At 61.1% G+C, this 57,113-nt stretch carries 53 protein-coding genes and 1 pseudogene (1 of these 54 running past the window's edge); 26 read left to right on the forward strand and 28 right to left on the reverse strand.

Annotation, left to right across the window (positions count from 1 at the left end):
• Window positions 1–322: 322 nt before the first annotated feature.
• From sutA to glnK, 4 genes are all read right to left on the reverse strand, one after another.
• Window positions 323–646: a transcriptional regulator SutA gene (gene sutA, locus HU767_RS20225; RefSeq protein ID WP_072406034.1), complete on the reverse strand. Its 324-nt coding sequence runs from the start codon at window positions 644–646 to the stop codon at window positions 323–325.
• A 102-nt stretch (window positions 647–748) separates the two neighbouring features.
• Entirely contained in the window at window positions 749–1,174 is a 426-nt protein-coding gene (locus HU767_RS20230; protein ID WP_186706864.1) for a secondary thiamine-phosphate synthase enzyme YjbQ, read from the reverse strand.
• 212 nt (window positions 1,175–1,386) lie between these two features.
• Window positions 1,387–2,721 (reverse strand): ammonium transporter, encoded by a 1,335-nt coding sequence (locus tag HU767_RS20235; protein ID WP_186706865.1) that lies wholly within the window; start codon window positions 2,719–2,721, stop codon window positions 1,387–1,389.
• Between the two features lie 33 nt (window positions 2,722–2,754).
• Complete coding sequence (gene glnK, locus HU767_RS20240; RefSeq protein ID WP_002555808.1) at window positions 2,755–3,093, reverse strand: P-II family nitrogen regulator; 339 nt, start codon at window positions 3,091–3,093, stop codon at window positions 2,755–2,757.
• Window positions 3,094–3,508: 415 nt separating this feature from the next.
• On the opposite strand from glnK, the gene HU767_RS20245 reads away from it, so the two are divergent.
• Window positions 3,509–3,769: an accessory factor UbiK family protein gene (locus tag HU767_RS20245; RefSeq protein WP_053126510.1), complete on the forward strand. Its 261-nt coding sequence runs from the start codon at window positions 3,509–3,511 to the stop codon at window positions 3,767–3,769.
• Window positions 3,770–3,787: 18 nt separating this feature from the next.
• Here the strand turns inward: HU767_RS20245 and HU767_RS20250 are convergent, their stop codons facing one another.
• A complete protein-coding gene (locus tag HU767_RS20250) occupies window positions 3,788–5,065 on the reverse strand; it encodes a HAMP domain-containing histidine kinase (protein ID WP_186730317.1) in 1,278 nt (425 codons plus the stop codon).
• Window positions 5,066–5,317: 252 nt separating this feature from the next.
• On the opposite strand from HU767_RS20250, the gene HU767_RS20255 reads away from it, so the two are divergent.
• On the forward strand, window positions 5,318–6,811 hold the full coding sequence (locus HU767_RS20255; protein ID WP_186730318.1) for a YifB family Mg chelatase-like AAA ATPase: 1,494 nt from the start codon (window positions 5,318–5,320) through the stop codon (window positions 6,809–6,811).
• A gap of 6 nt (window positions 6,812–6,817) precedes the next feature.
• Here the strand turns inward: HU767_RS20255 and HU767_RS20260 are convergent, their stop codons facing one another.
• The 3 genes from HU767_RS20260 to HU767_RS20270 form a co-directional block, all read right to left on the reverse strand.
• A complete protein-coding gene (locus HU767_RS20260) occupies window positions 6,818–8,032 on the reverse strand; it encodes an aldose 1-epimerase family protein (RefSeq protein WP_186730319.1) in 1,215 nt (404 codons plus the stop codon).
• Between the two features lie 546 nt (window positions 8,033–8,578).
• On the reverse strand, window positions 8,579–10,555 hold the full coding sequence (locus HU767_RS20265) for a methyl-accepting chemotaxis protein (RefSeq protein ID WP_186730320.1): 1,977 nt from the start codon (window positions 10,553–10,555) through the stop codon (window positions 8,579–8,581).
• Between the two features lie 186 nt (window positions 10,556–10,741).
• Entirely contained in the window at window positions 10,742–11,662 is a 921-nt protein-coding gene (locus HU767_RS20270) for a LysR substrate-binding domain-containing protein (protein WP_186730321.1), read from the reverse strand.
• 158 nt (window positions 11,663–11,820) lie between these two features.
• Between HU767_RS20270 and HU767_RS20275 the strand changes: the two genes are divergently transcribed.
• Window positions 11,821–13,215, forward strand: a complete 1,395-nt coding sequence (locus HU767_RS20275) for a NorM family multidrug efflux MATE transporter (RefSeq protein ID WP_186706910.1) — start codon at window positions 11,821–11,823, stop codon at window positions 13,213–13,215.
• Between the two features lie 108 nt (window positions 13,216–13,323).
• Here the strand turns inward: HU767_RS20275 and HU767_RS20280 are convergent, their stop codons facing one another.
• A complete protein-coding gene (locus HU767_RS20280) occupies window positions 13,324–14,994 on the reverse strand; it encodes a bifunctional diguanylate cyclase/phosphodiesterase (RefSeq protein ID WP_186706874.1) in 1,671 nt (556 codons plus the stop codon).
• Between the two features lie 273 nt (window positions 14,995–15,267).
• Here HU767_RS20280 and rep point away from each other — a divergent pair, with 273 nt between their 5' ends.
• A complete protein-coding gene (rep, locus tag HU767_RS20285; RefSeq protein ID WP_186706875.1) occupies window positions 15,268–17,277 on the forward strand; it encodes a DNA helicase Rep in 2,010 nt (669 codons plus the stop codon).
• A 55-nt stretch (window positions 17,278–17,332) separates the two neighbouring features.
• Window positions 17,333–17,905: a xanthine phosphoribosyltransferase gene (locus HU767_RS20290; protein ID WP_042728997.1), complete on the forward strand. Its 573-nt coding sequence runs from the start codon at window positions 17,333–17,335 to the stop codon at window positions 17,903–17,905.
• A gap of 122 nt (window positions 17,906–18,027) precedes the next feature.
• Here HU767_RS20290 and HU767_RS20295 read toward each other — a convergent pair whose 3' ends face one another.
• From HU767_RS20295 to dadA, 6 genes are all read right to left on the reverse strand, one after another.
• Window positions 18,028–19,950, reverse strand: coding sequence for an acetyl-CoA hydrolase/transferase family protein (locus HU767_RS20295; RefSeq protein WP_186730322.1), 1,923 nt, complete (start codon window positions 19,948–19,950; stop codon window positions 18,028–18,030).
• A gap of 135 nt (window positions 19,951–20,085) precedes the next feature.
• A complete protein-coding gene (locus HU767_RS20300; RefSeq protein WP_186706911.1) occupies window positions 20,086–20,496 on the reverse strand; it encodes a c-type cytochrome in 411 nt (136 codons plus the stop codon).
• A gap of 183 nt (window positions 20,497–20,679) precedes the next feature.
• Window positions 20,680–21,228 carry a cupin domain-containing protein gene (locus HU767_RS20305; RefSeq protein ID WP_003206841.1) on the reverse strand — a complete coding sequence of 183 codons (549 nt, stop codon included), beginning with the start codon at window positions 21,226–21,228 and terminating at the stop codon, window positions 20,680–20,682.
• A gap of 128 nt (window positions 21,229–21,356) precedes the next feature.
• Window positions 21,357–22,430, reverse strand: a complete 1,074-nt coding sequence (gene alr, locus HU767_RS20310; protein WP_186730323.1) for an alanine racemase — start codon at window positions 22,428–22,430, stop codon at window positions 21,357–21,359.
• A gap of 97 nt (window positions 22,431–22,527) precedes the next feature.
• Window positions 22,528–22,881 (reverse strand): RidA family protein, encoded by a 354-nt coding sequence (locus HU767_RS20315; protein WP_186730324.1) that lies wholly within the window; start codon window positions 22,879–22,881, stop codon window positions 22,528–22,530.
• On the reverse strand, window positions 22,853–24,157 hold the full coding sequence (gene dadA, locus HU767_RS20320) for a D-amino acid dehydrogenase (RefSeq protein WP_186706879.1): 1,305 nt from the start codon (window positions 24,155–24,157) through the stop codon (window positions 22,853–22,855). The genes HU767_RS20315 and dadA overlap by 29 nt, the downstream gene beginning before the upstream one ends.
• A gap of 155 nt (window positions 24,158–24,312) precedes the next feature.
• Between dadA and HU767_RS20325 the strand changes: the two genes are divergently transcribed.
• Window positions 24,313–24,801, forward strand: a complete 489-nt coding sequence (locus HU767_RS20325) for an Lrp/AsnC ligand binding domain-containing protein (protein WP_003206849.1) — start codon at window positions 24,313–24,315, stop codon at window positions 24,799–24,801.
• A 134-nt stretch (window positions 24,802–24,935) separates the two neighbouring features.
• Here HU767_RS20325 and HU767_RS20330 read toward each other — a convergent pair whose 3' ends face one another.
• Window positions 24,936–25,289: a YkgJ family cysteine cluster protein gene (locus HU767_RS20330; protein ID WP_003206850.1), complete on the reverse strand. Its 354-nt coding sequence runs from the start codon at window positions 25,287–25,289 to the stop codon at window positions 24,936–24,938.
• A 145-nt stretch (window positions 25,290–25,434) separates the two neighbouring features.
• Here HU767_RS20330 and HU767_RS20335 point away from each other — a divergent pair, with 145 nt between their 5' ends.
• Window positions 25,435–26,748, forward strand: coding sequence for an FAD-binding oxidoreductase (locus tag HU767_RS20335; RefSeq protein ID WP_186730325.1), 1,314 nt, complete (start codon window positions 25,435–25,437; stop codon window positions 26,746–26,748).
• A gap of 117 nt (window positions 26,749–26,865) precedes the next feature.
• Here the strand turns inward: HU767_RS20335 and HU767_RS20340 are convergent, their stop codons facing one another.
• Complete coding sequence (locus HU767_RS20340; protein ID WP_186706881.1) at window positions 26,866–27,111, reverse strand: DUF1127 domain-containing protein; 246 nt, start codon at window positions 27,109–27,111, stop codon at window positions 26,866–26,868.
• Window positions 27,112–27,290: 179 nt separating this feature from the next.
• On the opposite strand from HU767_RS20340, the gene HU767_RS20345 reads away from it, so the two are divergent.
• Both HU767_RS20345 and HU767_RS20350 read left to right on the forward strand, forming a co-directional pair.
• Entirely contained in the window at window positions 27,291–28,724 is a 1,434-nt protein-coding gene (locus HU767_RS20345) for a PLP-dependent aminotransferase family protein (RefSeq protein WP_186706882.1), read from the forward strand.
• Window positions 28,725–28,785: 61 nt separating this feature from the next.
• Window positions 28,786–30,351: a phospholipase D-like domain-containing protein gene (locus HU767_RS20350; protein ID WP_186730326.1), complete on the forward strand. Its 1,566-nt coding sequence runs from the start codon at window positions 28,786–28,788 to the stop codon at window positions 30,349–30,351.
• A 186-nt stretch (window positions 30,352–30,537) separates the two neighbouring features.
• Here HU767_RS20350 and HU767_RS20355 read toward each other — a convergent pair whose 3' ends face one another.
• Both HU767_RS20355 and HU767_RS20360 read right to left on the reverse strand, forming a co-directional pair.
• On the reverse strand, window positions 30,538–31,680 hold the full coding sequence (locus tag HU767_RS20355; RefSeq protein WP_186730327.1) for an MFS transporter: 1,143 nt from the start codon (window positions 31,678–31,680) through the stop codon (window positions 30,538–30,540).
• A gap of 317 nt (window positions 31,681–31,997) precedes the next feature.
• Complete coding sequence (locus HU767_RS20360) at window positions 31,998–33,491, reverse strand: aldehyde dehydrogenase (RefSeq protein ID WP_186730328.1); 1,494 nt, start codon at window positions 33,489–33,491, stop codon at window positions 31,998–32,000.
• 245 nt (window positions 33,492–33,736) lie between these two features.
• On the opposite strand from HU767_RS20360, the gene HU767_RS20365 reads away from it, so the two are divergent.
• A complete protein-coding gene (locus HU767_RS20365) occupies window positions 33,737–34,108 on the forward strand; it encodes a cupin domain-containing protein (RefSeq protein WP_186706885.1) in 372 nt (123 codons plus the stop codon).
• Between the two features lie 158 nt (window positions 34,109–34,266).
• Window positions 34,267–34,512: an I78 family peptidase inhibitor gene (locus HU767_RS20375; RefSeq protein WP_189674365.1), complete on the forward strand. Its 246-nt coding sequence runs from the start codon at window positions 34,267–34,269 to the stop codon at window positions 34,510–34,512.
• A gap of 76 nt (window positions 34,513–34,588) precedes the next feature.
• On the opposite strand, the gene rpmG is transcribed toward HU767_RS20375, so the two are convergent.
• Both rpmG and rpmB read right to left on the reverse strand, forming a co-directional pair.
• On the reverse strand, window positions 34,589–34,744 hold the full coding sequence (gene rpmG, locus HU767_RS20380) for a 50S ribosomal protein L33 (RefSeq protein ID WP_003177274.1): 156 nt from the start codon (window positions 34,742–34,744) through the stop codon (window positions 34,589–34,591).
• A gap of 11 nt (window positions 34,745–34,755) precedes the next feature.
• Window positions 34,756–34,989, reverse strand: a complete 234-nt coding sequence (gene rpmB, locus HU767_RS20385; protein WP_003177273.1) for a 50S ribosomal protein L28 — start codon at window positions 34,987–34,989, stop codon at window positions 34,756–34,758.
• A 436-nt stretch (window positions 34,990–35,425) separates the two neighbouring features.
• Here rpmB and HU767_RS20390 point away from each other — a divergent pair, with 436 nt between their 5' ends.
• Window positions 35,426–37,012: an ABC transporter substrate-binding protein gene (locus HU767_RS20390; protein WP_186706887.1), complete on the forward strand. Its 1,587-nt coding sequence runs from the start codon at window positions 35,426–35,428 to the stop codon at window positions 37,010–37,012.
• A 147-nt stretch (window positions 37,013–37,159) separates the two neighbouring features.
• Here the strand turns inward: HU767_RS20390 and radC are convergent, their stop codons facing one another.
• A complete protein-coding gene (gene radC, locus HU767_RS20395) occupies window positions 37,160–37,834 on the reverse strand; it encodes a DNA repair protein RadC (protein ID WP_186706888.1) in 675 nt (224 codons plus the stop codon).
• A 145-nt stretch (window positions 37,835–37,979) separates the two neighbouring features.
• Between radC and coaBC the strand changes: the two genes are divergently transcribed.
• From coaBC to HU767_RS20425, 6 genes and pseudogenes are all read left to right on the forward strand, one after another.
• Window positions 37,980–39,188 (forward strand): bifunctional phosphopantothenoylcysteine decarboxylase/phosphopantothenate--cysteine ligase CoaBC, encoded by a 1,209-nt coding sequence (coaBC, locus tag HU767_RS20400; protein ID WP_003206865.1) that lies wholly within the window; start codon window positions 37,980–37,982, stop codon window positions 39,186–39,188.
• A gap of 4 nt (window positions 39,189–39,192) precedes the next feature.
• On the forward strand, window positions 39,193–39,648 hold the full coding sequence (gene dut / locus HU767_RS20405; RefSeq protein ID WP_186730329.1) for a dUTP diphosphatase: 456 nt from the start codon (window positions 39,193–39,195) through the stop codon (window positions 39,646–39,648).
• A 252-nt stretch (window positions 39,649–39,900) separates the two neighbouring features.
• Window positions 39,901–41,304, forward strand: a pseudogene (locus HU767_RS20410) (phosphomannomutase/phosphoglucomutase); the annotation flags it as partial.
• A gap of 27 nt (window positions 41,305–41,331) precedes the next feature.
• The gene (gene argB / locus HU767_RS20415; protein ID WP_003206871.1) at window positions 41,332–42,237 is read left to right on the forward strand and encodes an acetylglutamate kinase; all 906 of its coding nucleotides are present in this window, start codon (window positions 41,332–41,334) and stop codon (window positions 42,235–42,237) included.
• Between the two features lie 244 nt (window positions 42,238–42,481).
• Window positions 42,482–43,540, forward strand: a complete 1,059-nt coding sequence (locus HU767_RS20420) for a type IV toxin-antitoxin system AbiEi family antitoxin (protein WP_186730330.1) — start codon at window positions 42,482–42,484, stop codon at window positions 43,538–43,540.
• Entirely contained in the window at window positions 43,528–44,397 is an 870-nt protein-coding gene (locus HU767_RS20425) for a hypothetical protein (RefSeq protein ID WP_186706892.1), read from the forward strand. Before HU767_RS20420 ends, HU767_RS20425 begins: the two co-directional genes overlap by 13 nt.
• Before the next feature lie 45 nt (window positions 44,398–44,442).
• On the opposite strand, the gene pyrE is transcribed toward HU767_RS20425, so the two are convergent.
• Window positions 44,443–45,087 carry an orotate phosphoribosyltransferase gene (gene pyrE, locus HU767_RS20430; protein ID WP_186730331.1) on the reverse strand — a complete coding sequence of 215 codons (645 nt, stop codon included), beginning with the start codon at window positions 45,085–45,087 and terminating at the stop codon, window positions 44,443–44,445.
• 82 nt (window positions 45,088–45,169) lie between these two features.
• Here pyrE and HU767_RS20435 point away from each other — a divergent pair, with 82 nt between their 5' ends.
• Window positions 45,170–45,949 (forward strand): exodeoxyribonuclease III, encoded by a 780-nt coding sequence (locus HU767_RS20435; RefSeq protein ID WP_013694557.1) that lies wholly within the window; start codon window positions 45,170–45,172, stop codon window positions 45,947–45,949.
• 95 nt (window positions 45,950–46,044) lie between these two features.
• Here the strand turns inward: HU767_RS20435 and gltS are convergent, their stop codons facing one another.
• The 4 genes from gltS to rph all read right to left on the reverse strand — a co-directional run bounded on the left by gltS (window position 46,045) and on the right by rph (window position 49,645).
• Complete coding sequence (gene gltS, locus HU767_RS20440) at window positions 46,045–47,253, reverse strand: sodium/glutamate symporter (protein ID WP_186730332.1); 1,209 nt, start codon at window positions 47,251–47,253, stop codon at window positions 46,045–46,047.
• A 449-nt stretch (window positions 47,254–47,702) separates the two neighbouring features.
• The gene (locus HU767_RS20445) at window positions 47,703–48,233 is read right to left on the reverse strand and encodes a heme-binding protein (RefSeq protein ID WP_186730333.1); all 531 of its coding nucleotides are present in this window, start codon (window positions 48,231–48,233) and stop codon (window positions 47,703–47,705) included.
• A gap of 290 nt (window positions 48,234–48,523) precedes the next feature.
• Complete coding sequence (locus HU767_RS20450; protein WP_186706896.1) at window positions 48,524–48,892, reverse strand: DUF4870 domain-containing protein; 369 nt, start codon at window positions 48,890–48,892, stop codon at window positions 48,524–48,526.
• Between the two features lie 30 nt (window positions 48,893–48,922).
• Window positions 48,923–49,645, reverse strand: a complete 723-nt coding sequence (rph, locus tag HU767_RS20455; protein WP_003177262.1) for a ribonuclease PH — start codon at window positions 49,643–49,645, stop codon at window positions 48,923–48,925.
• A 265-nt stretch (window positions 49,646–49,910) separates the two neighbouring features.
• Here rph and HU767_RS20460 point away from each other — a divergent pair, with 265 nt between their 5' ends.
• The 6 genes from HU767_RS20460 to HU767_RS20485 all read left to right on the forward strand — a co-directional run bounded on the left by HU767_RS20460 (window position 49,911) and on the right by HU767_RS20485 (window position 55,216).
• Entirely contained in the window at window positions 49,911–50,774 is an 864-nt protein-coding gene (locus tag HU767_RS20460; RefSeq protein ID WP_186706897.1) for a YicC/YloC family endoribonuclease, read from the forward strand.
• Window positions 50,775–50,786: 12 nt separating this feature from the next.
• Window positions 50,787–51,407 carry a guanylate kinase gene (gene gmk / locus HU767_RS20465; RefSeq protein WP_053126561.1) on the forward strand — a complete coding sequence of 207 codons (621 nt, stop codon included), beginning with the start codon at window positions 50,787–50,789 and terminating at the stop codon, window positions 51,405–51,407.
• A 167-nt stretch (window positions 51,408–51,574) separates the two neighbouring features.
• Window positions 51,575–51,838, forward strand: a complete 264-nt coding sequence (gene rpoZ, locus HU767_RS20470) for a DNA-directed RNA polymerase subunit omega (protein WP_003177259.1) — start codon at window positions 51,575–51,577, stop codon at window positions 51,836–51,838.
• A 60-nt stretch (window positions 51,839–51,898) separates the two neighbouring features.
• Entirely contained in the window at window positions 51,899–54,004 is a 2,106-nt protein-coding gene (gene spoT / locus HU767_RS20475; protein WP_053126562.1) for a bifunctional GTP diphosphokinase/guanosine-3',5'-bis pyrophosphate 3'-pyrophosphohydrolase, read from the forward strand.
• A 35-nt stretch (window positions 54,005–54,039) separates the two neighbouring features.
• A complete protein-coding gene (locus HU767_RS20480; protein ID WP_186706898.1) occupies window positions 54,040–54,420 on the forward strand; it encodes a RidA family protein in 381 nt (126 codons plus the stop codon).
• A 55-nt stretch (window positions 54,421–54,475) separates the two neighbouring features.
• Window positions 54,476–55,216, forward strand: a complete 741-nt coding sequence (locus HU767_RS20485; protein WP_186730334.1) for a hypothetical protein — start codon at window positions 54,476–54,478, stop codon at window positions 55,214–55,216.
• A gap of 133 nt (window positions 55,217–55,349) precedes the next feature.
• Here the strand turns inward: HU767_RS20485 and HU767_RS20490 are convergent, their stop codons facing one another.
• Window positions 55,350–56,207, reverse strand: a complete 858-nt coding sequence (locus HU767_RS20490; RefSeq protein WP_186706900.1) for an SDR family oxidoreductase — start codon at window positions 56,205–56,207, stop codon at window positions 55,350–55,352.
• Between the two features lie 187 nt (window positions 56,208–56,394).
• Here HU767_RS20490 and exbB point away from each other — a divergent pair, with 187 nt between their 5' ends.
• Window positions 56,395–57,113 carry the 5' portion of a tonB-system energizer ExbB gene (gene exbB, locus HU767_RS20495; protein ID WP_186706901.1) on the forward strand. The gene runs 265 nt beyond the window's last position, so only the first 719 of its 984 coding nucleotides appear in the window; it begins with the start codon at window positions 56,395–56,397; its stop codon lies off the right edge, out of view.

Raw genomic sequence — 57,113 nt, forward strand, 5'->3', positions numbered from 1 at the left:
CCCTATGTGGGAGCGAGCTTGCTCGCGAAGACGGCCCCCATCCGCCGCCTGAGCCTCAAACCGATCCGTGGCGAGGGAGCTTGCTCCCGCTGGCCTGCGAAGCGGGCCCCGGCGTATTTCCAGGCAGACCACTTCGACCGGTTTAGCGACTGCTGCGCAGCCGAGCGGGAGCAAGCTCCCTCGCCACCGGATTGGGTTGTCTGGGCTGAAGTCATCGCGAGCAAGCTCGCTCCCACCCTGGAACTGCGGTGCACCGAAGCTCTGCGCCCATGAAAAAGCCCGCAGCGACGGCGGGCTTTTTCAGCAAGCAAGAAGCAGACACTCAGATAGGGCGGCTGCCGTACTTGTTGTCTGGCTTCTTGGGCGGATCAGCGACCACGTTGGCCTCCACTTCCTGCACTTTACCGCCCCTGGCCAGGAATTCCTCCATGGCCTTGGCGAGCGCATCACGCTCCTTGTTCTTGGCCTCTACGCTCGGCAATTCGTCGACCGACACAGCCGCCTTGGCCTTGCCTTTGGCGGTAGGAGCCGGAACGTCGGCGCCATCGTCTTCGGCAACGTCTTCCGCCGCCACTTCAAGGCCTTCTTCGGTCTCGTCTTCGTCGCCTACTTCGAGGTCGTCGTTTTCCAGATCATCGTCGCTCATGTTCTACCTCATGACTTGCGAAAAGCAGATTAGTTATAGCCCAGCTTCGCCATCTGTTCGAAGGCTGCCAGAAAAAATTCAACATCCGCCGGCAATCAGCGGTTATGCCTCTTCACCGTACAAGGTGGCGAGGACTTTACGAGCACCGCCGTGATCACGGTGCTCGCCCAGATAAACACCTTGCCAGGTTCCCAACGCCAGCCTTCCTGCCGTAACCGGCAGGCTGAGCTGGCAACCGAGCACGCTGGCCTTGAAGTGCGCCGGGAGGTCGTCCAGGCCTTCGTCGTTGTGCTCATAACCGGCGGCTCCTTGTGGGATCAGCCGATTGAAAAATCGTTCGAAGTCTCGACGTACCGCCGGATCGGCGTTCTCGTTGATGGTCAACGAGGCCGAGGTATGCTGCAGCCACAGATGCAACAGACCAACACGACACGCCTTGAGTTCAGGCAGGCCGGCCAGCAACTCGTCCGTCACCAGATGAAAGCCCCGGGGCCTTGCCCGCAGGGTTATCAGCGTCTGTTGCCACATACAGATCTCCGCACGTTCGGCGCGCATTCTAGCGCGCTCTGGGAAAAAACAAAGGCCCTAATATTCTTGCTTCGATGTAAGCCTTTGGCGGTATAAAAACCCATGTCGCATCCACAACAAAAGGCGTCGGAAAAACCGCCGCATCCTGTGAGCAATGACAAATTCCAGGCAAAAAAATGCCCGGCGAACCGGGCATTTTTTAGGGCGCGTATTTACAGGTTATAGCCACGCTCGTTGTGCTGGGCCAGGTCCAGGCCCACGGCTTCTTCTTCCTCGGTGACACGCAGACCCATGACGGCATCCAGCACCTTGAGGATGATGAAGGTGACGATCCCGGTGTAGACCACCGTGAAACCCACGCCTTTGAATTGAATCCACACTTGCGCGCCGATGTCGGTCACGGTGCCGAAGCCACCCAGTGCCGGAGCGGCGAACACACCGGTCAGGATCGCGCCGAGGATACCGCCGATGCCGTGTACGCCGAAGGCGTCCAGGGAATCGTCATAACCGAGCTTGCGCTTGAGGGTGGTAGCGCAGAAGAAGCACACCACGCCCGCCGCCAGGCCGATGACCAAGGCGCCCATCGGGCCCACGGTGCCGGCAGCCGGGGTAATTGCAACCAGACCGGCCACCACGCCCGAGGCAATGCCCAGTGCGCTTGGCTTGCCGTGGGTGATCCACTCGGCAAACATCCAGCCCAGCGCCGCCGCAGCGGTCGCGATCTGGGTCACCAGCATCGCCATGCCGGCGGTGCCGTTGGCGGCGACAGCAGAACCGGCGTTGAAGCCGAACCAGCCGACCCACAGCATGGCCGCGCCCATCAGGGTGTAACCCAGGTTGTGCGGCGCCATTGGGGTAGTCGGGAAGCCTTTGCGCTTGCCCAATACCAGGCACGCCACCAGACCTGCGATACCGGCGTTGATGTGCACCACGGTGCCGCCAGCGAAGTCCAGCACGCCCCAGTCCCACATCAGGCCGCCGTTGCCGGACCAGACCATGTGCGCAATCGGTGCATACACCAGGGTGAACCACACGCCCATGAAGATCAGCATGGCGGAGAACTTCATCCGCTCGGCAAATGCGCCGACGATCAGGGCCGGGGTGATGATGGCGAAGGTCATCTGGAAAGTGATGAACACCGCTTCAGGGAACAGCGCCGCCGGACCGGTGATGCTCGCCGGCGTGACGCCCGCCAGGAACGCCTTGCCCAGGCCACCGACGAAGGAGTTGAAATTGACGACGCCCTGCTCCATGCCGGTGGTGTCGAACGCGATGCTGTAGCCATAGATGACCCACAGGACGCTGATCAGACCGGTAATGGCAAAGCACTGCATCATCACGGAAAGAAGGTTTTTCGACCGGACCATGCCACCGTAGAACAGTGCCAGGCCGGGAATGGTCATGAACAGTACAAGAATCGTGGCCGTGAGCATCCAGGCGGTGTCGCCGGAGTTCAGGACAGGGGCTGCCGCTTCTTCTGCCATGGCCAGGCCAGGCATTGCGAAGGACAACAGGGCTCCTAGCCCTGCGAATTTACGCAGAGTCATATTGTTTTCTCCTGGGGCGTTGGGTTTGGCGGCTTAGATGGCGTCGGTATCGGTTTCGCCGGTACGGATGCGGATAGCCTGTTCCAGATTGACCACAAAGATCTTCCCGTCACCGATCTTGCCGGTGTTGGCGGCCTTGGTGATTGCCTCGATCACCCGGTCAAGATCCTTGTCGTCAATGGCGACATCGATCTTCACCTTGGGCAGGAAATCGACCACGTATTCCGCGCCGCGATACAGCTCGGTGTGGCCCTTCTGCCGACCGAAGCCCTTGACCTCAGTAACGGTAATGCCCTGCACGCCGATCTCGGACAACGACTCGCGCACGTCGTCCAACTTGAACGGCTTGATGATGGCAGTGACTAGCTTCATGAAACTTTCTCCCGAATTGGTGGACTTGCCCCAGGAAAACAAACCCGACTCAAGTCTAAGCGCAGTGCCTGGCTTTGTAACGCGTCGTCGGCCCAAGTTGCCCGACAGGTGCCAGTTAACCGATCCTGACGAAACTCCCCGTTCCGCCTGCTGCACTGCATTCGTCACAGCGACTGCATCAGTGCATGGGTCATCAGCCTCTAAGCAGAAACCTTGCCATCTGCACCCAAACCCTCTGATTTCAATCTCTTGGCCACCTGCTCGACGTGCACTGCGTCATGAACCGCAACGTTACGCACAACAACAGTGCAGCAACGCCCGGCGCAATGCGCGAAAAGCGTGCATCCCCGGCTTGCGAATTGACTATAGACACTGCGTGGTACACTGCCCGCCATCGTTTCCAGGACACCTGCACATGCTTGCGCCCAAAGACCTCCTCGACGCCCTGAGCGGCCACGCCTCCCGCCTCTTGAGTGGTGACACGCCGCTGCCCAAAAGCGAAATCGAAAGCCAGTTCAAGGCCCTGCTGCAAAGCGGCTTCAGTAAGCTGGACCTGGTCAGCCGGGAAGAATTCGACAGCCAGATGGTCGTGCTGGCCCGGACCCGGGCACGGCTCGAAAGCCTGGAGGCCAAGGTCGCGGAGCTGGAAGCGCGACTGGCTCCGGCACAGGAATAAGCAGCCCCTGCGGGCCACTCAACCCCTCGCAACATGTTGAGATGGGGCCGTGGTCAGTGCCAGCGGCAGCTCCAGGATAAACAGCGCGCCGTGGCCCGGCCCGGTGCTCTGTACGGTCAGATCGCCGCCCATCTCGTGCGCAGCCAGAATGCAGCTGTGCAAACCAAAACCATGACCGTCGGCACGCGTGGTGAAACCGTGCTCGAACACCCGCGCAAGATTGTCCTGCGCGATCCCCTCGCCGTTGTCCTCGATCTCGACCCGCACGCGCCCCTCGTCAACGATCTTCAGGCGCAAGACGATCTGCGGCGGCCGGTTAGTACCTGCGTCCAGCGCCTGCTTGGCGTTGTTGATCAGATTGACCAGGATCTGCAGCACTCGGTGCTTATCCAGCGGCATTTGCGGGGTATCGCTGAATTCCTTGATCAGCGTGATGTGGTGGCGGGCCAGGGACACATCGCAAATGCGCACCACATCCTCGACCAACTCTCGCAGCGAGCCCGGCTCCAAGACACTGGCATTACCGGCGTAGGACTGCTGGGTGGCGACGATTTCCTTGATGTGGTCGATTCGACGGGTCAATTGCGCCAGCTCGGCGATCATGCCTTGCTGCTCGACGGCCAGCGCGTCGGCCAGCTTGTCGAGATAGTCGGGTAGCGCGCGCCCTTTCGGATCAGTGCTGATGAAGTCGCCGAGATCATCGGGATGGTCCTTCATCAACTGGGCGACCTTGGCCACCGCAGGCCCCTTGGAGGTGTGCACCTTATCGTAGAGGACCTGGGCTGACACATTCACGCTGTTGAGCACATTGCCCACGTTGTGCAGCACATTGGTGGCGATCTCCGCCATGCCGGCCCGGCGCGCAGTGGTCACCAGTTCGGCCTGCGCCTCGCGCAATTCGTCGTTGACCTTGGCCAGTTGCTGCGGGCTGGGGATCTTCAGGGCCGCCGGCACCAACCGCACCAGCAGGATGGCGGTAATCACCGAGGCGATCGCAGTGATCACCTTGACCAGCGCCGCCAGCCAGTAATAGGGCTGCCAGATGGTCAGGATCTCCATCACATGACTGGTCCCGCAGGCCAGGATAAACACGCCGAAAGCCGCCAGCATCCAATCGAACGGCACATCCTTGCGCTTGTGGATGAAGTACAGGAGGGTGAAGGGAATGGTGACGTAGGACAGGGTGATCAAGCCGTCGGCGATCACATTGGTCCACAGCAAATCCGGACGCCACATGTAGCAATGCCCGTGAGGCATGAAGCGCTTGTCGGTTAACAGAGCCAGCAGATCGTTCATGGCCACTTCCTCGCTGTGCCGTTGATACCGCCAAGTGCCGACTGGGCAAAATCGAGTCTAGCAGAGGGCGGCGGCCGGATATTTTGCGGCGGCACCGGTTGGACGATAGGGTGTTGGTCGTCCTTCGGCTGTCACTTACCCTCGAAACATCCTGCCAAATTTCTCCCCTCAATTACTGCGCCCAAGTTCATCCCCACGACTAATCTTCAAGAGCCGCAGGACGCGGCGCCCCATTCACTCAAGGAACGATTCATGTCGCTTGCCATTGTCCATAGCCGCGCCCAGGTAGGGGTCGAGGCGCCTGCCGTTACCGTTGAAGTCCACCTGGCCAATGGCTTGCCGTCGCTGACGATGGTTGGCCTGCCGGAAGCGGCGGTCAAGGAAAGCAAGGATCGGGTGCGCAGCGCGATCATCAACTCGGGGCTGAATTTTCCGGCGCGGCGCATCACCCTGAACCTGGCGCCGGCGGACCTGCCAAAAGACGGCGGCCGCTTCGACCTGGCCATCGCCCTGGGGATCCTCTCGGCCAGCGTGCAGGTGCCGACCCTGACCTTGGACGACGTGGAATGCCTCGGCGAACTGGCCTTGTCTGGCGCAGTGCGCCCAGTGCGCGGGGTATTGCCCGCGGCGCTGGCGGCGCGCAAGGCCGGGCGCATGCTGGTGGTGCCACGGGCCAATGCCGAGGAAGCCTGCCTGGCCTCGGGGCTGAAGGTGATCGCCGTGGACCATCTGCTGGAAGCGGTGGCGCACTTCAACGGTCACACGCCGGTCGAGCCGTTCGTTTCCAATGGGCTGCTTTCGGCCAGCAAACCCTACCCCGACCTGAATGAAGTACAAGGCCAGGCCGCGGCCAAGCGGGCGTTGCTGATTGCTGCCGCAGGGGCTCACAACCTGCTGTTCAGCGGGCCACCGGGCACCGGCAAGACCTTGCTGGCGAGCCGTTTGCCCGGGCTGTTGCCACCACTGGCCGAGAGCGAAGCCCTGGAGGTCGCAGCCATTCAGTCGGTGGCCAGTTGCGTGCCGTTGAGCCATTGGCCGCAACGTCCGTTTCGCCAGCCACACCACTCGGCTTCCGGCCCGGCGCTGGTCGGTGGCGGGTCAAAACCGCAGCCAGGGGAGATCACCCTCGCCCACCATGGCGTGCTGTTCCTGGATGAGCTGCCGGAATTCGACCGCAAGGTGCTGGAGGTCTTGAGAGAACCGCTGGAGTCCGGGCACATCGTAGTGTCTCGCGCCCGTGACCGGGTGCGCTTCCCGGCGCGCTTCCAGTTGGTGGCGGCGATGAATCCCTGCCCTTGTGGATATCTTGGCGAGCCCAGCGGCCGCTGCGCCTGTACACCGGACATGGTACAGCGCTACCGCAACAAACTCTCCGGCCCGCTGCTGGACCGCATCGACCTGCACCTGACCGTCGCCCGGGAAGCCACGGCGTTGAACCCCAAGCGTGACCCCGGGGACGATACGGCCACGGTCGCCGAGCGCGTCGCCGAAGCCCGGGAGCGCCAGCACGACCGCCAGGGCTGCGCCAATGCCTTCCTCGACCTGCCGGGATTGCGCCGGCATTGCAAGTTATCCACAACCGATGAAACCTGGCTGGAAACCGCCTGCGAGCGGCTGACGCTGTCGCTGCGCGCCGCCCATCGCTTGCTCAAGGTCGCCAGGACACTGGCGGACCTGGAGCAAGCGGGGAGCATTCGCCGCGAGCATCTGGCCGAAGCGTTGCAGTACCGGCCGGCTACGGCTTGAACCGCTTTATGGCTTGCTCAGGTCCACCAACGGTGTTTGCCGAACCTCGGTTTTTTGACCGTTCTGGATCGTATCGATGCGCTTGAGCGCCTTATCCACAGCGCCCTTATCTGCCAACAGGCTGTAGTGGATCTGGAATTGCTTGTGCTCTTTCGGCGCGATGGTGGGCACCAGGCCCAAGGGGCGCTGATACCGGCGGTTATAGGAAAAACTGGTGCCTGGCTCCAGCCCGGTCACGTAGCCCTGGCCTTGGGTATCCGTGTTTTTCCACAGGGAGAACACGGGCAGCGTGCTGGTATTGAAGCCCACCGACACCCCGAGACTGCCGGCCTTGTTGTGCAACACCGTGAGGGTGTCGCCCTTGGCGTCGGCGTAGGGCACGACGTTATAAACGGTTTCGTCGTAATCCTTGGTCGGACCCCGGTAGGTCTGCCAGTCGGCCAAGTCGCCCTTGGCCTTATCGTTGAACGGCGAGACCTGCTTGACCGGTGCCGCGAAACGAGCGCCCTGCTCCAGGAAAGGCGTGCTGAAATTGCTGTGGTAGAGCGCTTGGTATTCCTTCGGGTAATCGCCGTTGTTGGTCAGCGTGTCGTTGAGCGCGAACGTCACGCTGCCGGGCTCGGTGACCAGTTCGGTCTGCACCGAGAAATCGACCTTCTTGAATGCCTGCTCCTTCAACTCGCCCCGCAGGGTAATGGCGTAGGGCGGTTTCTCATCGATGTGCAAGGTGACTTTGTTAGCCGGAATATTCGCGGCGCGACCGTGCAGGGTCAGCAGCTCGCCATTGTCCATGCCGGGATGGCCGACCCATTCGTAGCCGCAGCGGGTGACCAGCTCGTTGAAGCCTTCAAGCCAACCCAACCCGCCTCGGCCGTTGAGCTCGATGAACGCCGGGTTGACCACTTCCTTGACGGGCGAATCCCATCCCATGCGCACGTCGCCAACCGATGCCTGCAGCACATTCATGCCACGGGTCGGGACCACTGAAAGCTTCAGGGTGCCGTTGTCGATGTCGACCACGCTGACACCCTCCTGCCGACCACCGTGCAGGGTGCGCATCGTCACGGAAAAGGGTTTGTCGGTCTTCACGCCGAGTTGCTGGCTGGTGATTTGCCAGGGTTGGGCGGCTTTATCGGTATCCAGCAGGACGTAATCCCAAGCCATCGCATGGGAAGCAGCGCCCAAGGCGCCAAGGGTAACGAGCAGTTTGAGCGGAGTCATGGTCACGACCTTTTATTGGAGTTGTGCGGTTTTTATAGACTTGAAGAAACGTTTCAGCAAGCTTAAAAACAGCAATTTCCTTAAAAAGCACAGCGACAACACCAGCAGTTTTTTGTGGGAGCGAGCTTGCTCGCGATGACTTTCGTCCGGCCGACCTCAAACCCGTGGCGAGGGAGCTTGCTCCCGCTGGCCTGCGAAGCAGGCCCCAGCCTATCTCCAGGTGGACCGCGTTAACCGGTTTGCGACTGCTGCGCAGTCGAGCGGGAGCAAGCTCCCTCGCCACAGGTGATTGGCTTGGCTTGCGGTTCAGGTATTGGATACAGAGGGCTGTGGTGACTGACTGCCGCCTTCGCGAGCAAGCTCGCTCCCACACTGATTCCAGGCAGGCGCAAGAGGTAGGATCACCACAAATTCCCTTGTGGGAGCGAGCCTGCTCGCGATGGCAGTGGGTCAGCTGACAGAGATGTGACTGACAAGACGCCTTCGCGAGCAGGCTCGCTCCCACATTAATCGCGGGGGTGCCTGCTCGCGGTGGTTGCAGAGGCCTCAGCGGAACCGATCCACCTCTTGGCGCAGGTCCTGGGCGAGTTTTTCCAGTTCTTTGGCGGTGAGCGCCAGGTTCGAGACCACTTGGCGCTGTTCGCTGTTGGCCATGGCGATGCTCTGCAGGTTGCTGCTGAGCAGGGTCGCGGTGCTGCTTTGTTCCTGGGTGGCAGTGGTGATCGCCGCGAATTGCTGGCCAGCCGAGCGGCTCTGCTCGTCGATGCGCGCCAGGGCCGAGGCCACGTTGGCATTGCGCGACAAGCCTTCCTGCATCAGCAGGTTGCCCTGCTCCATGGTGCTGATGGCATTGCCGGTTTCCTGCTGGATGCTGTTGATCATGCTGGAGATTTCGTCAGTGGCCTGGCGGGTGCGGGACGCCAGGCTGCGGACTTCATCGGCCACCACGGCGAAACCACGGCCCTGTTCGCCAGCGCGGGCAGCCTCGATGGCGGCGTTTAATGCCAGCAGATTGGTCTGCTCGGCAATCGAGGTGATGACACCGACGATGCCGCCGATCTCCTGGGAACGCTGGCCCAGGGTATTGATGACCGAGGCCGTGCTGTTCAGAGCGCCGGCAATTTGCTCCAGGGACGACGACGCCTCATCCATCGAGGTCCGGCCAATGCGGGTTTGCTGGGCATTCTCCTGGGCCAGGCGCTCGGTATTGCCCATGTTGTCGGCAATGTTCAAGGAGGTCGCACTGAACTCTTCCACCGCGCCAGCCATGCTGGTGATTTCGCCGGACTGCTGCTCCATGCCCTCGTACGCCCCGCTGGACAACCCGGACAGGGCCTGGGCGCGGCTGTTGACTTCCTGGGAGGCCTTGCGGATGTGCTCGACCATGGTCGACAGGGCCTGGCTCATCTGGTTGAAGGCACGGGCCAGCTGACCGATTTCGTCATGGCTCGATACGTTCAGGCGCACGCTCAGGTCGCCAGCGCCCAATGCTTCGGCCTGGCGCACCAAATCCCCCAGCGGTGCCAATTTGCTACGCAACAACCACATCGCCGAGCCGACCGCCAACAGCATCGCCAGCAGGCTGCCGATGGCCAACTGCGTACCGACGCTCCAGGTCACGGCGCGGATCTCGGTTTTCGGCATGCTCGCCACCACCGCCCACGGCCCACCCTCGAACGGCACGGCAACGCTGTAGAAGTCTTCGGCGGTATCGGCCCAGAACGCACCCTTGCCCGGTTTTTTGATCAGGCCCGTAATGGCCACGGTCGCATTATCCAGCGCCTGTACACCTGCCGGCGGCACCAGCCATTTGTTTTGCTCATCCAACAAGGCCAGCGAACCGGTCTGCCCAATGCGGAAACGCTTGAGGTTTTCGAACTGCGCGTTTTGCGCATCGGTGTAATCGAAGCCTACATACAACACGGCGATGATCTTGCCGCTGCTGTCGCGTACGGGCGTGTACTGCGACATGTAGAAGCGCCCGAACAACAGGGCCCGGCCGATGTAGCTCTGCCCGCTGATCACCGGACCGTAGGCTGGACCGGCGCGGTCGAGCACGGTGCCGATGGCCCGCGTGCCGTCCTGTTTACTGACGGACGTGCTGACGCGAATGAAATCGTCGCCGCTGCGCACGAATATCGTGGCCACACCGGCGGTCATCGCTTTGAAGTCATCCACTTCCTTGAAGTTGTTGTTCAACACCTCGCTGCCCAGGTTCAAGCCTGGGGTCTGTACCCCCGCCACCGTCACCGGCTGGTCTGGATGCACGGTCAAACCCGCGCTGAAGCGCTTTTCGAACAGGCCGGCCAAGCGCTGGGTGCTCTCACGCAAGGTGCTGTGGAAGGTATTGAGCTGATCGGCCATCAGGCGCGCTTCGCTGGCCAAGTGCTCTTCACGGGTGGCAAGGTTGGCGGTGTCCAGGGAACGCAGGGCGAAGACGGTACTGCCGGAGATCACGACCGCCAGTATCACGGCAAGGGCAAGGCCTAGCTGCGAGGCGATCCGGGCGCGGGGTTGAGACATGATGGCTCCTGGCCGAGAGACCGGATCATCCTGATCACGTCGCACGCTCGGCATTTTATTCGGGTGAGGTGTAAGTAGACCCTTTCTGAACGAGGGTTCCATCTTCACGGATTCGGCGGCAAAGCCAAATACTTGAGCGGTTTGGACGGATTAATGCCAAGTGGCTAGCACGCCAACTGCAACGTTTCAGCCCAGACGCTGCACATCGGGCAATTGCATGGCCTTGACCTCGCCCTGGAGAAAGTCGCTGAGCCGACGCAAACGTTCACCTCCCGGCCGGGTTTTCGGCCAGACCAGGTAATAGTGCTCGCCACTGGCAACCGCCGTCGGCCATGGCAGGCTCAGGCGTCCTTGGGCAACGTCCTCGGCCACCATCAGCAGGTCGCCCATGGACACCCCATAGCCGCGTGCCGCCGCGATCATGCCCAGCTCCAGGGTATCGAACACCTGCCCACCCTTGAGCGAGACCTTGTCGGCCAGGCCCATGCGTTGCAACCAGTTGCGCCAGTCCCGGCGATCCGGCGTCGGGTGCAGCAGTTCGGCGCTGGCCAACCGCGCCACATCCCAGGGCTGATCGTTCAGCAGGTTCGGCGCGCCCACCGGAATCAACTCCTCGGGGAACAACAAACTAGCCTCCCAGTCCGCCGGAAAATGCCCGTTACTCAGCAAGACGGCGCAATCGAAGGGCTCGACGTTGAAGTCCACCGAATCGATGTCCATCCAGGCACTGGTCAGTTGCACCTCGTTGCCGGGCTGCAGATGCCGGAAACGGCTCAGGCGCGCCAACAGCCAGCGCATGGTCAATGTGGAGGGTGCCTTCATGCGCAAGATGCCGTCTTCGCCATGCAAGGTGTGGCAGGCCCGCTCCAGCGCCATGAAACCCTCGCGCACGCCCGGCAGCAGCAGCCGCGCCGCCTCGGTCAATTGCAGGTTGCGACCGCTGCGCTGGAACAGCCGACAGGCAAAGTGATCTTCCAGGGTGCGAATGTGCCGGCTGACGGCGCTCTGGGTAATAGACAGCTCTTCGGCGGCCCGGGTGAACGAGCTGTAGCGTGCCGCGGCTTCGAATGCCCGCAGCGCATAAAGCGGAGGAAGACGACGAGGCATCGCAAAGGCTCCATGGCGGTGTTTGCAAACCCTACCAGAAACGCGCCCAGCATGAGTTTTAATCATGCCAGCGATCTTTTTTATCCTTTTGTGCAATCCGTCTAGAGCGCCGAGAATCGTCGCTTTACTGCCTTCTTTGAACAGGGAGCGTGATGATCATGCGGCATCCGGTGCGTACCGAACTCTGGGCCATCCTGCGGCTGGCGGGGCCGTTGATTGCCTCGCAGTTGGCGCACATGCTGATGGTGCTCACCGACACCGTGATGATGGCGCGCCTGAGCCCCGAAGCCCTCGCCGGTGGCGGGCTCGGGGCGGCCACCTATTCGTTCGTGTCGATCTTCTGCATCGGCGTGATCGCCGCGGTGGGCACCCTGGTTGCGATTCGCCAGGGCGCAGGCGATGTCGAGGGCGCTACCCGGCTGACCCAGGCCGGATTATGGCTGGCCTGGTTGATGGCGCTGATGGCCGGGTTGCTGCTGTGGAACCTCAAGCCGGTGCTGCTGATGTTCGGCCAGACCGAAACCAACGTACTGTCCGCCGGGCAGTTCCTGCTGGCGCTGCCATTCGCCCTGCCCGGCTACCTGAGCTTCATGGCCCTACGCGGCTTTACCAGCGCCATCGGCCGAGCCACGCCCGTAATGGTGATCAGCCTCGGCGGTACGGTGGCCAACTTCCTGCTCAACTACGCGCTCATCACCGGCATGTTCGGCCTGCCGAAACTCGGCTTGATGGGCATCGGCCTGGTCACGGCCATCGTCGCCAATTGCATGGCCCTGGCGCTGGCCTGGCACATCCATCGGCACCCGGCCTACCGTGCCTATCCGCTGCTGGATGGGCTGTCGCGGCCCAACCGCCAATACCTCAAGGAACTGTGGCGCCTGGGCCTGCCAATTGGCGGCACGTACGCAGTGGAGGTCGGGCTGTTCGCGTTCGCCGCGCTGTGCATGGGCACCATGGGCAGCACGCCGTTGGCGGCTCACCAGATCGCCCTGCAAATCGTCTCGGTGGCGTTCATGGTGCCGGCCGGGATGTCCTACGCCATCACCATGCGCATCGGCCAGCACTACGGCGCCGGGCAACTGCTGATGGCGCGCCTGGCCGGGCGGGTCGGGATCGGCTTCGGCGCGGCCGCGATGCTGGCGTTCGCCATGGTGTTCTGGTTGTTGCCCCATCAATTGATCGGCTTGTTCCTGGACCACGACGACCCGGCGTTTCGCGAGGTGATCAACCTGGCGGTGAGCCTGTTGGCGGTGGCGGCGTGGTTCGAGCTGTTCGACGGCACGCAAACCATCGCCATGGGCTGCATTCGCGGACTCAAGGACGCCAAGACCACCTTCCTGGTGGGCCTGGGTTGCTATTGGCTGATCGGTGCGCCGTCGGCGTGGTGGATGGCTTTCCACTTGAACTGGGGGCCAACCGGTGTCTGGTGGGGCCTGGCCCTGGGGCTGGCCTGTGCGGCCGTGAGCCTGACGCTGGCGTTTGAGTGGAAGATGAAGCGGATGATTCGCAGTGAGCCTGGGCGGCCCGGATTCGAAGCGATCCAGGCCAAATGAAAATCCCCTTGTGGGAGCGGGCTTGCTCGCGAAGGCGGTGGGTCAGCCGGATACTCTTGGACTGACACTCCGCCTTCGCGAGCAAGCCCGCTCCCACAGGGTGTTGCGTCAGCTGATTTCCAGCATCGACTGCTGATCACCCTCGAACGTCAAATATTCAACCAACTCCGGCAACGGCAACGGCTTGCTGATCAGGAAACCCTGCACCTGGTCGCAACCGAAACCGCGTAGCAGGTCCAGTTGTTCCTGGGTTTCCACACCTTCGGCCACCACCTCCAGGTTGAGGTTGTGGGCCAGGTTGATCATGGCGTGCACCAGTTTGCGGTTCTCTTCGCGCTGTTCCATGCCGCCGACGAAGCTCTTGTCGATCTTGAGCAAGGCGATCGGCAGGCTGTTGAGGTGCACGAACGACGAGAAGCCGGTGCCGAAGTCGTCCAGGGAGAAGCGCACCCCCAGGCGGCCCAAGGCATCCATGGTCTGCTTGACCAGTTCGCTGCGGCGCATGACGGCGGTTTCGGTGAGTTCGAATTCAAGCCATTGCGCCTCGACACCCCGCTCGGCAATCAGCCGGCTCAAGGTCGGCAGCAACTGGCTGTCCTGGAACTGCCGGAACGACAGGTTGACCGCCATGTGCAACGGCGCCAGCCCTCGCTCGCGCAGGGCCTGCATGTCCCGCAGCGCCCGGGAAATCACCCAGTAGCCCAGCGGCACGATCAGGCCGCTCTGTTCGGCCAGCGGCACGAACTCACTCGGCGGCAGCAAGCCGCGCTCGCCGTGACGCCAGCGCACCAGGGCTTCGAGGCCGACGATGTGGCCGCCATCGAGGTTCAATCGGGGCTGGTAATGCAGTTCCAACTCGTCGCGGCGCAGTGCCCGGCGCAGCTCGCTTTCCAGGTCGGCGAGGCTGCGGGCATTGCGATTGATGCGCTCGTTGAAGATATGAAAGGTGCAGCCCTGGGTGCTCTTGGCCTGTTGCATGGCGATGTGGGCGTGCCACATCAGCGGATCGGCGCCGGCCTGGGCGCGGGCATGGGCGACGCCCAGACTACAGCCGATCAGCAAGCTTTCACCGTCCACCCAATAAGGTTCGGCCAAGGCCTCGGTAATACGCTCGGCCATCCACTCGGCCCGCTGTGGTGCGCGGCGGGTGTCGATCAACAGGGCGAACTCATCACTGCCCAATCGCGCCAATTGATCGCCAGCCTCGAGCGAGCTCTTGAGCCGCGACACCACTTGCAGGATCAAGCGGTCACCGGCCTGGTGGCCGAGGGCGTCGTTGGCGTGGCGAAAGTTGTCCAGGTCCAGGTGACCGAGCGCCAGGCCACGGCCGTCGTTTTCCGCCAGGCGCGCCGCCAGCAAGGTCTGGAAGCCCTGGCGATTGGCGATGCCTGTCAATGGGTCCTGTTCGGCGAGGCGCTGCAAGGTGTTTTCCAGCACGCCGCGTTCACGCACATGGCGCAAGCAACGACGCAGGGTCGCACCGTCGAGCACGTCGCGCACCAGCCAGTCGCTGACACCGTCGGGGGCAGCCGCCGGCTCGTGCTCAAGCAACAGGATGGTTGGCAGGCTGCAACGACCCGGCGCCGGTTGCAGCGCCGCAACGGTCAGCAACACCGCGTTGCGATTGTCTTCGAACAGGCTGCAGACTGACTCCCAGTTCGGAGCGCTGATCAACACGACCGAGGGCCCCAAGGGCACCAGGCACTCGCGCAAGATTGCTGCCCACTCTGGCTCTTGGGCCAATAACAGCAAACGCAAGGGTTCGACAGGCGTTGACAAGCTGACTCCCTAGACTCTGCAAGGTGGTAGGCGCCGGGCATTATGACCTGCCGATGGGCAATGACCAATGCCAATGGTTCTCAAACACGCGCTTTTCGGTGGTTTTTCCGCTCGAAATGCTACGCAGGACCCAATTGGCTCCACATCCTGCGTGAAAGTGACAAAAGCGGCAAATGACAATCCTGTGTGCGTCACAAGTCGGACAGAGCAGCACAATTCTCTGAGCCTGTTAAAATGCCGGCCCATTTCGCAAACGACTCCCTGAACCCTGTCATGTCCCGACTCAATCCCCGGCAGCAAGAAGCCGTGAACTATGTCGGCGGCCCTCTTTTGGTGCTCGCCGGTGCAGGCTCCGGCAAGACCAGCGTGATCACCCGCAAGATTGCGCACCTGATCCAGAATTGTGGCATCCGCGCCCAGTACATCGTCGCCATGACCTTCACCAACAAGGCCGCCCGGGAAATGAAAGAGCGGGTCGGCGGCCTGCTGCGCGCCGGCGAAGGTCGCGGCCTGACAGTCTGTACCTTCCACAACCTGGGCCTGAACATCATCCGCAAGGAACACGCGCGGCTGGGCTACAAACCGGGCTTCTCGATTTTCGACGAGACCGACGTCAAGGCCCTGATGACCGACATCATGCAGAAGGAATATTCGGGCGACGACGGCGTGGATGAGATCAAGAACATGATCGGCGCCTGGAAAAACGACCTGATCCTGCCGCCCGAGGCCCTGGAAAACGCCCGCAACCCCAAGGAACAGACCGCCGCCATCGTCTATACCCACTACCAGCGCACGCTCAAGGCGTTCAACGCGGTGGACTTCGACGACCTGATCCTGTTGCCGGTCAAGCTGTTCCAGGACCACGCCGACATTCTCGAAAAATGGCAGAACAAGGTCCGCTACCTGCTCGTGGACGAATACCAGGACACCAACGCCAGCCAGTACTTGCTGGTGAAGCTACTGATCGGCAAGCGCAACCAGTTCACCGTGGTGGGTGACGATGACCAGTCGATCTATGCCTGGCGCGGCGCGCGGCCGGAAAACCTGATGTTGCTCAAGGAAGACTACCCGTCGCTCAAAGTGGTGATGCTGGAGCAGAACTACCGCTCCACCAGCCGCATCCTGCGCTGCGCCAACGTGCTGATTTCCAACAACCCCCACGAGTTCGAAAAGCAACTGTGGAGCGAGATGGGCCACGGCGACGAGATCCGCGTGATCCGTTGCCGCAACGAAGACGCCGAAGCCGAGCGCGTGGCCATGGAAATCCTCAGCCTGCACCTGCGCACCGACCGGCCGTACAGTGACTTTGCGATCCTGTACCGCGGCAACTACCAGGCCAAGCTGATCGAGCTGAAATTGCAGCATCACCAGGTGCCTTATCGCCTGTCGGGGGGCAACAGCTTTTTCGGACGCCAGGAAGTGAAGGACCTGATGGCCTACTTCCGCCTGATCGTGAACCCGGACGACGACAACGCCTTCCTACGGGTGATCAACGTGCCGCGCCGGGAAATCGGTTCGACCACCCTGGAAAAACTCGGCAACTATGCCACCGAGCGCAAGATCTCGATGTACGCCGCCACCGATGAAATTGGCCTGGGCGAACATCTGGACAGCCGCTTCACCGATCGCCTGGCGCGCTTCAAGCGCTTCATGGACAAGGTCCGCGAGCAGTGCGCCGGGGAAGATCCGATCTCGGCGCTGCGCAGCATGGTCATGGATATCGACTATGAGAACTGGCTGCGCACCAACAGCTCCAGCGACAAGGCCGCCGACTACCGCATGAGCAACGTCTGGTTCCTGATCGAGGCGTTGAAGAACACCCTGGAAAAAGACGAAGACGGCGACATGACGGTCGAGGACGCCATCGGCAAACTCGTGCTGCGGGACATGCTCGAGCGCCAGCAGGAAGAGGAAGAAGGCGCCGAAGGCGTGCAGATGATGACGCTGCATGCTTCCAAGGGCCTGGAGTTTCCCTACGTGTTCATCATGGGCATGGAAGAGGAAATCCTGCCGCACCGTTCCAGCATCGAGGCCGACACCATCGAGGAAGAACGGCGCCTGGCCTATGTCGGCATTACCCGGGCACGCCAGACGCTGGCCTTCACCTTCGCCGCCAAGCGCAAGCAATACGGCGAAGTGATCGACTGCGCACCGAGCCGCTTTCTCGATGAACTGCCGCCGGACGACCTGGCCTGGGAAGGCAATGACGACACGCCAACGGAAGTCAAAGTCGTTCGCGGCAACAGTGCCCTGGCGGATATACGCGCGATGTTAAAGCGCTAGAATCGACTACTTTTTTACCGACTTCAGGCGCTCACGCGCCATCAGAGGAGGCTTCATGGAAGCCCTGCACCAGAAAATCCGCGAGCTAGGCATCGTGCTGTCCGACCAGGTCCTGAAGGTCGATGCGTTTCTCAACCACCAGATCGACCCGCAATTGATGAAGCTGATCGGCGACGAATTCGCCGCGCTGTTCAAGGATTCGGGCATCACCAAGATCGTCACCATCGAAGCCTCGGGCATTGCCCCGGCGATCATGACCGGGCTGAACCTTGGCGTGCCGGTGATCTTCGCCCGCAAGCAACAGTCCCTGACCCTGACGGAGAATCTGCTGTCGGCCACCGTGTATTCGTTCACCAAGAAGACCGAAAGCACCGTCGCCATCAGCCCGCGTCACCTGACCAGCAGTGATCGGGTGCTGATCATCGATGACTTCCTGGCCAACGGCAAAGCCTCCCAGGCGCTGATTTCCATCATCAAGCAGGCCGGCGCCACCGTGGCAGGTCTGGGGATCGTGATCGAGAAGTCATTCCAGGGCGGCCGCGCGGAATTGGATGCACAGGGCTATCGCGTCGAGTCGTTGGCTCGGGTGAAGTCGCTGGCGGGTGGGGTTGTGACTTTCATCGACTGATCACCCCATTCAATCCTGTGGGAGCGGGCTTGCTCGCGAATGCGGTGTATCAGTTAGCATTGATTTGGCTGACACACCGCATTCGCGAGCAAGCCCGCTCCCACAGGGGAATGTACATACCGCTATGGCACTGTCGCCTTGAGCCCCGCCAGCAGCAACCGCTGGGCCAATTCCTCCTTCAACCCCTCGGGACTCGTCAACTGCATCCGCTCCAGATGCCCGGCATATTCCCAGGGCTCCGGTGCATCCAGCGCGGCTTTGCCTAGCTCCAGGATCTCAGTGAGCTTGAACTTGCTCTTGAGCCAGTTCAGCGCCCGTAATAGGTCCCGCTCCAGCCCATCGAAATCACAGCCCAGCGGATACTCGGGAAACAGGTTCGGATGGCGTGCCTGGATCGCCTGCAACCGCTCCGAGGTGTTGTCGGCGAACCGCGGATCGAGACGGAAATCCTTCGGCAGCTTGCCGGCCTTTTGCGCCTGCTCGATCAACCCGGGCTGGAAGCGTGAGTCGCTGATGTTCAGTAACGCCTCGATCACCGCCGCGTCGGTCTTGCCGCGCAGGTCGGCGATGCCGTATTCGGTGATCACGATGTCCCGCAGGTGCCGGGGAATCGTGCAATGGCCGTACTCCCAGACGATATTCGAGCTGATCTCGCCCCCGGCCTCACGCCAACTGCGCAGCAGCAGGATCGAGCGCCCGCCCTCCAGCGCATGGCCTTGGGCAACGAAGTTGTACTGCCCGCCCACACCGCTGAGCACTCGCCCATCTTCCAACTGATCGGCCACCCCGGCGCCCATCAGGGTCATGGTGAAAACCGTGTTGATGAAACGAGCATCGAGGCGTTGCAGGCGCTTGAGCTGTTCCTGGCCGTACAGCTCGTTGATGTAACTGATGCGCGTCATGTTGAATTCGCGCAGACGGCTTTGCGGCAGCTCGCTCAGGCGCTCGTAAAAACTGCGCGGGCCGAGGAAGAATCCGCCGTGTATGCAGATGCCGTCGGGTTGCGCCGCCTCGTCGAGCGTCCCGGCATTGGCCCGCTCCTGGGTCGCCTCGTCGGGGTAGACCTTGCGCCGGATGATCCCGGCCTCCGCCAGCGCCAGCAAACCGTTGACGAACATTTCACTGCAACCGTACAACCCTTTGGCAAACGGCTCGACCCCGCCCTCACGCTCGATCAATTGCGCCCACTGGCTAAGGTTCAGGTCCGCCAGCAACGCCTGGTAGCCGGCGTTATCGGCCTGGCGCGCCAGCAGTGCCGCGGTCAATGCGTCGCCCATCGAGCCGATACCGATCTGCAACGTACCGCCATCGCGCACCAGGGTACTGGCGTGCAGGCCGATCAAATGGTCCTGGAAACCCACCGGCATGTTCGGCGTGGAGAACAACGTGTGGCTGTCCTTTTCGTCGATCAACAGGTCGAAAGCGTCGATGCCGACTTCCGCATCGCCGGGCATGTAGGGCAAGTCGCTGTGGACCTGGCCCACCATGAGAATGGTCTCCCCGGCCTCGCGCCGCTTGGCGATCATCGGCAGCAGGTCGAGGGTGATGTCCGGGTTGCAGCTCAGGCTCAGGCGATCCGGGTGCTCCGGATCGCTCGCCACCAGTTGCGCCACTAGGTTCAAGCCGGCGGCATTGATGTCCCGGGCCGCATGGCTGTAGTTGCTGCTGACGTAGTCTTGCTGGGCCGACGTGCTATGCAGCAGGCTGCCGGGCTGCATGAAGAACTGCTGGACGCGGATGTTGGCCGGCAGGCTGTCCCGCTGCAGGTCCGCCAAGAAATCCAGCTCGGGATAATCACCGAAGACCCGTTCGATAAAGGGTTCGAGGAAGCGTTTCTGCAAACCGTCGCCCAGGTTCGGCCGGCCCAGGCTCAGGGCGGTGTAGATGGTCAGCTGTCGCTCGGGCAGTTGCGCGATGCGCCGGTACAGCGCGTTGGCGAACAGGTTGGGCTTGCCCAGCCCCAGGGGCATGCCGAGATGAATATGCGCCGGCAGGCGCTCGAGCACGTCATCCACCGCCTGTTCGATTGAACACAACTGCACCATCGGACCCTCCAGGACATTCCATGAATGTGGGTTGGACCGAGCTTGCCGGGTCTTGGTTGCGATGAACAGCCCCGAAAAATCCCAGGCGCAAAAAAGCCGCTCGTAAGCGGCTTTTTTGTGAAAGATGTTGGCGTATTACAGGCCAGACATCTCTTTGATGGCGCCCTTGAGGTCGTCATCGGAGCAGTCGGCGCAGGTGCCTTTAGGCGGCATGGCGTTCACGCCAGTAATTGCCTTGGCCAGGATGCCATCGAGACCACCCTGGTGGTCGGCGCGCTCTTTCCAGGCAGCCTTGTCGCCGATTTTCGGCGCGCCCAGCAGGCCAGTGCCGTGGCAAGCGTTGCAGTGTTTTGCGATCACGTCTTTCGGCGTCTTGGCAGCCCCGCCGCCAGCCGAAGCCACGACTTCCATACCCTTGCATTCCTTGCCCTGGACGCAGACCTGGCCGACGGGTTCAAGGCGCTTGGCGATTTCGTCGTTCGGCGCCGCTTGAGCGGTCGCAGCCCATAGGGCCAATACGGTTGCTGGTGCAGCCAGCATTTTCATAATTAGGTTCACGCGTACACCCTCAATGGTGGCTAGTCACGCCTGCGGCCACGGTTTGCAGGCGGGCGCAAGTATAGCGGTAAGCCTGTCACTCTGAAACAACCCCAAAGTCGCAAGGGTCTTGTTTGTCATGACAGCCCAACAAGCGGGCGCCTTGGCCACGCGGGCCTGGCGCCTCTCGGTCTAGAAATTGGCCGGTGTGGCTGCGCTGATCAGTCGCGCCGGCACGTCGAACGGATTACGGAAACGGTGCGGCTTGGTGCTTTCGAAATAATAGCTGTCGCCGGCTTCGAGCACGAAGGTTTCGACGCCGACCACCAATTCCAGCCGCCCTTCCACCAGGATCCCGGTTTCCTCGCCCTCATGGGTGAGCATCTCTTCACCGGTATCGGCACCCGGTGGATAGATTTCATTGAGGAAGGCAATCGCCCGGCTCGGGTGTGCCCTGCCCACCAGCTTCATGGTCACGGCGCCGTCGGAGATGTCGATCAGTTCGTTGGCTTTGTAGACGATCTGGGTCGGTTTCTCCTGGAGGATCTCTTCGGAGAAAAATTCGACCATGGACATGGGAATCCCGCCAAGGACCTTACGCAGCGAACTGATCGAGGGGCTGACGCTGTTCTTCTCGATCATCGAAATAGTGCTGTTGGTGACGCCCGCGCGCTTGGCGAGTTCACGCTGGGAAAGGCCTTTGAGTTTACGAATGGATTGCAGTCGTTCACCGACGTCCAATGCTGGAGCCTCCAGGGAATCAGGTTGTGTGGAAAGTGAGCGTTATCATGGCGACAGCGTTCAGTATTTACAACACTTTGACCCGAATCCTGTGCGGTGAAGCGACTTTCGGTAGGTTGCGCTTCGTGTCAGGCCCCGGAATAGAGCCGTGGCACCCGCCGCAGGTTGCAGAAAATCTGATAAGGAATCGTGTCAGCGGCCTTGGCGACATCGCTGGCGAGGATGTGCTTGCCCCACAACTCCACGGTCGAGCCGAGCCCGGCCTGGGGGACTTGGGTCAAGTCGACAGCCAGCATGTCCATCGACACCCGGCCCACCAACTGGCTGCGCTGCCCCTCCACCAGCACCGGCGTACCGGTGGGGGCCTGGCGTGGGTAGCCGTCGGCATAACCCATGGCGACCACGCCCACCCGGGTCGGTTGCGTGGTCACGAAGCGAGCGCCATAGCCCACCGGCTCGCCGGCAGGCAATTCGCGCACGCTGATGATCTTCGACTCCAGGGTCATCACCGGTTGCAAGCGCGAGGCGACAGCGTTGGGCTCATCAAAAGGCGTGGCCCCGTAGAGCATGATGCCGGGGCGCACCCAGTCGCTGGGTATCTGCGGCCAGCCTAGCACCGCTGGTGAATTGCGCAGGCTGATCGGCGCCACCAGGCCCTGGCGGGCTTTGTCGAAGATCGCCAACTGCTCGGTACTGCTGGGATCGTGCAGTTCATCGGCACGGGCGAAGTGGCTCATCAACACAATCTTCGCCACTTTGCCGCTGGCGAGCAGGCGACGGTAGGCCGCCTGGTAATCCGTCGGATGCAGGCCGACCCGGTGCATGCCGGAATCGAGCTTGAGCCAGACGGTGATCGGCTGGCTCAGAGGGGCTTTTTCAATCGCTTCAAGCTGCCACAACGAATGCACCACGCACCAGAAATCGTGCTCGACGATCAGTGGCAACTCATCGGCTTCGAAAAACCCTTCCAACAGCAGGATCGGCCCACGAATCCCGCCGGCCCGCAATTCCAGGGCCTCTTCGATGCAGGCCACGGCAAACCCGTCCGCCGTGTCCTGCAGCGCCTCGGCGCAACGCACCGCGCCGTGCCCATAGGCGTCGGCCTTGATCACCGCAAGGGCTTTGGCCCCCGTGACTTCGCGGGCCAATTGGTAGTTGTGACGCAGGGCTTGGAGATCGATCAGGGCACGGGCAGGACGCATGGCGGCAGGCTTCTAGGCGGTCATCAATAAAAAACCGGCGCGGGCTGACGGCATGAACCGCCCGCAGCGCCGGAAGAGGGATCGTTTCGGCCGGGAATTAAGGCAGCGCGGCCACGACGGACAGCTCCACCAGAATCTCCGGTTCACACAGCTTGGCCTCAACCGTGGCACGGGCCGGGGCGACACCTTTGGGCAACCATTGGTCCCAGACGGCATTCATGCCTGCGAAATGGGCCTCGATGTCCTTCAGGTAGATCGTCACCGATAACAGCCGCGTCTTGTCAGTCCCGGACAGGTCCAGCAAGCGTTCGATATTGGCCAGGCATTCGCGGGTCTGCTGTTCAATACCGGCGTTCATGTCGTCGCCGACCTGCCCGGCCAGGTAAACGGTGCCGTTGTGCGCGACAACCTGGCTCATGCGGTCATTGGTGAGCTGGCGCTGGATTGACATGTTTTGCAGACTCCTGGTGTTTGCTACCGTAACGGGAAATATCGAGGCCTTCGGCGCTGATCTGCGGCTTTTTCTTTGCCATCAGGTCGGCCAACAGGCGACCGGAACCACAGGCCATGGTCCATCCAAGGGTGCCATGGCCGGTGTTCAGGAACAGATTCTTGAACGGTGTGGCGCCTACGATTGGCGTGCCGTCCGGGGTGGTCGGACGCAAGCCGGTCCAGAAACTGGCCTGGGCCAGGTCGCCGCCCTGAGGATAAAGGTCGTTGACGATCATCTCCAGAGTTTCGCGCCGACGAGGGTTGAGGGACAGGTCAAAACCGGCGATTTCCGCCATGCCGCCCACCCGAATGCGATTGTCGAAGCGGGTGATCGCGACCTTGTAGGTTTCGTCGAGAATGGTCGAGGTCGGTGCCATGGCCGGGTTGGTGATCGGCACGGTCAGGGAGTAACCCTTGAGCGGATACACCGGTGCACGGATCCCGAGGGGCTTGAGCAGTTGCGGCGAATAGCTGCCCAGGGCGAGCACATAACGGTCGGCGGTTTCCAGCTTGCCGTCGATCCACACGCCGTTGATGCGATCACCCGCGAAGTCCAGGCGTTGGATGTCCTGGCCGAAGCGGAATTGCACGCCCAGCTTCACCGCCATTTCCGCCAGGCGCGTGGTAAACATCTGGCAGTCGCCGGTCTGGTCGTTGGGCAAGCGCAAGGCACCCGCCAGGATGTCGGTGACATTGGCCAGGGCCGGTTCGACCCGGGCGATGCCTTCGCGGTCGAGCACTTCGAACGGCACGCCGGACTCTTTCAACACGGCGATATCTTTTGCCGCGCCATCGAGCTGGGCCTGGGTGCGGAACAACTGCGTAGTCCCCAGGCTACGGCCTTCGTAGGCGATGCCGGTTTCGGCGCGCAGCTCGTCGAGGCAGTCGCGGCTGTACTCGGACAGGCGGACCATGCGCTCCTTGTTGATTGCGTAGCGGTTGGCGGTGCAATTGCGCAGCATCTGCGCCATCCACAGATATTGATCGATGTCGGCAGTGGCCTTGATCGCCAGTGGCGCATGGCGTTGCAGCAGCCATTTAATGGCCTTGAGCGGCACGCCCGGCGCGGCCCACGGCGAGGCATAACCCGGCGACACCTGACCGGCATTGGCGAAACTGGTTTCCATGGCAGGTGCTGGCTGACGGTCGACCACCACCACTTCAAACCCGGCACGAGCCAGGTAATAAGCACTGACGGTACCGATGACGCCGCTACCCAAGACCAGAACGCGCATGTTGATGCCCTCATCGCGGATAACCGCTGACGTTTGTTGTACATAGCTTTGATGGGCGCAGTGTAAAAAAGATCAGCCAGTGCTTTTCACTATATAAACACCTATATTTGGCGAGAATTCTCGGCAAAACCCCTTTTCATGGAGGCGCATCACCTGTGCGTACCAACACCCAGACCAAACGCGAGCTGGACAAGATCGACCGCAACATCCTGCGGATCCTCCAGGCGGACGGACGGATCTCCTTCACCGAGCTGGGGGAAAAGGTCGGTCTCTCCACCACGCCCTGTACCGAACGGGTGCGGCGCCTGGAGCGCGAAGGGATCATCATGGGCTACAACGCCCGGCTCAACCCGCAGCACTTGAAGGGCAGCCTGCTGGTATTTGTCGAGATCAGCCTCGACTACAAATCCGGCGACACCTTCGAAGAATTCCGACGCGCCGTGCTGAAATTGCCTCACGTGCTGGAATGTCACCTGGTGTCAGGAGATTTCGACTACCTGGTGAAAGCACGGATTTCCGAGATGGCGTCGTACCGCAAGCTGCTGGGGGACATCCTGCTCAAACTGCCCCACGTGCGCGAATCCAAGAGCTACATCGTGATGGAAGAAGTGAAGGAGAGCTTGAACCTGCCGATTCCGGATTGATGGCAGCCCCCAAGGCCGCCTTCGAGCAGGCTCGCTCCCACACAGGTAGGTGGCGAACGCTTTCTTGCGAACTACAGAGAGCCCTTGTGGGAGCGAGCCTGCTCGCGAAAGCCGCGACTCGGTATGCCAGACCGCTAGACCAACACCTGCCGAGTGCTGGCCATATATTCATGAATCTGCTTCTCCACACGCGGATGAATCAGTTCCACCGGTCGCCGGCCATTGGGACACGGCAAGGTCGCCGTGGTGCCGAACAGCCGACAGATCAGCGGACGCTCGTCATAGACCGTGCAACCGTTGGGCCCCAGGTGCACGCAGTCGAGCGCTTCCATGGCCGCATCCTGTTCGGCGCGGGTCTTGCGGGGCAAGCGGGCCATTTCCTCGGGCGAGGTGGTGACCGGACCGCAGCAGTCATGGCAGCCCGGTACGCACTCGAACGAGGGAATCTGCTGGCGTAGCGTGCGAATTTTTTGACTGTTGCAGCTCATCGAGACGGTTACCGAGAAGGACTGTCCGGGATTCTGCCTTAAAAGCCGCGGACCAGACAGCGCCAACCGACCGGTGTTGCCCGAGGAGGAATCCCCGGCTTATGCTCCGTAAAATTTCTCAAACAGAACAATCAGGATTACGCACATGAACGCCCGTGTTCAGCAACCTGTCCCGAACCACGCGCACGCCGCCTCTTACTACGCCGCCAGCAGCCTGCCGCAACCGGACCATCCGGTGTTGCAGGGGGAGTTGCGGGTGGACGTCTGCGTCGTTGGCGGCGGGTTCTCCGGGTTGAACACGGCGATCGAACTGGCTGAACGCGGCATGAGCGTGGCGCTGCTGGAGGCGCACCGGATCGGCTGGGGCGCCAGCGGGCGCAACGGCGGCCAATTGATCCGTGGCGTCGGCCATGGCCTCGACCAGTTCGCGCCCATCATCGGCACCGACGGCGTGCGCCAGATGAAGCTCATGGGCCTTGAGGCGGTGGAAATCGTTCGGCAGCGGGTCGAGCGCTTCCAGATTCCTTGCGACCTCACCTGGGGCTACTGCGACCTCGCCAACAAACCCAGCGATCTGGAAGGCTTCGCCGAAGACGCCGAAGAACTGCGCAGCCTCGGTTATCGCCACTCGACCCGACTGCTGCAAGCCGACGAAATGCACAGCGTCGTAGGCTCGGATCGCTACGTCGGCGGATTGATCGACATGGGCTCGGGCCATCTGCATCCGCTTAACCTGGCCTTGGGCGAAGCCGCCGCCGCGCAGCAACTGGGAGTCCGGCTGTTCGAGCAATCGGCGGTCACGCGTATCGACTACGGCCCTGAAGTGAAGGTGCACACCCAACAGGGCTCGGTCCACGCCAAGACGCTGGTACTGGGCTGCAACGCCTACCTCAACGGACTCAACCCGCAACTCGGCGGTAAAGTGTTGCCGGCCGGAAGCTACATCATCGCCACCGAACCCTTGAGCCAGGCGCAGGCACAGGCGTTGTTGCCGCAGAACATGGCGGTCTGCGACCAACGGGTGGCATTGGATTACTACCGGCTTTCGGCCGATCGTCGCTTGTTGTTCGGCGGGGCCTGTCACTATTCCGGCCGCGACCCGCAGGACATTGGCGCCTACATGCATCCGAAGATGCTCAAGGTGTTCCCGCAGTTGGCGGGCGTGAAAATCGACTATCAATGGGGCGGGATGATTGGCATCGGTGCCAACCGCTTGCCGCAGATCGGCCGGCTCAAGGACCAACCCAATGTGTATTACGCCCAAGCCTATTCCGGCCACGGCGTGAATGCCACGCACCTGGCCGGCAAATTGTTGGCCGAAGCCATCAGCGGGCAGCAGAGCAGCGGTTTCGACCTGTTCGCCCAGGTCCCGCACATGACCTTTCCGGGTGGCAAGCATTTGCGCTCGCCGTTGTTGGCGTTGGGGATGTTGTGGCATCGGTTGAAAGAGTTGGTCTAGCCCAACAACCGTGGCGAGGGAGCTTGCTCCCGCTCGGTTGCGCAGCGACCGCAAAATCGTAGGGTCGCTGCGCAACCCAGCGGGAGCAAGCTCCCTCGCCACAGGTTCTTGATCACGTCAAAGCCGCCAGAACGGTTTCAGCCCCTCCTCCCGCGCCTGCTCTCGGCTCAGCCCAACGTCATGCAACTGTTCGGGTGTAAGTTCCAGCAAGGCCTTGCGTGTATGCAGACGATGCCAGAACAGGCCCCAGCGACCGAGGCCGGACGGTGCATTGCGCAATGTCGCGCTGCGCAGCCCTTTCTCTTGCCCTGCCGCCAGTTCCTGACTGTGTAACGTCAGCCGCACATCGCTCAAGCCGTTCATTTTGATCGCTCCTGTTTACTTGGGTAGCCAGAGGTTTCATGATGCGCGGACGGCAAAAAGCAATACAGATTCAACCTAATTCTTTTATAAGCATACAGATTAGGTACTTCGGGTACTGAATCATCATTTTCCAATCCAACTGTATTGGTTGCAGTTGTCCTTCTCATCGGGAGCACACCATGACCCTCTATGTGAACCTCGCCGAACTGCTCGGCACCCGCATCGAACAGGGCTTCTACCGTCCTGGCGACCGGCTGCCTTCTGTACGGGCATTGAGCACGGAGCACGGGGTCAGCTTGAGTACGGTGCAGCAGGCCTATCGCGTGCTGGAGGACAGCGGGCTGGCGATGCCGAGACCCAAGTCAGGTTATTTCGTGCCCGTGAGCCGTGAACTGCCGGACCTGCCGGTGATTGGCCGCCCGGCCCAGCGCCCCGTGGACATTTCCCAATGGGACCAGGTGCTGGAACTGATACGCGCCGTGCCGCGCCCGGACGTGGTGCAACTGGGCCGAGGCATGCCGGATATCCATTCGCCGACCATGAAACCGCTGCTACGCAGCCTGGCGCAGATCAGCCGCCGACAAGACATGCCGGGCCTGTATTACGACAACATCTACGGCAACCTCGCGTTGCGCGAGCAGATCGCCCGGCTGTCGCTGGACTCCGGCTGCCAATTGGGCCCCAATGACCTGATCGTCACCACCGGCTGCCATGAAGCCCTGTCGGTCAGCATCCGCGCCACCTGCGAACAAGGCGATATCGTCGCGGTGGACTCACCCAGCTTTCACGGGGCCATGCAAACCCTCAAGGGCCTGGGCATGAAAGCCCTGGAAATCCCCACCGACCCGCTTACCGGCATCAGCCTGGATGCGCTGGAACTGGCCCTGGAGCAATGGCCCATCAAGGCCATACAGTTGACTCCCAGCTGCAACAACCCATTGGGCTACATCATGCCCGACGCCAATAAACGCGCGCTGCTGAACCTGGCGCAACGCTTCGACGTGGCGATTATTGAAGATGATGTGTATGGGGAATTGGCCTACACCTACCCTCGCCCACGCACCATCAAGTCGTTCGATGAAGACGGCCGCGTCTTACTCTGCAGTTCGTTTTCCAAGACCCTGGCGCCTGGCCTGCGCATTGGTTGGGTCGCGCCAGGCCGGTATCTGGAGCGGGTGCTGCACATGAAATACATCAGCACCGGCTCTACCGCGCCACAGCCGCAGATCGCCATTGCCGAGTTTCTCAAGGGCGGGCACTTCGAACCCCATTTACGGCGGATGCGCACGCAATACCAGCGCAATCGCGACGCAATGATTGACTGGGTCAGCCGCTATTTCCCAGCGGGTACCCGTGCCAGCCGCCCGCGGGGCAGCTTCATGCTGTGGGTGGAACTGCCCGACGGCTTCGATACACTGAAGCTCAATCGAGTCCTGCTGGACCAAGGCGTACAGGTCGCCGTCGGCAGCATCTTTTCGGCATCGGGCAAGTACCGCAACTGCCTGCGGATGAACTACGCTGCCAAGCCAACGGCCCAGATCGAAGAGGCTGTGCGCAAGGTCGGAGCGGCCGCCATCGCACTGTTGAACGAAACCCAGCGCGATGTCGTCTGAACGTTAACCAGGGAAGCAGCACCCAACAGCCGATCACCACCAACAAGCGGAACGATCCTACGTGAGATCCAGACCGATCCTGCCTGCGTTGCTGTTAGTCGCCTCACTGCTGAGCGGCTGCGCCGGTCTTGATGTCACCCGTGAGCCCTCCCAGGCCTTGCCCGCCGCCGAATCCTCGTTCGGCCGCTCGGTCCAGGCCCAGGCCGCGCCCCACGAAGGACGCTCAGGCTTTCGGCTGCTATCGGACAGCACCGAGGCCTTTACCGCCCGAGCCGAGCTGATTCGCAACGCCCAAGGCAGCCTGGACTTGCAGTACTACATCGTCCACGACGGCATCAGTACGCGAATGCTGGTGGATGAATTGCTCAAGGCCGCCGACCGCGGCGTGCGCGTGCGGATCCTGCTGGACGACACCACCAGCGATGGCCTCGACCAGATCATCGCGACCCTTGCCGCTCACCCACAGATCCAGATCCGCCTGTTCAATCCGCTGCACCTCGGACGCGCTACCGGCGTGACCCGTGGCCTCGGGCGCCTGTTCAACCTGTCGCTGCAACACCGGCGGATGCACAACAAGCTTTGGCTGGCCGACAACAGCATGGCCATCGTTGGCGGCCGCAACCTGGGCGATGAGTATTTCGACGCCGAACCCAACCTGAACTTCACCGACATCGACCTGCTCGGCGTCGGCCCGGTGGCCGAACAATTGGGCCACAGTTTCGACCAGTACTGGAACAGCGCCCTGAGCAAACCCATCGAACAGTTCCTGTCCCATCGCCCCACGCCCAAGGACCTGGCCAACAGTCGGCTGCGCCTGCAAGAGTCGCTGGAGCAGACCCACAAGGAAAACCACGCGCTTTACCAGCAATTGACTGCCTACAAGACCCAACCGCGCCTGGATACGTGGCGCGACCAGTTGATCTGGGCCTGGAACCAGGCGCTGTGGGACGCGCCCAGTAAAGTGCTGGCCAAGGGTGAACCGGACCCGCAGCTATTGCTGACCACCCAACTGGCCCCCGAACTGACGGGCGTCCGCAAAGAACTGATCATGATTTCCGCCTACTTCGTCCCCGGCCAGCCAGGCTTGGTGTACTTGACCAGTCGCGCAGACGCCGGTGTGTCGGTGAGCCTGCTGACCAATTCCCTGGAAGCCACCGACGTGCCCGCCGTGCACGGCGGCTACGCGCCGTACCGCAAGGCCCTGCTGCAACATGGCGTGCGCCTGTTCGAGTTGCGACGGCAACCGGGCGACACCGGCGGCAGCGCTCACTTGTTCTACAGCAAGTCCTACGGCGAATCGGACTCCAGCCTGCACAGCAAGGCGATCATCTTCGACCAGCAGAAATCCTTCATTGGCTCGTTCAATTTCGACCCGCGTTCGGTGCTATGGAACACCGAAGTCGGCGTGCTGGTGGACAGCCCTGAACTCGCCGGACAAGTCCGTGAGCTGGCCTTGCAAGGCATGGCGCCGGCCTTGAGCTACCAGGCGAGGCTGGAAGATGGAACGCTTGTGTGGACCACCGAAGATAACGGCCAGACCCACGACCTGGCCCGAGAACCGGGCAGTTGGTGGCGCCGGTTCAATGCCTGGTTCAGCACGACGATCGGACTGGAGCGGATGCTTTAGAGGCGGACAGGTCGCTTTTGTGGCAGACCTTTTGTGGACAGCCTGCCTTGTGGCAGACCGCTTTTGTGGCGAGGGAGCTTGCTCCCGCTGGACTGCGAAGCAGTCCCGGCTTTGCGGTTGCCGCGCAACCGAGCGGGAGCAAGCTCCCTCGCCACAAAAGCCCCCTTGCTACAGGGTTTCGGGTGTTCAAGCGGGCTGGGTGCTCCCAAACGCCCCCTGGCGAACCAGCAGGATCACCAGCCCGAACGCCCCGGCCGCCATGAACAAAGGCAGCGCATGGCCGCTGATCCATTGGCTGCCCGCCCCCGCCACCAGCGGGCCGACCAGGCAACCGAGCCCCCACAATTGTGCGACATGGGCGTTGGCCCTTACCAGCGCATCGTCGCGGTAACGCTCGCCGATCAGGATCAGCGACAACGTGAACAAACCGCCCGCGCTGGCGCCGAACAGCACCCACAGCGGCCAGATCAGCAGGGTATCGATCAGCAGCGGAACCGCCAGGCTCGATAACATCAATGCCACCGCACATCCCGTCAACAGAGCCCGGCGAGACACACGATCGGCCAGGGCACCGATGGGCAACTGCAGCAAGGCATCGCCGACCACCACGGTGCTGACCATCGCCAGCGCGATGTCAGCCGTGAAGCCCTGGCGCAGGCAATACACGGGCAGCAAGGTGAGGATCATCGCCTCGAACGCAGCGAACAACGAGACCGCCCAGGCAATCGCTGGCAAGCCGCGGCAGAACGCCCATAAATCACTGAACGTGACGTTGCCGGCCTCACTGCTGGGTGCACCGCTACGGCCCAGCAGCAACAAGGGTGCGATCAACAACAGCCCAACGCCCACCCAAAACCCGTAGTCATGATCGGTCCCCAGGGCGCCCAGCAGCAGCGGGCCAGACAACTGGCTCAGGGCGTAGCTACTGCCGTATAGCGCCACCAGCCGTCCACGCCATTTTTCAATGACCAACTGATTGATCCAGCTTTCACCCAGAATGAACACCAAGGTCAGAACCACGCCGATCATCAGGCGCAACAGCAACCAGACTGTATAACTGGGCAGCAGCGCCAAGAGCCCGATGGACACTGCCCCACCCCATAGGCACAGGCGCATCAACGCCGCCGTGCCGAACCGCGCCGCCAGACGGCTCGACACCTTGGCCCCAAGCAACACCCCCACGGCCGGCATCGCAGCCATCACGCCAATGGCGAACGAGCCATAACCCCAGCCCTCCAGGCGCAGCGATACCAGCGGCATGCTCACGCCCAGGGCCAGGCCGACGCTCAGGACAGACGCCAACACGGCGAAATAGGTTGCCCAACGCATTTCCACGCTCCTGTGGACAGTGATGTTTCAAGCCCTACGCAAAACAAATGTGGGAGCGAGCCTGCTCGCGATGACGGAGCAACATTCAACAAAGTCGTCGACTGTCATACCGCTATCGCGAGCAGGCTCGCTCCCACAGGGGATCTGTTTCGACCGCCAATCTTCCGCTCATTCTCAACCAATGTGGGGCTTGCTCGCGAAGGCGGAGTGCCAGTCAACTTAGCTGCTGAATGTTAAACCGCTTTCGCGAGCAAGCCCGCTCCCACAAAGGAATCAGCACGGCATGGAGCCCCGGACAGGGTCCGGGGCCGCCCGTGTCAGAGCTTGATCCAGGTCGACTTCAGCTCGGTGTATTTGTCGAACGCATGCAGCGACTTGTCGCGACCGTTGCCCGATTGCTTGAAGCCACCGAACGGTGCGGTCATGTCGCCGCCGTCGTACTGGTTGACCCATACGCTGCCGGCGCGCAGGGCCTTGGCGGTGAGGTGAGCCTTGGAGATGTCCTTGGTCCATACCGCTGCAGCCAGGCCATACGGCGTGTCGTTGGCGATTTCAATGGCCTGCTCGGCGGTGTCGAAGGCGATGACCGACAACACCGGGCCGAAAATCTCTTCCTGAGCGATCCTCATGGCATTGCTCACGCCGTCAAAAATCGTCGGCTCGACATAAGTGCCGCCGGTTTCTTCAAGGATGCGCTTGCCACCGGCGACCAGTTTGGCGCCGTCGCTGTGACCGGCCTCGATGTAGGACAACACCGTGTTCATCTGCTGGGTATCCACCAGGGCGCCGACGTTGGTCGCCGGGTCCAGGGGGTTGCCCGGCTTCCAGCCCTTGAGGGCTTCGATCACCAGCGGCAGGAACGTGTCCTTGATGGAACGCTCCACCAACAGCCGCGAGCCGGCGGTGCAGACTTCGCCCTGGTTGAAGGCGATGGCGCTGGCAGCGGATTCGGCCGCGGCCTGCAGGTCCGGAGCATCGGCGAACACGATGTTCGGGCTCTTGCCGCCGGCTTCCAGCCAGATGCGCTTCATGTTGGATTCACCGGAATAGATCATCAATTGCTTGGCGATCTTGGTCGAGCCAGTGAACACCAGCGTATCGACGTCCATATGCAGGGCCAGGGCCTTGCCGACGGTGTGGCCGTAGCCTGGCAGCACGTTCAGCACGCCTTTCGGAATGCCGGCCTCGATCGCCAGCGCGGCGATGCGGATGGCGGTCAGCGGGGACTTTTCCGACGGCTTGAGCACCACCGAGTTACCGGTGGACAACGCCGGACCGAGCTTCCAGCAGGCCATCATCAGCGGGAAGTTCCACGGCACGATCGCGCCCACGACACCCACCGGCTCACGGGTCACCAGGCCCAATTGATCGTGCGGCGTGGCGGCCACTTCGTCGTAGAGCTTGTCGATGGCTTCACCGCTCCAGCTCAACGCTTGGGCCGCGCCGGGCACGTCGATGTTCAGCGAGTCGCTGATCGGCTTGCCCATGTCGAGGGTTTCAAGCAGGGCCAGCTCTTCGGCATGCTGCTTGAGCAGGCCGGCGAAACGAATCATGGTGGTTTTGCGCTTGCTTGGCGCCAGGCGCGACCAGACGCCGGAGTTGAAAGTGGCGCGGGCATTCTCGACGGCACGCTGGGCGTCGGCCACGTCGCAGCTGGCGATCTTGCCCAGCAGGCGGCCATCGACCGGGCTGAGGCAATCGAAGGTTTCGCCGGACACCGCATCGGTGTACTCACCGTTGATGAAGGCGCGGCCTTCGATTTTCAGGTCGCGGGCGCGTTGTTCCCAATCGGCACGAGTCAGGGTGGTCATGCGTGTGTCCTCCTCTTATTGAGTACGAACGCCGCGCAATGCGCAGCGCTCAAAAGAATTCTGCCCGGCCAGCCTGCTTTCGGCGCTGTTCGGCGCTGTAATTGGTACGGGGCACCCGCCACCCTAAACCAGCGGCTGGTCATGTTTCAATATATTTGACACAGCGGTGGCAAACGGCCTTGCGATGTTCGTTTTAATAAACATAGACTCGAGGCCTTTCCAAGCGATCACTGGGGATCACCCGCATGAGCATTCAGGACATCGTCGACTTCAGCCAGGCCAATACCACCGCCGAACGTTATCGCCCGGACCCGGCCAAGGTGTTCAAGGGCGATCCCGAGCAAGCCGTGTTCAACCACTACAGCAGCCCCTGTGGGCAAATGAACGCTGGCGTGTGGGAAGGCGCCATTGGCCAGTGGACGGTCAACTACACCGAGCATGAATACTGCGAGATCGTCCAGGGCGTTTCCGTGCTGCGGGACAATGACGGCAACGCCAAGACCCTGCGGGCCGGCGACCGCTTCGTGATTCCGGCCGGGTTCAAGGGCACCTGGGAAGTGCTGGAGCCGTGCCGCAAGATCTATGTGGTGTTTGAACAGGCCAAGACCGCGCCGTAAAAGACCGTGACACTTAATCATTGGTCAATCGCCACGGTGACGATTAAAACCTGCCATAGGCACCGCGCAATTTATCGTCGCAGCGGGACGCGCAGGATGCGCGACCAACCCAACCGGTGAGTGCCTTTTCTTTTTAACGATCAGCAAGGAAGCTAGAAATGCCGAATCAAAACGACACCGTTGTCGTGCCGATGCCAGACGACCAGTGCGATATCGCTATCGCCCAGTACACCATTGGCCAAAAATACACCCGCGAGCTGCGTGAAGAAGTTCGCGCGCTGGCCAACGGGGCCCAGGTTCGCCCCGCAGGCCCGAAACACCCTATAACCTACGATCTGCGCCCGCGACGCATCAACCTTGTAACGGATGTCGACGGAATCATCGTCGGCATTAAATGCGGTTGATCCACAGGACCAAAACACAACAAAAAAGGCCCGTATCTCGCGATACGGGCCTTTTTCGTAAGAAGGGAAAAATCAATTACTTGATTTTGCCTTCCTTGTAGATCACGTGCTTGCGAACAACCGGATCATATTTCTTGATCTCGATTTTGTCCGGGGTAGTACGCTTGTTCTTGTCGGTAGTGTAGAAGTGACCAGTACCGGCGCTCGAGATCAAACGAATCAATTCACGCATGATTAGCTCCCTTAAACCTTGCCATCGCGACGAAGTTCGGCCAGCACGACACTGATGCCACGCTTGTCGATGATGCGCATGCCTTTGGCAGATACGCGCAGACGCACAAAACGTTTCTCTTCTTCAACCCAGAAGCGGTGATGCTGCAGGTTCGGCAGGAAACGACGACGGGTTTTGTTGTTTGCGTGGGAAATGTTATTCCCAGTCACCGGACCCTTACCGGTAACTTGACAGACTCTCGACATGCCTCAGCCCTCTAAAACCACATGCCCAACCCGGCATGGGTTGGCCGCTTAATCTCTCAGTCATTTGGCGCCAGGCGCCGCGTTTCTTTAAGGGTCTTACCGGCTACACCTACAGTGAAGGAACCGGGCCCCTAGAAAAGAGCGCTGCTTTATACCAGAAAGACCACAGTGCAACAACAGCCGATGTGATTTGTCTTCCTGGAGGATCATCGGCCAACCGCCCGGGACGGCGGGGACAGAGGCTGGCGCGCCCCCTTACCGCTCGTCGCTGCACGCAGGTTTTTTTCACATACGACAGGTTTTGGCCACCCAAACGTCGCCGCAGCGTGCCGGAAAATGCAAAAAGGGGATAGTCATTTGGCAGCGAGCCCACTAGGGTAGGCCTTTTCCAGACTGCACTCGCAGATGGGCCTTCGACTTGCACAGGAAACCGACCATGCGCCTCGCTGCCCTACCGTTGTTGCTCGCCCCTCTGCTGATCACCCCGCAGGTATTCGCCGCCGCCCTGAGCGTCTGCACCGAAGCTAGCCCGGAAGGGTTCGATGTCGTCCAGTACAACTCCCTGACCACCACCAATGCCTCCGCCGACGTGCTGATGAACCGCCTGGTGGATTTCGACACCGCCAGCGGCAAAGTAGTCCCCAGCCTGGCCGAGCGCTGGGAAGTCTCCACCGATGGCCTGACCTACGTGTTCAAGCTGCGGCCGCAGGTCAAGTTCCACCGCACCGATTACTTCACCCCGCGCCGCGACCTGACTGCCGAGGACGTGAAGTTCAGCTTCGAACGCATGCTCGATCCGGCGAACCCGTGGCACAAGGTCGCGCAAAGCGGCTTCCCCCACGCCCAGTCCATGCAGTTGCCGGCGCTGATCAAGAAAATCGACGCCCTGGATCCGCTGACCGTGCGCTTCACCCTCGATCACGCCGACTCGACGTTCCTGGCGACGTTGAGCATGGGTTTTGCCTCCATCTATTCGGCCGAATACGCCGACCAGTTGATGCAGGCCGGCACGCCGGAAAAACTCAACAGCCAGCCGGTCGGCACCGGCCCGTTCATTTTCAGCCGATTCCAGAAGGACGCCTCGATTCGCTATAAGGCCAACGACGCCTATTTCGGCGGCAAGCCCCAGGTGGATCCGTTGATCTTCGCCATCACGCCGGACGCCAACGTGCGCCTGCAGAAACTGCGCCGCAACGAATGCCAGATCGCCCTGTCGCCCAAGCCGCTGGATGTGCAGGCCGCCCGGCAGGAATCGACCCTGAGCGTGGCCCAGACCGAGGCCTTCATGACCGCGTTCCTGGCGATCAACAGCCAGCATCCGCCCCTGGACAAACCTGAGGTGCGGCAAGCCATCAACCTGGCCTTCGACAAGGCCAGCTACCTCAAGACCGTCTTCGAAGGCACCGCCGAAGCCGCCAGCGGCCCTTACCCACCGAACACCTGGAGCTATGCCAAGCACTTGCCGGGCTATGCCCACGACCCGGCCAAGGCCCGCGACTTGCTGGCCAAGGCCGGCTTGAAGGAAGGCTTCAAGACCACCATCTGGACGCGCCCTTCCGGCAGCCTGCTCAATCCCAACCCAAGCCTTGGCGCACAGCTGCTGCAATCGGACCTGGCGGAAGTCGGCATCCAGGCGGAAATCCGCGTGATCGAATGGGGCGAACTGATCCGCCGCGCCAAGGCCGGCGAGCATGACCTGCTGTTCATGGGCTGGGCCGGCGACAACGGCGACCCGGACAACTTCCTCACGCCGCAGTTTTCCTGCGCGGCGGTGAAGTCCGGGACCAACTTCGCCCGTTATTGCAACCCGGACCTGGACAAACTGATCAGCGCCGGCAAGACCACCGGCGAACAAGGCGTGCGCGCCAAGCTCTACGAACAGGCCCAGGCCCAGATCCAGCAGCAGGCCCTGTGGCTGCCCCTGGCCCACCCCACTGCCTTCGCGCTTACCCGCAAGGATGTGCAGGGTTATGGGGTGAGCCCGTTTGGGCGGCAGGACTACTCCAAGGTCAGCCTCAAGTAACCCCAGCCCACGGACATTTGAAGTTGCAATGGTCCCTGTGGGAGCTTGCTCGCGATAGCGGCGCATCAGACACATCAATGCTGGCTGACCGACCGCTATCGCGAGCAAGCTCGCTCCCACAAAGGGCCTCGCTTCGTCAGACCCGGCCTACATCCACCCCCGCTCCGCCATCGACAACGGTTCCCCATCACCAACGATGAAATGGTCGAGCACCCGCACATCGATCAACTCCAGGGCCTCCTGGAGCCGCTCAGTGAGCACACGGTCGGCCTGGCTGGGCTCGGCGTTGCCGGAGGGGTGGTTGTGGCACAGGATCAACGCAGCGGCGTTATGGGCCAGGGCGCGCTTGACCACCTGCCGGGGATGGACACTGGCGCTGTCGATAGAACCGCGAAACAGCGCCTCGAAGGTCAGCACCTGGTGCTTGGAATTGAGAAACAGGCAACCGAACACCTCGTGGGGTTCGTGGCGCAGCATGGACTTGAGGTATTCACGCACCGCGAATGGGCTTTCCAGTGATGTCTTTTCCCGTGCCCGCTCAGCCAAGTGCCGCCGACTCATTTCCTGGGCCGCCTGCAGCTGGGCAAACTTCGCCGGCCCGAGCCCCATATGATTGCTGAATGTAATCTGATCGGCTTCAAGCAGCGCGCGCAGGCTGCCAAATTGAATCAACAGTTGTCGCGCCAGATCCACCGCGCTTTTGCCTGACACCCCGGTGCGTAAAAAAATCGCCAGCAGCTCGGCGTCCGAAAGACTCCCCGCCCCCAGCGCCAATAACCTCTCCCGCGGTCGCTCGGCCGCGGGCCAGTCACGAATACTCATGGCATCTCCCTGATTGTGGGCGCCGCTGTTCCGTAGCGGTCGCTGTGATATCGTAGCCCATCTTTTTTGCAGGCGATTTGCACCCTGGCAGGCTGCTGCCAAGGGGTTCGCCTTGCACTGACCACTGAAATCGAAAGGCAGGCCTATGCAGCGGCTGTATCGGAAACGCATCGTTCTGGGCGTCGGCGGCGGCATTGCCGCCTACAAGAGCGCCGAGCTGGTTCGCCGACTCATCGACCAGGGCGCGGAAGTACGGGTCGTCATGACCCGTGGCGGCAGCGAGTTCATCACCCCGCTGACCATGCAAGCCCTGTCCGGCCACCCGGTCCACCTGGATTTGCTCGACCCGGCGGCCGAAGCCGCCATGGGCCATATCGAACTGGCCAAGTGGGCCGACCTGGTGCTGATCGCCCCGGCCACGGCCGACCTGATCGCCCGTTTGGCCCAAGGCATCGCCGACGACCTGCTGACCACCCTGGTGCTTGCCACCGACGCCGTGGTCGCCGTCGCCCCCGCCATGAACCAGGCCATGTGGCGCGATCCGGCCACCCAGGCCAACCTGCAATTGCTGGAAAGCCGCGCCCTGAAAGTCTTCGGCCCAGCCTCCGGCAGCCAGGCCTGCGGCGACGTCGGCATGGGGCGCATGCTTGAGGCTACCGACCTGGCCCAGTGCGCCGCCGATTGCTTCCAGCGCCAGGCCCTGACCGGCAAGCATGTGCTGATCACTGCCGGGCCGACCCAGGAAAACATCGACCCGGTGCGCTACATCACCAACCACAGCTCCGGAAAAATGGGCTTCGCCCTGGCCGAAGCCGCCGTCGAAGCCGGCGCCCGGGTGACGCTGATCACAGGTCCGGTGCACCTGCCGACCCCGGACCGAGTCACGCGCATCGACGTGGTCAGCGCCCGGGACATGCTCGCGGCCTGCGAAGCGGCCATCCCCTGCGACCTGTTCATCGCCTCGGCTGCGGTAGCGGACTACCGCCCCGAAGTCGTTGCCCCGCAAAAATTGAAGAAAGACCCTACAAGCGGCGACGGCCTGCTCCTGCAAATGGTGCGCAACCCGGACATCCTGGCCAGCATCGCCACCCGCCCCGACCGACCGTTCAGTGTCGGCTTCGCCGCCGAGACCGAACATCTGCTCGATTACGCCGCCCGCAAGCTCAAGGACAAGAACCTCGACTTGATCGTCGCCAACGATGTGGCCAACCCGAGCATCGGCTTCAACAGCGAAGAAAACGCCTGCAGCGTGATCGACCGCCAGTTGCACGCCACACTTTTCGCCCAGACCAGCAAGAGCAAGATTGCCCGCCAGCTGATCACTTTCATCGCCGAACGTCTGAACCAGGTTTAATGTCATGCACGCTCTACAAGCCAAGATCCTCGACCCACGCATCGGCAGCGAATTCCCGCTGCCGCAATACGCCACACCAGGCTCCGCCGGCCTCGACCTGCGGGCGATGCTCAAGCAGGACACGATCCTGGAGCCAGGCCAGACCCTACTGATTCCTACCGGCCTGTCGGTGTACATCGGCGACCCGGGCCTGGCCGCGCTGATCCTGCCGCGCTCGGGCCTGGGCCACAAACACGGCATCGTGCTGGGCAACCTGGTGGGCCTGATCGATTCCGATTACCAGGGCGAACTGATGGTGTCGTGCTGGAACCGCGGCCAAACGCCCTTCAATATTGCCGTGGGCGAGCGCATCGCGCAGTTGGTACTGGTGCCGGTGGTCCAGGCCCACTTCGAACTGGTCGACGAATTCGACGAGAGCCAGCGCGGCGCCGGTGGTTTTGGACATTCCGGCAGCCATTGACCGCTCGATTGCGGGCCCGGCGTCCTGCCCGGCCCGTTCATGAAGCTTCTGTTTCAGGACAAAAAATGCGCAATGGCTTTCTGCTAGGTTTCCCATCCGGAATCAATGTATTAGGCGAGCGAGGCCGGGGTACCGCTGTCTCATGGCACTTTCCCACCACGAACTCTCTGTCAAAAACGCCGTCATACCCTTCAGCTTGAGCCTGCCGACACCCAGTGTCGGCCTGTCCAGTCACTTTCCTGATAGAGCGCCCCGCCCATGAACACCCCAGCCGCAATCGCCCCGATCTTCCCTGAAAGCATTTTCCGCGCCTACGACATCCGTGGCGTGGTACCGGAAACCCTCACCGCCGAAACCGCCTACTGGATCGGCCGCGCCATTGGCTCCCAGAGCCTGGCCCAGGGCGAACCGAACGTGTGCGTCGGCCGTGACGGCCGCTTGTCGGGCCCCGAGCTGGTCGAACAATTGATCAAAGGCGTTGCCGACAGCGGCTGCCACGTCAGCGACGTGGGCCTGGTGCCGACGCCCGCGCTGTATTACGCCGCCAACGTGCTGGCCGGTAAATCCGGGGTGATGCTCACCGGTAGCCACAACCCGTCGAACTACAACGGCTTCAAGATCGTCATCGCCGGCGACACCCTCGCCAACGAGCAGATCCAGGCCCTGCATACCCGCCTCAAGACCAACGACCTGAGCAGCGGCCAGGGCAGCGTGACCAAGGTCGATATCCTTCCTCGCTACAACGACGAGATCGTCAAGGACGTGAAGCTCGCCCGCCGCCTGAAAGTGGTAGTTGATTGCGGCAACGGCGCGGCCGGCGTGATCGCCCCGCAACTGATCGAAGCCCTGAACTGCGAAGTTATCCCGCTGTTCTGCGACGTGGACGGCAACTTCCCCAACCACCACCCGGACCCGGGCAAGCTGGAAAACCTCGAAGACCTGATCGCCAAGGTCAAGGAAACCAACGCCGACCTGGGCCTGGCCTTCGACGGCGACGGCGACCGCGTGGGCGTGGTGACCAATACCGGCAGCGTGGTGTTCCCGGACCGCCTGCTGATGCTGTTTGCCAAGGACGTGGTGGCGCGCAACCCCGATGCCGAGATCATTTTCGACGTGAAATGCACCCGTCGCCTGGTGCCGCTGATCAAGGAATATGGCGGTCGCCCGCTCATGTGGAAAACCGGTCACTCGTTGATCAAGAAGAAAATGAAACAGAGCGGCGCCCTGCTGGCCGGCGAAATGAGCGGCCACATCTTTTTCAAGGAACGCTGGTTCGGTTTTGATGATGGCATCTACAGCGCCGCGCGCCTGCTGGAGATCCTCAGCAAGGAAAAATCCACGGCCGAAGAACTGTTCGCGACCTTCCCGAACGATATTTCTACGCCAGAAATCAATATCCATGTGACCGAAGAGAGCAAATTCAGCATCATTGATGCTCTGCACGACGCCCAGTGGGGCGAAGGCGCCGAACTGACCACCATCGACGGTGTGCGGGTCGACTACCCACAAGGCTGGGGCCTGGTCCGCGCCTCCAACACCACACCGGTGCTGGTGCTGCGTTTCGAAGCCGACAACGAGGCGGAACTGCAGCGCATCAAGGACGTATTCCACGCCCAACTCAAACGTGTTGCACCTGATCTCCAACTACCGTTTTGATTTTTTGAAGCACTACCGGAGCCCTGAATGACCCTCGAACGCGAAGCCGCCGCCAACACCGCCAAGGTCCTGTCCGAAGCGTTGCCTTATATCCGACGCTACGTCGGCAAGACCCTGGTGATCAAATACGGCGGCAACGCGATGGAAAGCGAGGAGCTCAAGACCGGCTTCGCCCGCGACATCGTGCTGATGAAGGCCGTGGGCATCAACCCGGTGGTCGTACACGGTGGTGGCCCGCAGATCGGCGACCTGCTCAAGCGCCTGTCGATCGAGAGTCACTTCATCGACGGCATGCGCGTGACCGATGCACAGACCATGGATGTGGTGGAGATGGTCCTTGGCGGCCAGGTCAACAAGGACATCGTCAACCTGATCAACCGCCATGGCGGCAGCGCCATCGGTCTGACGGGCAAGGACGCCGAGCTGATCCGGGCGAAGAAACTCACCGTCACCCGCCAGACCCCGGAGATGACCCAGCCGGAAATCATCGACATCGGTCATGTGGGCGAAGTAGTCGGCATCAACACCGACCTGCTGAACCTGCTGGTCAAGGGCGACTTCATCCCGGTCATCGCGCCCATCGGCGTGGGCGCCAACGGTGAGTCGTACAACATCAACGCCGATTTGGTGGCAGGCAAGGTTGCCGAGGCACTGAAAGCTGAAAAGCTGATGCTGCTGACCAACATCGCCGGCCTGATGGACAAGTCGGGCAAGGTCCTGACCGGACTGTCGACCCAGCAGGTCGATGACCTCATCGCCGACGGCACCATCTACGGCGGCATGCTGCCGAAGATTCGTTGCGCGCTGGAAGCGGTACAGGGCGGCGTCGGCAGCTCGCTGATCATCGACGGCCGGGTGCCCAATGCGATCCTGCTGGAGATCTTCACCGATACCGGCGTGGGTACGTTGATCAGCAATCGCAAGCGTCCCTGATAGCTGACACACCAAAATCGCGATCCTTGGCAGTTTTCAAAGTGGATTCAAAACATGAAGTCCATTTTGCACTGGCAGGGCTCGCGTTTTTTTTCGCGAGCAAGAAGACATCAAGCTTACCCTGTCTTGATTTTCAGCGATGATGCCATTTCAACAAACGCTGAAACCACCCGTTTTGCTGAAATACGTGGACTACTTTCACTGAAATGGGTAATTTCAGCATTCGTTGAAAAGGTCTCTGTCAATGAAAATGCTCACAATAAACGCGAAAGAGGCGCTTCAAGACCTCCTAGGCAAAGTACCGGTCATCGAGATAAAAAGCGTGAAGATCTCGCTGCCAGCCAAAACCTGGGCCCCTGATCTCATCGTTGAAATAGACGCTTCGGGAAAGTCGCATTTCCTGGCCTGCGACATCAAAGCCAACGGACAGCCCCGATTTGTTACCGCAGCCATACTCCAACTTCGCGACTACGTCAGTGAAAGGAGTACAGAGATCACGCCTATCGTGATAGCCCCCTACCTTTCGCTTGCTGCGAGACAGGCATGCCGGGAAAAAGGCGTGGGTTATCTGGATCTGGAGGGCAATGCCTGGCTGTCGTTCGATGGTGTATTCATCGACCACCAAGTCGCAGAAAAGCCGCCCTCGGAAAACAGAGGGCTGAAATCTCTCTTCAAGCCGAAGTCAGCACAGATCCTTCGTACGATGTTGCGCGAGCCCGATCATGCATGGCGTGTGATAGAACTCTCCGAAGCAGCCAATGTGAGCTTGGGCCAAGTCAGCAATGTGCGCACGGCCCTACTTGATCGCGAATGGGGACAAGCAACACGCGATGGATTTTTCCTGTGCGATCCTCAATCGCTTCTGGATGCATGGGTCCAAGCCTATGAGGCTCCATCCGGGGAGCGTAAAAAATTCTATACCGCCTTACACGGCAGCTCCCTGGAGAATGCGGCACGCAGCGTAATCGGCGAAAAAGGCTATGGACGCACGGTATTTTCCTCGTTTTCCGCCGCACAATGGCTCGCCCCCTACGCCCGAGTCAGCACGAATTATTTTTACGCCGACAGTGAAGGCCTGGAAAAATTAATCACAGCTCTGCAACTGGTCCCCGTCACCAAGGGTGAAAATGTGGTGATTACCCTCCCTAAGGACGAAGGGCTCCTTTTGGACGTCGTCGAAGCGGCGCCCGATGCGATATGCACCAGCCCCGTTCAAACCTATTTGGACCTATCCATTGCTGGCGAGCGCGCAAAGGAAGCGGCCGAATATCTACGCCAGGAAAAACTGACATGGCCCCGGTAGTACCGCAGGAACCTCAATCGGCCTCGGATTATGAAGACAGGACGACGGTGGCAGTTAAAGCAGTACTCGTCGAAATGGGTCAGATCCTGGGTAGCTTCAAAGGAAAGTTCGCAGTGATTGGCGGTGCAGTGCCATGGCTGCTCCTTGCAAATGACGATATGCAGCATGTCGGTACACTCGATGTCGACTTGAGCCTTGATGCAGAAGCACTGGGTGATGGCGAGTACGCGACTCTGGTCGAAGCCTTGATGGGCAATGGGTACGAGCAGAGAGGAGAGTTACGACGCTTCCAACTCGTTCGCCAGGTTCCCGTGGACGACGGGGGAGCCCCGATAGATGTGATCGTGGATTTCTTGATGCCACGCGATGCTGCGATCATTCAAAACAAACCGCCCATTCTGAGCGACTTTGCAGTTCAACGTGCCGACGGTGCCGACCTGGCAATGCGGTTTTATCAGATGGTCGCAATTGAAGGACCTATGCCTACCGGCGGTACAAATCGAGTCGAGGTTGCCGTGTGCTCTATCCCGGCACTGCTCGCAATGAAAGGCTATGCCCTTAATGGACGACACAAGCAGAAAGACGCCTACGACATTTACTATTGCGTTCGCAATTTTCCGGGCGGCATAGCAGCGCTCGCGCAGGAATGCCGCCCCGTACTTGAAACCGGAAGTGGCGAGCAAGGCTTTCTGTACATCTGCCAGAAATTTGATATTGCCGACGGTTATGGCCCGACGTCCGTAAGGCGTTTCGTCGAAGACAGCCAGATCCTTGAGGATCGGACGCCAGATCAGTGGCAGCAGGATGCTTTCGGGCAAGTGGATGCCTTACTTCGCGCCCTTCATTTACGGGAGTGAACATTCACTGAAAAAAACAAGGCCCTGTTTCCGGGGCCTTGGTTTTTAGACGCCGAACTGGGCGCGGTAGGCTTCCACTGCCGGCAAATGCTGCTTGAGCTGCGGATCATCGGCCAAAAATTCCAGCACTTGGTTCAGCGACACAATGCTGACCACTGGAATGCCGAAATCGCGCTCCACTTCCTGGATCGCCGACAGCTCGCCGTTGCCGCGCTCCTGGCGGTTCAGGGCGATCAGCACACCAGCGGCCTTGGCGCCTTCCTGGGAACCGATGATCTGCATCACTTCGCGAATGGCGGTGCCCGCGGTGATCACGTCGTCGATGATCAATACTTCGCCGATCAGCGGCGCGCCGACCAGGCTGCCGCCTTCGCCGTGGGCCTTGGCTTCCTTGCGATTGAAGCACCAGGGCAGGTCGCGGCCGTGGTGTTCGGCCAAGGCCACAGCGGTGGTGGCAGCCAGCGGGATGCCTTTGTAGGCCGGGCCAAACAATACGTCGAACGGGATGCCGCTCTCGACGATGGCTGCGGCATAGAAACGGCCCAACTGCGCCAGGGCGGTTCCGCTGTTGAACAGGCCCGCATTGAAGAAGTACGGGCTGGTGCGCCCGGACTTGAGGGTGAATTCACCGAAGCGCAAAACGCCGCGATCGATGGCAAAGCGAATGAAATCGCGCTGATACGCCTGCATGAAAAAAGCCTCAAATACCGCGGATTTAGCTAAATAGGTACACGGCGTGTATCATACACGCACGTGATTTTTGGGGCCATTTATGCGGATCATCAGTGTGAACGTCAATGGTATTCAGGCTGCAGTCGAGCGTGGTTTGCTCAGTTGGCTGCAAGCACAGAATGCCGACGTCATCTGCCTGCAGGACACCCGCGCCTCCGCCTTTGAACTGGACGATGCAGCCTTCCAACTGGATGGTTACTTCCTTTATGCCTGCGATGCCGAAGTCCCCGCCCAGGGTGGCGTGGCTTTGTACTCGCGGCTGCAACCGAAGGCTGTCATCAACGGTCTCGGTTTCGAGACGGCGGACCGCTACGGGCGCTACCTGCAAGCCGATTTCGACAAGGTCAGCATCGCGACCTTGCTGCTCCCTTCGGGGCAGAACGGCGATGAAGATTTGAATCAGAAATTCAAGTTGATGGACGACTTCGCCCGTTACCTTGATAAACAGCGGCGCAAACGTCGCGAGTACATTTATTGTGGCTCGCTGTACGTGGCGCAACAGAAGCTGGATATCAAGAACTGGCGCGACAGCCAGCAATCTCCTGGTTTCCTGGCGCCGGAACGGGCCTGGATGGACGAGATCATTGGCAACATGGGTTATGTCGACGCCCTGCGTGAAGTCAGCCGTGAAGGCGACCAGTACAGCTGGTGGCCAGACAACGAGCAGGCCGAGATGCTCAACCTCGGCTGGCGTTTCGACTACCAGCTGCTGACGCCCGGGTTGCGCCGCTTCGTACGCAGCGCCCGCCTGCCGCGCCAGCCACGGTTCTCGCAGCATGCGCCGCTGATCGTGGATTACGATTGGACGCTGACCATCTAAGCGTATCGGCGATAGCCCTCCGGTAGACCGGACAAAAAAATGCCCGTATCGCAAGATACGGGCATTTTTCATGGAGCACGCTACCGCCCAGAACATCAAGTCACGGCGAAAAACGGCAGGGCCAGGTACAACTTGATGACGATGACGTTAATGATATCGATGAAGAACGCCCCCACCATCGGCACCACCAGAAACGCTATTTGCGAAGGTCCGTAGCGCTGCGTCACAGCTTGCATGTTGGCGATGGCCGTCGGCGTGGCGCCCAGCCCAAAACCGCAATGTCCCGCCGCCAATACCGCGGCATCGTAGTGACTGCCCATGATCCTGAACGTCACGAAAATCGCAAACAGTGCCATGACCAATGTCTGCGCCGCCAGGATGATGAAGATCGGCAAGGCCAATGAGGCCAGGTCCCATAATTTGAGTGACATCAAGGCAATCGCCAGGAACAACGACAAGCTGACGTTGCCAAGCACGGATACTTCTCGTTCGAATACTTGATACAAGCCAAGTGCCGAAAGCCCGTTGCGCAAGACCACTCCCACGAACAAGACGCAAACGAACGTCGGCAATTCGAATGCAGTACCGTGGAGCTGCCCATTCAAGAGCGTGCCGGCCAACAGGCTGACCGCGATCAAAGCAAGTGTCTCGATAAACGAAAACGCCGTTATCGAGCGCTCTTTGTTTGGCTGCTCGAAGCCCTTGGGCATCCGGGTTTTTTCTGGCTCAAGGCCGCCGGGTGATTGGACACGCTTGATGAGCAACCGCGCAACCGGCCCACCGATCAAGCCACCCAACACCAAGCCAAACGTCGCGGAAGCCATCGCAAGCTCGGAGGCGGAAGCCAGGTTGTACTTTTCACTGAACACCGTTCCCCACGCCGCGCCCGTGCCGTGGCCGCCCGCCAAGGTGACCGAGCCTGTCAGCAACCCCATCAACGGATCGAGCCCCAGCGCTTTTGCGAGCCCGATACCCATCGCATTCTGGACCACCAGCAGGCCGACCACCGCAAGCAGGAAAATTCCCACCACGCGCCCACCCCTTTTCAGGCTGGCGAAATCCGCACTCAGGCCGATCGTGGCAAAAAACGCCAGCATCAACGGTGTTTGCAATGAAGTATCAAATCGAACTTCAACTTCAAGCCCACGCAGAGCCAAAAGAACCAGGGCGACTACCAACCCGCCCGCAACAGGTTCAGGGATATTGTAGGCACGCAGAAAACCAACACGCTTAACAAGTCCGCGCCCCAACAAAAGCACTAACGAGGCGGCGACGAGGGTTCCATAGAAATCGAGCTGAAGCATGAGTATTTATTCTTTGGACATATATTCAGGGGCGAACTTTTTACCTGGACACGCCTCTTGAACAGGTTGATCTACTCAACACTGGTTGACTTTTAATTCAACGACCTTCAATGGTCTGAATATATCGAAATATTTCTGAAGGAATATAACTTGGGGGCAACTCTATCAACCGAACGCCCCGACTGCCAAGAAGATAAGTAGTGCTGACATTTTGCAGTTGTGACTAAAAATGTAAAAGGCGTAATGCAACGTAGGATAATTCTGTACGTCGCCGGAGCCCATACAAGGGAGAAACACTTATGTATTCAAGTAAACTCAACACTGCACAATGAGTCGCGTCATTGTCAGTAGCACAAACCAAGAAGCCGATATCACTATCGGCTTCTTGAGGACAACGATTCAAGCTGGGTCAGCCTTCGAACCATCGAGCTCTTCAACACGCTCGATCATTAGGATCCGAGTAACGGCCTGATTTCATTGATCGCATACTCAGCGCATTGCTCATCGATTCTTCCGTTGGGTGCACCACCTACTCCGATAGCGCCGATGACATCGTTACCCACCTTAATAGGTACGCCCCCAGTCAACGCCAGGGTTCCGGGAATATTGGACAGGTTCGGGACATTCACCGAGCGCTCCATGAGCGTGCCTGTTGGGGTCTTGAAGGATACGGCGGTATAAGCCTTGCGCTCACTGCCAGCATAGGAAGTCGGACCGGCGCCATTGGAGCGCAGGCTCGCCAGTACTATTCCCGAGCGATCCACCACCGTGGCGGCGACCGATTGGTTGTTTTGGGCACAGACGGCAACGGCGGTCTGCGCCAGTTGCATGGCATGCACGTAGGAAAGGTTTTTTTGTGAAATGACGGCTTGCGTACTCACGGCCTCGGTCGATAGAGGCTCAAGGGGCGGTACTTGCGCGTGAACAGATAAGGCGGCAAAGGTACTCGCTGCAGCCAGGGTAAATATTAGAAGTTTCATGACAAATCCTGTTTTGGTTAGAACATCACGAGGTGCATCCAGTCACCCCGATGGAAAAACCATACTGGACCAAAAATAACGGCCAAGCCCACCCACTTATGGGACAGGATGTAACCACGCGCACGCCAGCCGCGACGACATGACCTTCATGCCGACACCGTACTGCGCCGCTTTACTTATAGATCGTCGAACTTCAGAGGGGCCCAGGGTCGCAATTTGCGAACATAGGCAGTAACAAAGCAATCGGCGGCACTCCACGAGGAAGCTGCCGCCGAATACTCACCTGGGTGTTACTTAACCAACCGCCAGGTAAACGGATACCGATACGGCTGCCCTTCATTGGCCTTCACGCCGCCAATGATGGTCAGCACCAGCGCACCGATGGCCACCAGGCCGAACAGGAAGAAGCCGATCACCACGATCATCAGCAGCAGGCTGATCGCCGCGGCGATCGCCACGGTGATCTGGAAGTTCAGCGCTTCCTTGCCCTGGGCATCGATGAACGGGTCGGATTCGCGCTTGATCTGCCAGATGACCAGCGGCCCGATCAGCGAACCGAACGGAATGAAAATTCCCACTAGTGCAGACAGGTGACAAAACATCGCCCATTGCCGCACTTCTTTGCTCGGCTGGGGCAACAGGACTTGCTCATCACTCATGACATTCTCCTTGTCTGAAGCGCACAACGATCAGTCGGCCAAGGCGGCCTTTTGCAGTTCGAAGATCTCGTTCATGCCTTTCTTCGCCAATTCCAGCATAGCGTTCAATTCTTCCGGCTGGAACGGCGCGCCCTCGGCGGTGCCCTGGACTTCGATGAAACCACCGGCGCTGGTCATGACCACGTTCAGGTCGGTCTCGGCGGCGGAATCTTCCAGGTAATCCAGGTCCAGCACCGGCTCGCCCTGGTACATGCCCACGGACACGGCGGCGATCATTTGCTTGAGCGGGTCACCGCCCTTGAGGCCGCCGCGCTTCTTGATCACTTTCAAGGCATCGACCAGCGCAACCATGGCCCCGGTAATGGAAGCCGTACGCGTGCCGCCGTCGGCCTGGATCACGTCGCAATCGACATACAGCGTCACGTCGCCCAGCTTGGACATGTCCAGCGCGGCGCGCAGCGAACGGCCGATCAGACGCTGGATTTCCAGGGTGCGGCCGCCCTGCTTGCCACGGCTGGCCTCACGCTGGTTCCGCTCGCCGGTGGCGCGCGGCAGCATGCCGTATTCGGCGGTCAACCAGCCCTGGCCTTGACCCTTGAGAAACCGTGGTACGCCGTTTTCGACGCTGACGGTGCAGATGACCTTGGTATCACCGAATTCGACCAGTACAGATCCCTCGGCGTGTTTGGTGTAGTTGCGGGTAATGCGGATCGAGCGAAGCTGATCGGCAGCGCGACCACTTGGACGTTTCATAGGGAACACCTGTACAGAGGACGGAAAACTGCCGGACATTATAGAGCCGTGGGCCGCCAGAGGGCAGTTTAAAAAAGCTGACGCGACCGGTGAACGCGCCCGAAGCCCCGGCCGACGGGCTGCAGCGGTTTGTTGCCGGAGCTGTTTGGGCGCTTGGGTCCCACTGCGCTACAATCCCGCGCCTTTGCTGTCCTTCAGCATTTATCCACAGATCCCAGGCCCCGCACCCATTGGTTGTGGCCGGCCTGCATTGCGAGGAACCCCCATGGTGCACAGCATGACCGCCTTCGCCCGCGTCGAGAAAGCCGGGGCCCAAGGCACGCTGAGCTGGGAGCTGCGCTCGGTCAACAGCCGTTACCTGGAGCCGCACCTGCGCCTGCCCGAGTCCTTCCGCGACCTGGAAGGCAACGTGCGCGAAGCGCTGCGCCAGGGCCTGTCCCGAGGCAAGCTGGAATGCACCCTGCGTTTCACCGAAGAAAGCACCGGTAACCCCCTGCAAGTGGACCGCGAGCGCGCCGCGCAGTTGGTCGCTGCCGCCGAAACCGTCGCCAGCCTGATCAAAAACCCCGCGGCCCTGAATCCGCTGGAAGTCCTGGCCTGGCCCGGCGTGCTGGTGGGTGACGCGAGCGACCCCCAGGCGCTGAACGCGGAAGCGCTGGCATTGTTCAACCAAGGCCTGAAAGAGCTCAAGGCCGGTCGCGAGCGTGAAGGCGCGGAGCTGGCCCGGCTGATCAACGAGCGCCTGACCTCCATCGAAGAAGACGTCGGCACCCTGCGCGAGCTGGTCCCGCAGATGCTCGCAACCCAGCGCCAGAAGGTCCTCGATCGTTTCGCCGACATGAAGGCCGAGCTGGACCCGCAACGCCTGGAACAGGAAATGGTCATGCTCGCGCAAAAGAGCGACGTGGCCGAAGAACTGGATCGCCTGAGCACCCACATCATCGAAGTCCGCCGGGTGCTCAAGTCCGGCGGCGCGGCCGGTCGCCGCCTCGACTTCCTGATGCAAGAGCTCAACCGCGAAGCCAATACACTGGGCTCCAAAGCCTTCGACCCGCGCAGCACCCAGGCAGCGGTCAACCTCAAAGTGTTGATCGAGCAAATGCGCGAACAAGTGCAGAACATTGAGTAAGGCTAACCCGACATGACCCACAGCACCGGCACTCTCTACATCATTTCCGCGCCCTCGGGCGCCGGCAAGACCAGCCTGGTCAAGGCGCTGATCGACGCCGAGCCGCAGATCCGCGTCTCGGTCTCGCACACCACCCGTGCCATGCGCCCGGGCGAAGTCAACGGCGTGAACTATCACTTCGTCGACCGCGAAGAGTTCGTGAAGATGGCCGAGCACGGCGACTTCCTGGAGCGCGCCGAAGTCTTTGGCAACCTCTACGGCACGTCGCAAAGCTATCTGCAGCAGACCCTCGACGAAGGCCATGACCTGATCCTGGAAATCGACTGGCAAGGCGCCGAGCAGGTGCGCAAGCTGATGCCCCAGGCCCGCTCGATCTTCATCCTTCCCCCGAGCCAACAGGCCTTGCGCCAGCGCCTGACCAACCGCGGCCAGGACAGCGACGAGATCATAGAAGGCCGGATGCGTGAAGCGGTCAGCGAAATGAGCCACTACGTCGACTACGATTACCTGATCATCAACGACGATTTCGCCCACGCGCTGGACGACCTGAAGGCGATTTTCCGCGCCAGCCAGCTGCAACAGAAACGCCAGCAGCAACGTTTCGGTAAATTATTGGCCGAACTACTGGGCTGAACAGCCCTTCCCAAAACCGCTGCGACGGCTTTACATTGGTACTCGCAGCGCGCCGAGGGGTTTGGTTAAAAAATCAGCGCTTCCCTAAACGCTGGTGTTTTTTTAAACTGTCGAGTCCGCTCGCCCAACCGGGCAGCGCGCATATTGCATTCGCTCCGAGGAATACCATGGCCCGCGTAACCGTTGAAGACTGCCTAGAACACGTGGAAAACCGCTTTGAGCTGGTCATGCTCTCTACCAAGCGTGCCCGTCAACTGGCCACCGGCGGCAAAGAGCCATTGGTCCAGTGGGAAAACGACAAGCCTACCGTGGTAGCGCTGCGTGAAATCGCCGAAGGCCTGATGAGCTACGAGTTCATCGCCAACGCTGAGATCGTCGAAGACGAACCGCTGTTCGCAGCGTTCGAGGACGAGTCCAACGAGGCGGTCTAAGCCTATGCCTGGTCGACGTAGCACGGCGCGGGGTCACAGCAAACGGCAGGAGTCACCATCATGCCGAGCATAGACGCCCTCGCCGATCGCTTATCGGCCTACCTCGGCACGGACCAGGTCAACCTGGTCCGCCGAGCCTATTTCTACGCCGAACAAGCCCACGACGGCCAACGCCGACGCAGCGGCGAGGCGTACGTCACGCACCCGCTTGCGGTGGCGAACATTCTTGCCGACATGCACATGGACCATCAGAGCCTGATGGCGGCGATGCTGCATGACGTGATCGAAGACACCGGCATTGCCAAGGAAGCGCTGCAAGCGCAGTTCGGCGAAACCGTGGCCGAACTGGTCGACGGGGTCAGCAAGCTGACCCAGATGAACTTCGAGACCAAGGCCGAGGCCCAGGCCGAAAACTTTCAGAAAATGGCCATGGCCATGGCACGCGACATCCGCGTGATCCTGGTCAAGCTCGCCGACCGCCTGCACAACATGCGCACCCTGGAAGTGCTGTCCGGCGAAAAACGCCGGCGCATCGCCAAGGAAACCCTGGAAATCTACGCCCCCATCGCCAATCGCCTGGGCATGCATGCCATCCGCATCGAGTTCGAAGACCTGGGCTTCAAGGCCATGCACCCGATGCGTTCTGCGCGGATCAACCAGGCCGTCAAGCGCGCCCGGGGCAACCGCAAGGAAATCGTCAACAAGATCGAAGAGTCCCTGAGCCACTGCCTGGCCATCGACGGCATCGAAGGCGAAGTCAGCGGGCGCCAGAAACATCTCTACGGCATCTACAAGAAAATGCGCGGCAAGCGCCGGGCCTTCAACGAGATCATGGACGTCTACGCCTTCCGGATCATCGTCGACAAGGTCGACACCTGCTACCGCGTGCTGGGGGCTGTGCATAATTTGTACAAACCGTTGCCGGGGCGCTTCAAGGACTACATCGCGATCCCCAAGGCCAACGGCTACCAGTCGCTGCACACCACGCTCTTCGGCATGCACGGCGTGCCGATCGAAATCCAGATCCGCACCCGTGAAATGGAAGAGATGGCCAACAACGGCATCGCCGCCCACTGGCTCTACAAATCCAGCGGTGACGAACAGCCCAAGAGCACCCACGCCCGCGCCCGGCAGTGGGTCAAGGGCGTGCTGGAAATGCAGCAGCGCGCAGGCAACTCCCTGGAATTCATCGAGAGCGTGAAGATCGACCTGTTCCCGGACGAGGTCTACGTCTTCACGCCCAAGGGCCGAATCATGGAGCTGCCCAAGGGCTCCACGGCCGTGGACTTTGCCTATGCGGTGCACACCGACGTCGGCAACAGCTGCATTGCCTGTCGCATCAACCGCCGCCTGGCACCGTTGTCCGAACCGCTGCAAAGTGGCTCCACGGTGGAGATCGTCAGCGCCCCCGGCGCGCGCCCCAACCCGGCGTGGCTCAATTTCGTGGTCACCGGCAAGGCCCGCACGCACATCCGTCACGCGCTGAAGCTGCAACGTCGCTCCGAATCCATCAGCCTCGGCGAACGCCTGCTGAACAAGGTCCTGAACGGCTTCGACAGCTCCCTGGACAAGATTCCGGGTGAGCGGGTGCAGGTGATGCTCCACGAATACCGTCTCGAATTGATCGAAGACCTGCTCGAAGACATCGGCCTGGGCAATCGCATGGCCTATGTCGTCGCCCGTCGCCTGCTCGGCGAAGGCGAACAGCTGCCAAGCCCCGAAGGCCCGCTGGCGATTCGCGGCACCGAGGGCCTGGTGCTCAGCTATGCCAAGTGTTGCACGCCGATCCCGGGCGATCCGATTGTCGGCCACCTGTCCGCCGGCAAGGGAATGGTGGTGCACCTGGACAACTGCCGCAACATCAGCGAAATCCGCCACAACCCGGAAAAATGCATTCAGCTTTCGTGGGCCAAGGATGTCACTGGCGAGTTCAATGTCGAGCTGCGAGTCGAGCTGGAACACCAGCGCGGCCTGATCGCCCTGCTGGCCAGCAGCGTCAACGCCGCCGACGGCAATATCGAAAAAATCAGCATGGACGAGCGCGATGGTCGCATCAGCGTCGTCCAATTGGTGGTCAGCGTGCACGACCGTGTGCACCTGGCCCGCGTAATCAAGAAGCTGCGCGCCCTGACCGGCGTTATCCGCATCACCCGGATGCGCGCATAACGCCTCAATAGCCTATTCCTTACAAGGAGTCATCGATGACCAAGACCGTAATCACCAGCGACAAGGCCCCAGCCGCCATCGGCACCTATTCCCAGGCGATCAAGGCCGGCAACACGGTGTACATGTCGGGCCAGATCCCACTGGACCCGAAAACCATGGAACTGGTGGAAGGCTTCGAAGCCCAGACCGTGCAGGTGTTCGAAAACCTCAAGGCCGTGGCCGAGGCTGCCGGTGGTTCGTTCAAGGACATCGTCAAGCTGAATATCTTCCTCACCGACCTGAGCCACTTTGCCAAGGTCAACGAGATCATGGGCAAATACTTCGACCAGCCCTACCCTGCCCGCGCCGCCATCGGCGTAGCGGCCCTGCCGAAGGGCTCGCAGGTCGAGATGGATGCCATCCTGGTCCTCGAGTAATAAGGTCGGCGCAGCTTCCCCCGCTGCGCCGTTTTCGTCTTGAAAGGATTCCACCATGCGCAAAGCGCTTGCTCTCTCGCTGGCAGCCCTGCTTCTGGGCGGCTGCGCCAGCGACCCTGCCGACCGTGACATCAGCGGCACCTGGATCAACCAGGCGGCCATCGACGCTGCCGCCAAGGGCGGCCCGCTGCGCGAAGCGCTGCAAGGCTATGGCCCGAACCTGGAATGGGACGTCAACACCCGGGCCGGCCAGGCGCGCTACACCAACGGTTTTGAAAACGTCGAAGGCAAGTTGCTGGGCGAAGAAGACGGCGCTTGGAAAGTCGACTTCTACGGCAGCTCCGCCAGCGAACTCAAGCGCGACGGCGACCAGTTGAGCCAGGCCGCCACCGAGAACGAACCGCAGCAGGTGTTCGACCGCGCGCAAGTGCAGGTACCGGAAGGCGCACCCATCGGTGCCAGTTTCGAGCGCGCGCTGTATGCCGCTTACCTCGGCGGCGCGTGGAACATCACCAGCGGCCCCGGCCAGGGCGCCACCGTGCAATTCCAACCCGACGGCCAGGTCAGCGGCCTGCCGGGTGCCGATCGCTACGCCTTGTGCCTGGCCGGCGATTGCGCCTCCATGAGCGGCGGCAACGACAACATCTGGCTGCAACAAAACGGCCAGGGCAATACATGGATCTTTGCCCGCGACGGCAAGAAGCTGGAGATTTTCCAGACCGTGAATGCGGCATTGGCGGATGAAATGCCTTCGTTCACGCCGGGCAACCGGCAGTGGGTGCTTGAAAAGCAGTAGGAGCCACGACGCAACTCTCATGTGGGAGCGGGCTTGCTCGCGAAGACGGCATGGCAGTCAACGAAGATGTTGAATGTCAGGGCCCCTTCGCGAGCAAGCCCGCTCCCACAGGTGCTTTGGGGTGTCAGGCGAATCAGCAGCGCCCTTCCAGAATCGCCGCATACCCCTCGCGAAAACTCGGATAACGCGGCGTCCAGCCCAAGGCCTTCGCCCGGGCATTGCTGCAGCGCTTGCTGCCGGCGCGCCGCACGCTGGCATCTTCGGCCCACTCGGTAACACCCATGAATTCCCGCAGCCAGCCCACGACTTCGGCCAACGGCGCAGGGGCATTGTCGACGCCGATGTAGCAGTCGTCCAGCACCTTGCCTTGGCGATCAGCCTCCAGCAGAAACGCCAGCAAGCCGGCCGCGTCGTCAGCGTGGATACGATTGGCGTACAGCGGCGGGTCGATCACCACGCGATAACCCTGGCGCACCTGGCTCAGCAACCACTCCCGACCTGGACCATAAATGCCGGTCAGGCGCACGCGACTGGCCGGAATGCCGCTGTCCAGGGCGACTTGCTCGGCTTCGAGCATCAATCGACCGGAATATCCGCCGGCCACGGTGGGCGACGTTTCATCCACCCATTCGCCCTGCTGCTGCCCATACACACTGCTGCTGGACACAAACAACAGGCGCTTGGGCCGTTGGCCATGCTGCTTCAGCCAGCCCAGCACATGCTGCAACCCTTCGACGTAAGCGCTGCGATAGCCCGCCTCGTCATGGTCGGTGGCCGCCGCGCTGTACACCAGGTAATCCAGGGACCCGGTGGGCCAGTCGGCGGGGCATTGCTCGCTGAATAAATCCCCTGCCACCCCGATGACACCCGCCGGCAAGTTCGAAACCGTGCGCCGCAGGCCATGGACTTGCCAATGTTCGGCCACTAACTGGCTGGCCAGGCGGCCGCCGATATCACCGCAGCCGGCGATCAAAACAGAAGGCGCGGACATCAAGAACTCCTCTGGCAAAGCCGCAGACTAGCCTCCGTGGGGGATGAGCGGCTAGCCATGCGACAAAAAAAGTAACTGTATTACTTTTGTTAACAAGAATTACTTGCAATAATGCTCGCCACTTTTGTTCTCGGCCCACGAGGCCTGGAAGAACATCAACCTTCTTTTTTTCTCAGGTCCGGCCAGCATGAAACGCTCTCTATCCCCCGCTTCGCCAACCAATCGACCTCGTGCCTGGAGCACGGTAGCCGCCTTGTTGTTCAGCCTGTTGCTGGCACCTGCCGCGGCCTTCGCCGATGCACAGGCGCCCGCCACGACCCCAGCGACGACTCCGGCCGCCGCACCTGCTGCTGCCCAGGCGCCTGCCGATCCAGCCGCTCCCGTTGCGACGCCGGCCGCCACCGACCCGGCCCAAGCCGTCGAGGCCGATGCACCTGAAGTGCTCGAAGCCGACAATACCCTGGGCATGGCCCACGACCTGTCGCCATGGGGCATGTACCAGAACGCCGACATCATCGTGAAGATCGTGATGATCGGTCTGGCCATCGCCTCGATCATCACCTGGACCATCTGGATCGCCAAAGGCTTCGAGCTGCTGGGTGCCAAGCGTCGCTTGCGCGGTGAAATCGCCGCCCTGAAAAAAGCCGCCACCCTCAAGGAAGCCAGCGCCACCGCGGCGAAGGAAGGCACCCTCGCCAACCTGCTGGTGCATGACGCCCTCGAAGAGATGCGCCTGTCGGCCAACAGCCGCGAGAAGGAAGGCATCAAGGAGCGCGTGAGCTTCCGCCTCGAGCGCCTGGTCGCCGCCTGCGGTCGCAACATGAGCAGCGGCACCGGCGTGCTCGCCACCATTGGTTCCACCGCGCCGTTCGTCGGCCTGTTCGGCACCGTGTGGGGCATCATGAA

The sequence above is a fragment of the Pseudomonas sp. SWRI179 genome, assembly GCF_014268705.1.
Taxonomy (GTDB): Bacteria; Pseudomonadota; Gammaproteobacteria; order Pseudomonadales; family Pseudomonadaceae; genus Aquipseudomonas; species Aquipseudomonas zanjanensis.

Coding starts and splice junctions, on each gene's coding strand:
- sutA (WP_072406034.1), bottom strand. CDS start 646: ATGAGCGACGATGATCTGGAAAACGACGACCTCGAAGTAGGCGACGAA.
- HU767_RS20230 (WP_186706864.1), bottom strand. CDS start 1,174: ATGTGGCAACAGACGCTGATAACCCTGCGGGCAAGGCCCCGGGGCTTT.
- HU767_RS20235 (WP_186706865.1), bottom strand. CDS start 2,721: ATGACTCTGCGTAAATTCGCAGGGCTAGGAGCCCTGTTGTCCTTCGCA.
- glnK (WP_002555808.1), bottom strand. CDS start 3,093: ATGAAGCTAGTCACTGCCATCATCAAGCCGTTCAAGTTGGACGACGTG.
- HU767_RS20245 (WP_053126510.1), top strand. CDS start 3,509: ATGCTTGCGCCCAAAGACCTCCTCGACGCCCTGAGCGGCCACGCCTCC.
- HU767_RS20250 (WP_186730317.1), bottom strand. CDS start 5,065: ATGAACGATCTGCTGGCTCTGTTAACCGACAAGCGCTTCATGCCTCAC.
- HU767_RS20255 (WP_186730318.1), top strand. CDS start 5,318: ATGTCGCTTGCCATTGTCCATAGCCGCGCCCAGGTAGGGGTCGAGGCG.
- HU767_RS20260 (WP_186730319.1), bottom strand. CDS start 8,032: ATGACTCCGCTCAAACTGCTCGTTACCCTTGGCGCCTTGGGCGCTGCT.
- HU767_RS20265 (WP_186730320.1), bottom strand. CDS start 10,555: ATGTCTCAACCCCGCGCCCGGATCGCCTCGCAGCTAGGCCTTGCCCTT.
- HU767_RS20270 (WP_186730321.1), bottom strand. CDS start 11,662: ATGCCTCGTCGTCTTCCTCCGCTTTATGCGCTGCGGGCATTCGAAGCC.
- HU767_RS20275 (WP_186706910.1), top strand. CDS start 11,821: ATGCGGCATCCGGTGCGTACCGAACTCTGGGCCATCCTGCGGCTGGCG.
- rep (WP_186706875.1), top strand. CDS start 15,268: ATGTCCCGACTCAATCCCCGGCAGCAAGAAGCCGTGAACTATGTCGGC.
- HU767_RS20290 (WP_042728997.1), top strand. CDS start 17,333: ATGGAAGCCCTGCACCAGAAAATCCGCGAGCTAGGCATCGTGCTGTCC.
- HU767_RS20295 (WP_186730322.1), bottom strand. CDS start 19,950: ATGGTGCAGTTGTGTTCAATCGAACAGGCGGTGGATGACGTGCTCGAG.
- HU767_RS20300 (WP_186706911.1), bottom strand. CDS start 20,496: ATGAAAATGCTGGCTGCACCAGCAACCGTATTGGCCCTATGGGCTGCG.
- alr (WP_186730323.1), bottom strand. CDS start 22,430: ATGCGTCCTGCCCGTGCCCTGATCGATCTCCAAGCCCTGCGTCACAAC.
- HU767_RS20315 (WP_186730324.1), bottom strand. CDS start 22,881: ATGTCAATCCAGCGCCAGCTCACCAATGACCGCATGAGCCAGGTTGTC.
- dadA (WP_186706879.1), bottom strand. CDS start 24,157: ATGCGCGTTCTGGTCTTGGGTAGCGGCGTCATCGGTACCGTCAGTGCT.
- HU767_RS20330 (WP_003206850.1), bottom strand. CDS start 25,289: ATGAGCTGCAACAGTCAAAAAATTCGCACGCTACGCCAGCAGATTCCC.
- HU767_RS20335 (WP_186730325.1), top strand. CDS start 25,435: ATGAACGCCCGTGTTCAGCAACCTGTCCCGAACCACGCGCACGCCGCC.
- HU767_RS20340 (WP_186706881.1), bottom strand. CDS start 27,111: ATGAACGGCTTGAGCGATGTGCGGCTGACGTTACACAGTCAGGAACTG.
- HU767_RS20345 (WP_186706882.1), top strand. CDS start 27,291: ATGACCCTCTATGTGAACCTCGCCGAACTGCTCGGCACCCGCATCGAA.
- HU767_RS20355 (WP_186730327.1), bottom strand. CDS start 31,680: ATGCGTTGGGCAACCTATTTCGCCGTGTTGGCGTCTGTCCTGAGCGTC.
- HU767_RS20360 (WP_186730328.1), bottom strand. CDS start 33,491: ATGACCACCCTGACTCGTGCCGATTGGGAACAACGCGCCCGCGACCTG.
- HU767_RS20365 (WP_186706885.1), top strand. CDS start 33,737: ATGAGCATTCAGGACATCGTCGACTTCAGCCAGGCCAATACCACCGCC.
- HU767_RS20375 (WP_189674365.1), top strand. CDS start 34,267: ATGCCGAATCAAAACGACACCGTTGTCGTGCCGATGCCAGACGACCAG.
- rpmG (WP_003177274.1), bottom strand. CDS start 34,744: ATGCGTGAATTGATTCGTTTGATCTCGAGCGCCGGTACTGGTCACTTC.
- rpmB (WP_003177273.1), bottom strand. CDS start 34,989: ATGTCGAGAGTCTGTCAAGTTACCGGTAAGGGTCCGGTGACTGGGAAT.
- HU767_RS20390 (WP_186706887.1), top strand. CDS start 35,426: ATGCGCCTCGCTGCCCTACCGTTGTTGCTCGCCCCTCTGCTGATCACC.
- radC (WP_186706888.1), bottom strand. CDS start 37,834: ATGAGTATTCGTGACTGGCCCGCGGCCGAGCGACCGCGGGAGAGGTTA.
- coaBC (WP_003206865.1), top strand. CDS start 37,980: ATGCAGCGGCTGTATCGGAAACGCATCGTTCTGGGCGTCGGCGGCGGC.
- dut (WP_186730329.1), top strand. CDS start 39,193: ATGCACGCTCTACAAGCCAAGATCCTCGACCCACGCATCGGCAGCGAA.
- argB (WP_003206871.1), top strand. CDS start 41,332: ATGACCCTCGAACGCGAAGCCGCCGCCAACACCGCCAAGGTCCTGTCC.
- HU767_RS20420 (WP_186730330.1), top strand. CDS start 42,482: ATGAAAATGCTCACAATAAACGCGAAAGAGGCGCTTCAAGACCTCCTA.
- HU767_RS20425 (WP_186706892.1), top strand. CDS start 43,528: ATGGCCCCGGTAGTACCGCAGGAACCTCAATCGGCCTCGGATTATGAA.
- pyrE (WP_186730331.1), bottom strand. CDS start 45,087: ATGCAGGCGTATCAGCGCGATTTCATTCGCTTTGCCATCGATCGCGGC.
- HU767_RS20435 (WP_013694557.1), top strand. CDS start 45,170: ATGCGGATCATCAGTGTGAACGTCAATGGTATTCAGGCTGCAGTCGAG.
- gltS (WP_186730332.1), bottom strand. CDS start 47,253: ATGCTTCAGCTCGATTTCTATGGAACCCTCGTCGCCGCCTCGTTAGTG.
- HU767_RS20445 (WP_186730333.1), bottom strand. CDS start 48,233: ATGAAACTTCTAATATTTACCCTGGCTGCAGCGAGTACCTTTGCCGCC.
- HU767_RS20450 (WP_186706896.1), bottom strand. CDS start 48,892: ATGAGTGATGAGCAAGTCCTGTTGCCCCAGCCGAGCAAAGAAGTGCGG.
- rph (WP_003177262.1), bottom strand. CDS start 49,645: ATGAAACGTCCAAGTGGTCGCGCTGCCGATCAGCTTCGCTCGATCCGC.
- HU767_RS20460 (WP_186706897.1), top strand. CDS start 49,911: ATGGTGCACAGCATGACCGCCTTCGCCCGCGTCGAGAAAGCCGGGGCC.
- gmk (WP_053126561.1), top strand. CDS start 50,787: ATGACCCACAGCACCGGCACTCTCTACATCATTTCCGCGCCCTCGGGC.
- rpoZ (WP_003177259.1), top strand. CDS start 51,575: ATGGCCCGCGTAACCGTTGAAGACTGCCTAGAACACGTGGAAAACCGC.
- spoT (WP_053126562.1), top strand. CDS start 51,899: ATGCCGAGCATAGACGCCCTCGCCGATCGCTTATCGGCCTACCTCGGC.
- HU767_RS20480 (WP_186706898.1), top strand. CDS start 54,040: ATGACCAAGACCGTAATCACCAGCGACAAGGCCCCAGCCGCCATCGGC.
- HU767_RS20485 (WP_186730334.1), top strand. CDS start 54,476: ATGCGCAAAGCGCTTGCTCTCTCGCTGGCAGCCCTGCTTCTGGGCGGC.
- HU767_RS20490 (WP_186706900.1), bottom strand. CDS start 56,207: ATGTCCGCGCCTTCTGTTTTGATCGCCGGCTGCGGTGATATCGGCGGC.